32 protein-coding genes and 1 tRNA gene are annotated in these 44,122 nt (G+C 40.3%); 13 read left to right on the forward strand and 20 right to left on the reverse strand.

Annotated elements, in window-relative coordinates; all coding sequences use genetic code 11:
• Positions 1 to 377: 377 nt before the first annotated feature.
• Both H6G73_RS08970 and H6G73_RS08975 read right to left on the reverse strand, forming a co-directional pair.
• Positions 378 to 890 (reverse strand): L,D-transpeptidase, encoded by a 513-nt coding sequence (locus H6G73_RS08970; protein WP_190603451.1) that lies wholly within the window; start codon positions 888 to 890, stop codon positions 378 to 380.
• Positions 891 to 966: 76 nt separating this feature from the next.
• On the reverse strand, positions 967 to 1,599 hold the full coding sequence (locus H6G73_RS08975) for a bifunctional 4-hydroxy-2-oxoglutarate aldolase/2-dehydro-3-deoxy-phosphogluconate aldolase (protein ID WP_190603453.1): 633 nt from the start codon (positions 1,597 to 1,599) through the stop codon (positions 967 to 969).
• 179 nt (positions 1,600 to 1,778) lie between these two features.
• Here H6G73_RS08975 and H6G73_RS08980 point away from each other — a divergent pair, with 179 nt between their 5' ends.
• Entirely contained in the window at positions 1,779 to 2,030 is a 252-nt protein-coding gene (locus tag H6G73_RS08980) for a hypothetical protein (RefSeq protein WP_190603456.1), read from the forward strand.
• On the opposite strand, the gene pabB is transcribed toward H6G73_RS08980, so the two are convergent.
• The 5 genes from pabB to gshA form a co-directional block, all read right to left on the reverse strand.
• Complete coding sequence (gene pabB, locus H6G73_RS08985) at positions 2,021 to 4,156, reverse strand: aminodeoxychorismate synthase component I (protein WP_190603457.1); 2,136 nt, start codon at positions 4,154 to 4,156, stop codon at positions 2,021 to 2,023. The genes H6G73_RS08980 and pabB overlap by 10 nt on opposite strands.
• A gap of 672 nt (positions 4,157 to 4,828) precedes the next feature.
• Positions 4,829 to 4,902 (reverse strand) — tRNA-Met (locus H6G73_RS08990).
• 141 nt (positions 4,903 to 5,043) lie between these two features.
• Positions 5,044 to 7,374: a peptidoglycan DD-metalloendopeptidase family protein gene (locus tag H6G73_RS08995; protein WP_190603459.1), complete on the reverse strand. Its 2,331-nt coding sequence runs from the start codon at positions 7,372 to 7,374 to the stop codon at positions 5,044 to 5,046.
• Between the two features lie 782 nt (positions 7,375 to 8,156).
• Positions 8,157 to 8,621 carry a tRNA (cytidine(34)-2'-O)-methyltransferase gene (locus H6G73_RS09000; protein WP_190603461.1) on the reverse strand — a complete coding sequence of 155 codons (465 nt, stop codon included), beginning with the start codon at positions 8,619 to 8,621 and terminating at the stop codon, positions 8,157 to 8,159.
• A gap of 455 nt (positions 8,622 to 9,076) precedes the next feature.
• The gene (gshA, locus tag H6G73_RS09005; RefSeq protein WP_190603464.1) at positions 9,077 to 10,216 is read right to left on the reverse strand and encodes a glutamate--cysteine ligase; all 1,140 of its coding nucleotides are present in this window, start codon (positions 10,214 to 10,216) and stop codon (positions 9,077 to 9,079) included.
• Positions 10,217 to 10,421: 205 nt separating this feature from the next.
• Between gshA and H6G73_RS09010 the strand changes: the two genes are divergently transcribed.
• Together H6G73_RS09010 and H6G73_RS09015 are read left to right on the forward strand one after the other, a co-directional pair.
• Positions 10,422 to 11,285: an alpha/beta fold hydrolase gene (locus H6G73_RS09010; protein WP_190603466.1), complete on the forward strand. Its 864-nt coding sequence runs from the start codon at positions 10,422 to 10,424 to the stop codon at positions 11,283 to 11,285.
• Positions 11,286 to 11,585: 300 nt separating this feature from the next.
• A complete protein-coding gene (locus H6G73_RS09015; RefSeq protein ID WP_190603468.1) occupies positions 11,586 to 12,041 on the forward strand; it encodes a pentapeptide repeat-containing protein in 456 nt (151 codons plus the stop codon).
• 126 nt (positions 12,042 to 12,167) lie between these two features.
• Here the strand turns inward: H6G73_RS09015 and metK are convergent, their stop codons facing one another.
• Both metK and H6G73_RS09025 read right to left on the reverse strand, forming a co-directional pair.
• A complete protein-coding gene (gene metK / locus H6G73_RS09020) occupies positions 12,168 to 13,442 on the reverse strand; it encodes a methionine adenosyltransferase (RefSeq protein WP_190603470.1) in 1,275 nt (424 codons plus the stop codon).
• A gap of 208 nt (positions 13,443 to 13,650) precedes the next feature.
• Positions 13,651 to 14,655, reverse strand: a complete 1,005-nt coding sequence (locus tag H6G73_RS09025) for a phosphoribulokinase (RefSeq protein ID WP_190603473.1) — start codon at positions 14,653 to 14,655, stop codon at positions 13,651 to 13,653.
• Positions 14,656 to 15,861: 1,206 nt separating this feature from the next.
• On the opposite strand from H6G73_RS09025, the gene petH reads away from it, so the two are divergent.
• Both petH and H6G73_RS09035 read left to right on the forward strand, forming a co-directional pair.
• Positions 15,862 to 17,196 carry a ferredoxin--NADP reductase gene (petH, locus tag H6G73_RS09030; protein WP_190603475.1) on the forward strand — a complete coding sequence of 445 codons (1,335 nt, stop codon included), beginning with the start codon at positions 15,862 to 15,864 and terminating at the stop codon, positions 17,194 to 17,196.
• 141 nt (positions 17,197 to 17,337) lie between these two features.
• A complete protein-coding gene (locus H6G73_RS09035) occupies positions 17,338 to 18,636 on the forward strand; it encodes a homoserine dehydrogenase (RefSeq protein WP_190603477.1) in 1,299 nt (432 codons plus the stop codon).
• 95 nt (positions 18,637 to 18,731) lie between these two features.
• Here H6G73_RS09035 and H6G73_RS09040 read toward each other — a convergent pair whose 3' ends face one another.
• On the reverse strand, positions 18,732 to 19,169 hold the full coding sequence (locus tag H6G73_RS09040; protein ID WP_190603480.1) for a CAAD domain-containing protein: 438 nt from the start codon (positions 19,167 to 19,169) through the stop codon (positions 18,732 to 18,734).
• A 754-nt stretch (positions 19,170 to 19,923) separates the two neighbouring features.
• On the opposite strand from H6G73_RS09040, the gene H6G73_RS09045 reads away from it, so the two are divergent.
• Complete coding sequence (locus H6G73_RS09045) at positions 19,924 to 21,648, forward strand: sensor histidine kinase (RefSeq protein WP_190603481.1); 1,725 nt, start codon at positions 19,924 to 19,926, stop codon at positions 21,646 to 21,648.
• Between the two features lie 132 nt (positions 21,649 to 21,780).
• Here H6G73_RS09045 and H6G73_RS09050 read toward each other — a convergent pair whose 3' ends face one another.
• The 3 genes from H6G73_RS09050 to H6G73_RS09060 form a co-directional block, all read right to left on the reverse strand.
• Positions 21,781 to 22,728 (reverse strand): glycosyltransferase family 2 protein, encoded by a 948-nt coding sequence (locus tag H6G73_RS09050; RefSeq protein ID WP_190603483.1) that lies wholly within the window; start codon positions 22,726 to 22,728, stop codon positions 21,781 to 21,783.
• 89 nt (positions 22,729 to 22,817) lie between these two features.
• A complete protein-coding gene (locus H6G73_RS09055) occupies positions 22,818 to 23,480 on the reverse strand; it encodes a TVP38/TMEM64 family protein (RefSeq protein WP_190603485.1) in 663 nt (220 codons plus the stop codon).
• Between the two features lie 112 nt (positions 23,481 to 23,592).
• Positions 23,593 to 23,820, reverse strand: coding sequence for a hypothetical protein (locus tag H6G73_RS09060; protein WP_190603487.1), 228 nt, complete (start codon positions 23,818 to 23,820; stop codon positions 23,593 to 23,595).
• A 36-nt stretch (positions 23,821 to 23,856) separates the two neighbouring features.
• Here H6G73_RS09060 and H6G73_RS09065 point away from each other — a divergent pair, with 36 nt between their 5' ends.
• The gene (locus H6G73_RS09065) at positions 23,857 to 26,616 is read left to right on the forward strand and encodes a M16 family metallopeptidase (protein ID WP_190603489.1); all 2,760 of its coding nucleotides are present in this window, start codon (positions 23,857 to 23,859) and stop codon (positions 26,614 to 26,616) included.
• Positions 26,617 to 26,838: 222 nt separating this feature from the next.
• Here the strand turns inward: H6G73_RS09065 and H6G73_RS09070 are convergent, their stop codons facing one another.
• The 5 genes from H6G73_RS09070 to H6G73_RS09090 form a co-directional block, all read right to left on the reverse strand.
• Positions 26,839 to 28,548, reverse strand: a complete 1,710-nt coding sequence (locus H6G73_RS09070; protein WP_190603491.1) for a sensor histidine kinase — start codon at positions 28,546 to 28,548, stop codon at positions 26,839 to 26,841.
• A gap of 47 nt (positions 28,549 to 28,595) precedes the next feature.
• Positions 28,596 to 29,489 carry a phosphate/phosphite/phosphonate ABC transporter substrate-binding protein gene (locus tag H6G73_RS09075; RefSeq protein WP_190603493.1) on the reverse strand — a complete coding sequence of 298 codons (894 nt, stop codon included), beginning with the start codon at positions 29,487 to 29,489 and terminating at the stop codon, positions 28,596 to 28,598.
• Between the two features lie 305 nt (positions 29,490 to 29,794).
• The gene (locus H6G73_RS09080; RefSeq protein ID WP_190603495.1) at positions 29,795 to 30,133 is read right to left on the reverse strand and encodes a DUF6464 family protein; all 339 of its coding nucleotides are present in this window, start codon (positions 30,131 to 30,133) and stop codon (positions 29,795 to 29,797) included.
• 133 nt (positions 30,134 to 30,266) lie between these two features.
• The gene (locus tag H6G73_RS09085) at positions 30,267 to 31,622 is read right to left on the reverse strand and encodes a helix-hairpin-helix domain-containing protein (RefSeq protein ID WP_190603497.1); all 1,356 of its coding nucleotides are present in this window, start codon (positions 31,620 to 31,622) and stop codon (positions 30,267 to 30,269) included.
• A 292-nt stretch (positions 31,623 to 31,914) separates the two neighbouring features.
• Positions 31,915 to 33,768, reverse strand: coding sequence for a S8 family peptidase (locus tag H6G73_RS09090; RefSeq protein ID WP_190603499.1), 1,854 nt, complete (start codon positions 33,766 to 33,768; stop codon positions 31,915 to 31,917).
• 308 nt (positions 33,769 to 34,076) lie between these two features.
• Here H6G73_RS09090 and H6G73_RS09095 point away from each other — a divergent pair, with 308 nt between their 5' ends.
• The 5 genes from H6G73_RS09095 to pcrA all read left to right on the forward strand — a co-directional run bounded on the left by H6G73_RS09095 (position 34,077) and on the right by pcrA (position 41,768).
• Positions 34,077 to 34,877 carry a hypothetical protein gene (locus H6G73_RS09095; protein ID WP_190603526.1) on the forward strand — a complete coding sequence of 267 codons (801 nt, stop codon included), beginning with the start codon at positions 34,077 to 34,079 and terminating at the stop codon, positions 34,875 to 34,877.
• Positions 34,878 to 34,994: 117 nt separating this feature from the next.
• The gene (gene psb34 / locus H6G73_RS09100; protein WP_190603502.1) at positions 34,995 to 35,165 is read left to right on the forward strand and encodes a photosystem II assembly protein Psb34; all 171 of its coding nucleotides are present in this window, start codon (positions 34,995 to 34,997) and stop codon (positions 35,163 to 35,165) included.
• A gap of 284 nt (positions 35,166 to 35,449) precedes the next feature.
• Positions 35,450 to 37,249, forward strand: coding sequence for an aspartate kinase (locus H6G73_RS09105; protein WP_190603503.1), 1,800 nt, complete (start codon positions 35,450 to 35,452; stop codon positions 37,247 to 37,249).
• A 17-nt stretch (positions 37,250 to 37,266) separates the two neighbouring features.
• Positions 37,267 to 39,336, forward strand: coding sequence for a prolyl oligopeptidase family serine peptidase (locus H6G73_RS09110; RefSeq protein ID WP_190603505.1), 2,070 nt, complete (start codon positions 37,267 to 37,269; stop codon positions 39,334 to 39,336).
• 95 nt (positions 39,337 to 39,431) lie between these two features.
• On the forward strand, positions 39,432 to 41,768 hold the full coding sequence (gene pcrA / locus H6G73_RS09115) for a DNA helicase PcrA (RefSeq protein ID WP_190603507.1): 2,337 nt from the start codon (positions 39,432 to 39,434) through the stop codon (positions 41,766 to 41,768).
• On the opposite strand, the gene H6G73_RS09120 is transcribed toward pcrA, so the two are convergent.
• Positions 41,745 to 41,942: a hypothetical protein gene (locus H6G73_RS09120; protein ID WP_190603509.1), complete on the reverse strand. Its 198-nt coding sequence runs from the start codon at positions 41,940 to 41,942 to the stop codon at positions 41,745 to 41,747. The two genes, pcrA and H6G73_RS09120, sit on opposite strands and share 24 nt — an antisense overlap.
• 98 nt (positions 41,943 to 42,040) lie before the next feature.
• On the opposite strand from H6G73_RS09120, the gene H6G73_RS09125 reads away from it, so the two are divergent.
• Positions 42,041 to 42,751 carry a metallophosphatase gene (locus tag H6G73_RS09125; protein WP_190603512.1) on the forward strand — a complete coding sequence of 237 codons (711 nt, stop codon included), beginning with the start codon at positions 42,041 to 42,043 and terminating at the stop codon, positions 42,749 to 42,751.
• A gap of 407 nt (positions 42,752 to 43,158) precedes the next feature.
• Here H6G73_RS09125 and H6G73_RS09130 read toward each other — a convergent pair whose 3' ends face one another.
• The gene (locus H6G73_RS09130; RefSeq protein WP_244997514.1) at positions 43,159 to 43,971 is read right to left on the reverse strand and encodes a ParA family protein; all 813 of its coding nucleotides are present in this window, start codon (positions 43,969 to 43,971) and stop codon (positions 43,159 to 43,161) included.
• Between the last annotated feature and the right edge of the window lie 151 nt (positions 43,972 to 44,122).

The following is a 44,122-nucleotide window of genomic DNA, read 5'->3' on the forward strand; positions in this document are numbered from 1 at the left end:
TACCCTGCTATTTCAACGATTGTGAGCGGCTGATTTATGCCGTTACTGGTCATGATGGAATCCTGAGAAATTTCCTGCGCGTTTCAAGGTAAAGTCCCTCATCAGAAGGCGAACAAATAGATTTTTATGAGCAGTCCCACGAATACAAATGTCAATTGACTCAGGATTTTTGAGGATTTACTTTAACTTCTAGTCAGCAGAGATTGTCCTTAGCCTCTATATTATTTATTTCCATTTCTAGAAAGATGATTCCGGAGTACAAAAGTGTTGAATTGTCTGGATTTGTTGTGATTAATTTTGTCAACATTTCTGAAAAAATCAGTAGAACTGTTGACCCTGACACTATCCTCAATTCAACACTTGATTTTGTAGGTATTTTATTTTTGAATCACTACTGGTGTGCCGACTTTTGACCAGTTGAATAACCATTTAGCATGATTGGGAGCTAGATTCACACAACCGTGACTGACTGGTGTACCAAAACGTCTATGCCAGTAAGCACCGTGAATGCCATAGTTACCGTCATAAAACATCGCATAGGGTACATTGGGTACATCGTAGCCTCTTCCCCGCATCCGGGTAACTTTGTGCATGGATTGGATTTTAAAAGTACCTATACGAGTGGGAGTTGCTCGTTTACCAGAAGAAATGGTAATCGCGTAAACAGGTTTGTTTCCTTCCCAAGCAATGAGGTTTTGTTTAGCTAGATTAATTTGAATCCAACGTTGATCAGATTTTTGTAGTTGAGCAACAGCTTGTTGAATTTTCCCAGTTTTAGTATTAGGTATACCAGTACCGACGACTGGATTAATAACTGTTAAGGATACTACTGCACTGGTCAGTAATACTTTGAAGGGACGCACCCAGTCAACACAAGTTAGGTTTTTCATGGCAAACACACTCCCCCTTTGTCCTGTTTCTCTGTGTATGGTGAAAACAGGTGTGATTGTTTAATGATTCCTGTTACTAATTTAACTTGATTAGTAAGTTTCTGGCTTGTTGAGCGATCGCATCCCAGTTTTCTTTTTGTACACAGTGTTTAGGAAATAATTCTCCACTTAAACCCACTGCCACTGCTCCAGCTTGTAAAAATTCTTTAGCATTATCCAGGGTGACACCACCAGTAGGAACTAAGGGAATATGCCCAAGCGGCCCTTGTAAACTTTTCACATAGCTTGCTCCTCCCACTGCCCCTACAGGAAAAACTTTCACACAACTAGCACCCAGATGATGAGCAGTAATAATTTCTGTCGGTGTCAGCGCACCTGGAATGATGGGAACACCTTTAGCTACTGCGGTTTTAATCATCTCTGGATCAATATGGGGAGTGAACAGAAATTGCGCTCCTGAAGCGATCGCATCTTCTAACTGCTGCACATTAAATAACGTCCCCGTGCCAATTACACAATGAGGTAAATCTGCACGGAGTTGACTGATTAACTCCCCCGCGCGATCGCTATTCCAGGTGATTTCAATTAGCTGCATTCCCCCCGCAACCACAGCTAAAGCCATTTTTTCCCCTAATTCTTTTTTGGGAGCGCGAATCACAGCGATCGCTCGGTATTGTTGCAACAGTGATAACCAAACTTGATTAGACATTTTGACTGTGATTGATAACCAAGAGGTAGAAACACCTCCTTTAAAAGAGTGACATAGGAGCAGCATTTTTCATTCCTGCTTGCTGATCAAATCCATCTATGTCATACTGAATATATACAACATAAAGTCTATCGAATTACCGTATTTTATTTTTGTCCCAAGTTAAGAGTGAAAGCAAAATGGCCATAGCACAGGAAAATATAGCATCAACCCTAACCATTGCAAAAACCAGTCCAACCCTCACTACAGCTAGCGTCTGGGAAATGGTACACAGACAAATACAAAGATGGCTATGGCATTCCCATGCTTACGGCACAGTTTTGGGAGTTTTGCTCCTCACAATAGCAAGTTTGATTTTTTTGACCATCCATTGGCTTTACCGCTTACTGTTTACTCACCAAGCACAAGAAACAATGGAACATCAACAGTAATAAGCAGTTTCCCTATCTACAATTTGGTATAAATCGGGGTGAAATTCACCATGCACAGTCATAATTAAAGCCTGGATTAAAGCTTGAGCCTTCAGAACAATCTCTGCAAATTCTGCCTCTGGTTCAGATAAAGCCACAATTCCACCCCCAACCCCAATAGAAGTTTGATTAGGAGTGAGAATTGCCGTCCGAATGACAATATTCAAATCTGCTGCACCATTCACCCCTAAAAAACCAATCGCACCTGAATAAACACCCCGTGCTGCTGATTCCAATTGATCTATAATTTCCATTGTTCTCATCTTAGGTGCACCCGTCATAGAACCACCAGGAAAAGCCATCTGAATACAATCAGTAGCTCCCATATCTGGGCGTAAACAACCCCGAATAGTTGTTACCAACTGGTGTACAGTAGCATAAGTTTCTACATCCATTAATTTAGGAACTTCAATACTACCAACTTGACAAACCTTGCCTAAATCATTGCGTAATAAATCCACAATCATCAAATTTTCAGAACGGTCTTTTTCACTATTTTTTAGCTGTTGATAAAGCATTAAATCTTCTTCAGGAGTTTTGCCCCGTGGCACAGTTCCCTTAATTGGTTTTGTTTCCACCCAACCTTGAGCATCAATTCTTAAAAATCGTTCTGGAGAAGAACAAGCAACAGCCAAATCACCAAATCGCAAAAATGCTGAATAAGGTGCAGCATTCACATTTCTTAATACCCGATAAAATGTCAGCGGGTCTGGAGTTGTATCAGTAGTTAACTGATTAGTTAAACAGACTTGATAACTTTCTCCCTCATAGATTTTCTGCAAACATGTTTGAATATCATGGAGATAATGCTGTTGAGAACGTTGAAAACTTAAAATTACTGATTTTTGCGAATCATTTGAATGAATCGGCTCTATTGGTAACAGATGATGTAATTGTTTTTCTATCAAATCAAACCAACTATTAGCATCATCTATTTCTCCCTGCTCCGCTAAATATAATAAATAAGTCTTTTTCTCCTCATGATCAAAAGCAATAATGCGATCAGCCAAGATAAAAAAAGCATCCGGCAATTCAGAAACATGCACTAAATTGGCACCACATTCTGCCTTTAGTTCATAACCAAAATAGCCTACAAATCCACAATTAAAATCAAATGGCAAATGATCACAGCGACTATAACGGCGAGCTAGTTCACTTCTTAAATAGACAAAAATACTTTCTGTGCGCTTAATTTCCCTTCCCGATTGCTGAATAATTAGTTGTTGGTTATGAGTATGGTATTTAACCACTAAACTCTGTGGACTGCTGGCACTGCCCATAAAAGAAAAACGAGATAAACCAGATTCTAAATAACTACTATCCAGCCAAAAAGCAGTTTTTTCTGTTGCAAACAAATTCAAAAATACTTGTTCTGAATCTGGATAAATATCTAATTCTCGACTATAAACTTGAAATTCTGATGTATCCTTGAGGCTTTTAGCTTCATCAACTTCCAAACTTGTATCTAGGACAGGAATATATAACTGAGGCGCTGATTTTTGGTGAATAAATTCCTGAGTAATATCTCGGAAATTGGCTAATATCATACTTCCATATTCAGAGCAAATTGACTCTGGATGGAATTGCACACCCCAAAATGGGAAATGACGATGATGCAAACCCATGACTACACCTGTGTCAGTCCAGGCAGTTTTTTCCAAACAACTAGGTAAATCATCAGCAACAACTAAGGAGTTGTAACAAACAGCCGAGAAAGGATTAGGAATACCTTGAAATAATTCAGAATTCTGATGATAGATTTTACTCAATCTACCATGTCTAATTTCCGGGGTATGAACGACACTAGCACCATAAACATAACCCAGTCCTTGATGACCAAGACACACACCAAGTAAAGGTACTTCTATTTCTTGCAAAACTTGACTACAAATACCGAAGTCCTCAACATTCTCTGGACGACCGGGCCCAGGAGAAATGACCACATTATCAAAAGCTAATTGTTTTAGCTCTTCCCACTTCAGTTGATCATTATGAATTACTAGGGGAACTACTCCATTGACTTGGGCAATCATCTGATACAAATTAAATGTATAAGAATCATAGTTATCAATGAGCAGTGTTCGCACTTGATTTTTCCCCGTGATCATCTTTTTGGTTTTAATGCTTGTAATTAATTAAATAAGCTAATTCATAGAGAAAAATTCTATGTATATACAGAAATATCAATTATTTCGTAGGGTGTGTTATGCCAAAGGCTAACGCACCGTTAATCACTGCTACATGAACATTTCTCAACTTAGATTATATTTAGCATCGGCTTACTTAATGTCTATCAAATTTTATTCAGTTTCATCAATCAATTATCTGCAAAACCGCCAATCAACCCAAGTCAAATGCTGATATCATGGCAGCAACTTCAGTATAGACATATGTAATACCGTTTCTTCATGAAGCTGCGCTTAATTCCTTTCATTCTTTCTTTGTGTCCTTTCCTTCGGAACGCTCTGCGTTAGCGGAGCTTTCGCTTTAGCGATACGTGGTTCGTTATATAATTTGGCGCGTCTATGGCTACGCCACGCAAGCTATCATCCAGAATTGGTATAAATCAATCTAAATATTCAAATAAGATTGGAAAAGCTAGTGAAGTGATAAAAAAGCTCACATCCTTTCTCCATACAATTATCTTGAAGTAGAATATTTATTTACCCATCGAAATCATTATTTAAGCCAAAACGCCGCATAGTCTTTCTATAAATTTGACTATCGGCTGCAACATTTAAATAAATCATTTTTTAAAGTGGCTCAGGTCGGATTTGAACCAACGACCCCAGGCTTATGAGTCCCGTGCTCTAACCAACTGAGCTACTGAGCCAGGTTTTTTATCACCTTTATTAATATACCATACCGCTAAGATGATGACAATAGTTTGTTGAAAATTTTTAGGAACCAAAAATAAAAGAGGGAGCTAAACTCCCTCAACGAACAAGGCAATTTTTGCGGTTGTGAACAAGTTTTAAACTCGTTCTGGCAGGAAAGCGATAGGGTTAGTAGCGCCTTTACCTGCGGGGTGGATTTCAAAATGGCTGTGGGGACCGGTGCTAAAGCCTGTGCTACCCATAGTGGCAATTTGTTGTCCTTGTTGTACCTGTTGACCTACTTGCACTAAAATGCGGCTGTTGTGTGCATAACGAGTCAAACTGCCATCAGGATGGCGGATATCAACTAGGTTGCCATAACCACCGTTATTCCAACCTGCTTTTTCTATGACACCAGGGGCTGAGGCATAGATGGGTGTACCAACACCGTTGGCAATATCAATACCTCTGTGCATTCTGCCCCAACGCCAACCATAACCAGAGGTGAGCACACCTTTAGCTGGCCAGATGTAAGCTGAGTTGGAGGTAGAAGGTAAAGAAGGATTGGTGTTTTCGTCGATGGCTCTAGGCAGGTAGATATCTACTGCTGCCAAAGGTGGCAATTGGGGAGATACTTGAGTACCTCGTAATTTGCCTAAGGAGTCAGAGGCGTTGTTCACACCTACTGATGGAACTGGAATTTGAATGCCAGAAGAATTACGAGCCGAGTTCCATCCATTGTTAGGTGCTTGGTTAGGCACAAATTCTGGATTAACTGGCTCGTTCACTGGACGATTCATCCGCAGTAAAGGTTTCTTCACGGGTTCTTCGCTGTAGCTGGGCAATATTGGCCGAGGTACAGGGATAGAAATGGCAGGTGCGGAGAAATTGCGGTTAGAGATGGCAATATTGCTTCTTTTCACCACGGGAGCTTGGATACCTACACTCTCTGATTCAGACAGGGTAGATACGGTTACACCTGTAACACCGTTTTGTTGATTGCGATATTTTTGCCGTAATCTTTCGATTTCAGCTTGTAAGTTGCGAAGACGCTCGTTACCTTTATTCCTAGCTACCTTTTGGGGTTGCTTATTTTCCCGTTGGTAATCAGCAAAAGCGGTAGGAACTGGGCTATCTCCACCCATACCATAGGAGTTGGCAGGGGTGGGGACTGGTTCTGGTGCGATCGCAGAATTATTAGCCTGAGTCTGATTGTTTGGTGTGACTGGGGTAGGAACTGTAACGCCGTTCTCGGTAGCTGGGATGTTGATGGGAACAGAATTATCGGCAGCTATCGATGTGGGAATAGTAATACTGCTGTTGTTAGTACCAACTGATGGCTGTGGAGCTATAGGGAAACTGGGGTTGATACTAACTTGATTAACAGGTGCAGTTGGTAGTTTGGTATTGCTGCTCTTGACCTTGCTGGAGGGAATGATTAATTTCTGGCTGATTTGCAGTTGGTTAGGATCGCTAAGATTATTAACCTTGACTAATTCTGCAATGGAAGTCCCATAATTTTTAGCGATCGCTGCCAGTGTATCTCCCGGCTGAACTTCGTAGGTAGTTGGTGCCGACTGGGCAATCACTGTTTCTTTTACTGGTGCAGGTGCGGCTATTTCCTGCTTCAGTGTCTGTGCTTTTTGGCTTTGTTTTAACCGGGCAATCAGGTCAGAATTAGCTTCTGTTACACCTGCTGCACTAGGTACTGTTGTTGCTGCTATGGTGTTTGGCTGTGCTGGTGCCACACCTGTTGCTGGTAAATTTGTGGACTCCTCAGACCGCAACTCCGCCAGACTTTCTCTTAAACGGTTCGATTTTTCCTGCAAGCGATTGAGGGCAAATTCTTGCTGCGCTTTCAGTTGAGCATTGACGCTGCTGCTTGCGGTTTCTTTGTTCTCTCCTGTTACGGGTGCAGTTGTGCTGCTAGCAACACCCTCAGCGGGAGAAACTTGCACTGCTGTCTCTGGCAGTTGATAGGCTTTTTGCTCTGTAGACAGAGATACTAATTGATGCGGCAAACCAATTGCATTTCTGTTGGCTACAGCTGCATCTGCACCTGCTTCTGTTGCAGAAACTGGTACAGCAATACTGTTGGCTAAAATTTGCCATTTAGCTTCAAGCCCAGGCACTTGTGAAACTGCTGTTGGTTCCACAACGATAGGATTTTCAGGCACGCTCGCTGATGAGACGGCTTGGGACTCCAGCTGCGTGGCGGCAAATTTGAGTTCAGTCTCAGAAACAGCAGGAATAGTTGAAGCTGCTTTTTGACTGCCAACGGGAGCCGCTGCTTGGGCTTGATCGCTTTGTCGAGTCACCAAAAGGCTGGTTGCTCCCATTGAGATTGCTAAACCAATCATGGCAGCTTGAGTCCGCACCCGGCGGTTAGCTTTGGGATTCATCTCGTTTAAATGCTCTACCGGGGCATCATCGCTGCTAGGTTTATTATTCAACACAGCCTTCACTCTCTTTTTCAATGCTCGTTTCAAAGACGACCTCCTATGATCACTAGCGCTTAACTGACCTTGATTTTCAGATGGATAGGAATCTATGAGACAGATCACACCAAACAACCTATCAAGATCACATTCACCAGAGATACTTACGCAAGATTAACCTGCTTCTCTGATTTAGACAAGTTCACACCAGTTCGTAAAACGTAAAGTTTACTTGGTGCCTTGCCTAAGTCACTCTTCACAACCCAGGATTTCCGCTTTTCACAGTTAGTTGTGCCTTGCTTGGTGTGATGTCAGGGATGTAGACAAATATCTTAGCTTTGCTAACTCCACTGTCACTGTTAAAGTTTGAGCAATTAAGGCTTCTGAAAAAGCGATGTTCCTGCTGTAGACCTTTTCAAGATTTTTTTACCCAATCCGTCTTATCAATTCGAGAATTTACGTCGATTCCCTTCTAAAAGGCAACCGTGTAAAGTCTCGGCAATTTTTGCATTCATCAAGTGTGATTGAGAATACAAAAGTCTGTAAATTATTTCTATGTAAGCTTTCTGGTGTTTTTATGCCTCTCAGAGGAACTCTGAGAATTCATCAAAATCTATCATTGAAAACCAGTCCTATCTCGAAGTTAATATACAAATTTCTTATATACATGCCAATCTGGTCAACAGTATTTTGCCCGAAAATCTAGTTTTTTTTAGATTTTCTGTAGCTAAAAATACAGTTTTATCTCTATAGATGAGTTATGTCCGTGATAAAAAATACTTAATTCAGGGTTGACCATGGGAAGTTTGTCTAGGTATTTTAACTGCCCAAAGCTAGGAATATAAATAGCCTAGCTGCCGTCGAGATTCAAATAATCCAATAGAAACACTTACTGATAGATTTAAGCTACGGACTCCAGGCTCGGCCATGGGAATGTATAAAGTAGCATCACAGGCTGCTAGCACCTCCGTAGGTAAGCCAGTGGTTTCACTACCAAATAGTAACCAGTCATTGGCTTGATACTCAAACTGGACATAGTTGGCACTGCCACCTACACTAAACCCTAATAATCTACCTCCACGCTGCTGGTGAATGGTTTGAAACTGGATAAAAGATTCATAATAATGAAGCTTAACATAAGGCCAATAGTCCAATCCTGCTCTTTTGAGGTAGCGATCGCTAATTTCAAATCCTAAGGGCCCAACTAAATGTAATTCTGTCCCTGTAGCAGCGCAAGTTCTGGCAATATTACCTGTATTTGGTGGAATTTGGGGGTTAACTAAAACTACCTGGGGCATGGTTACGAACAATGAATTTTTGTATAAAATTATGCTTTTATAGCCAAAAACCTATCTAATGATAGAGGCTATATATAGTTTTTTTTAATATTACAACAGTATTAAGTATTGATTAGATTTTTAAAACCCAGGTAATTTTGGAGCTAAATCATGCTTAAAAGTAATTTAGGGTGTTAAAACAAGATATTTCAAGTGCAGGAGTTCTCCCTTTAACAACAGACTCATCCCCAAGATTACACACCCGAACCCAGTTGGCAGGATACCCTTGCCGATTTCATCATCTTTCTTGTTGCTGATTAGCTTTTTCTGGGTGTAACTTGGCTTCAGTGATACTCCTGAACTTGAAATTTTGAGACTATTTGAAAATTAAATCAGGTATTGATCATGGCAGCAGCTAGCAATTACCTTGTGCTAATCGCGGAAAATTGATGATCCGCACGAGGAAATAAATTCATTTAAGCTGTTACCGAAGAACATAATTTACTTTCTAGTTCTTTTTCCCTCTCTTGGGTCGAGATGATTGCTTGTTGAATTACTCGCTGGGCATCAAAACCTACTTTATGAAGTTGTAGCCACTGTTGAGCTTCGTTGCCTTCCCGTAAAATCTTGTTTAAAGGTGATAGGAAACAACTAAAGCCTTGTTGTTTAGCGATCGCCCAAACTTCCTGATATAGTTCACCTATCCAATCTCTCGCTAAAATCGAGCTACCATCTTGCCAATGCTGTAATTTCGCATCCAGGCTAGCCGTAGCTGCGGCTATTTCGTTTCTTGCAGTTACAGCAATCAGTTCTGCTGGAGAAAATCTACTCTGAGTCAGAGGGTCAATGCTAGGGTTGTCAATGATTTGTAATAACCGCGCTTCTAGTAAAGCCGTAATCGCTAATAGAGAAATAGGATCTGTGACTAAATCGCAAATTCGCAACTCCAACCGATTCAAATCATAGGGACGACCATTGCCATTAGGACGGACAGACACCCACAAATGGCGAACATTTTGCATGGTTCCTAAGGCCAGTTGTTTTTCCACCCATTGAATATGGTCAGCGTGGCTAGCAAATAAGGGGACATGGCTGGGTGTTTGGGGAAATAGACCCCAACGGGTCGAATGATAGCCTGTGGCTTTACCATCTAAAAACGGAGAGGAGGCACTCAAAGCCAGGAATAGGGGTGCTTCTAAACGGATGATGCGACAAGCACGCATTAACAATTCTGGGTCACTGATGCCAATATTAATATGTACGCTGGCAGTAACTACCTTTGTGCCGTAGGTATTCTCAATATAGTCATGGTAGCGGTTGGTGGGGTCAGAACGATAGAAGCGATCGCTTCCTGCTAAAGATAGGGTACTACCAGGAATGAGAGTGTAGTTATTTAATTGTTGTAAATAATTCCGTAACTGCCGCCGAGGACGCAATAAACCACATAACAACGTGTCATAATTGGCAGATGGGTCAGTAGTATATTCTACATTGCGGCTATCTGGCTCCCGAACAAACCCATCCAAATCATGGACAATTTTGTCGGAGAGACCGACGACTTCACCTTGAGGTGTGCCAGTGTACATCTCAATCTCAAAGCCTTTTAATAAGACCACTTTATTCTCCTCGGCTCTCCTAATTTAAATAAATTGTATCGAAATAGACGATTTAATGCACCTTTGTCATAAATTTACATCAGCAGCGCCTCAAAATGTCCGCCTTTAATCCGTCTGAGGGAGAATAGCCTATCTATCTATAGATGTTTTGAGGTCGAATTTTCTGCATAATTCCAGCCTAATCACTGCTCAAAATCCTCTATTTATGACATTTATCGTTAACTCTTGGACACACGCCTATATCAACACCAATGGTGTGAAACTGCATTACGTCACCCAAGGTGAAGGCCCGTTAATGCTCATGCTGCACGGTTTTCCTGAATTCTGGTATTCTTGGCGGCATCAAATCCCCGAATTTGCTCCTAATTTCAAAGTAGTGGCCCTTGATTTACGGGGCTATAACGATAGTGACAAGCCTCAATCCCAAGCTGCCTATGTGATGGATGAATTTGTCAAAGATGTAAAAGGCGTAATTGAGGGCTTAGGATACGATTCTTGTATTTTAGTAGGACATGATTGGGGTGGAGCGATCGCTTGGAATTTCGCCTACACCTATCCAGAGATGGTAGAAAAATTAATCGTTCTCAACCTTCCCCATCCTGCCAAATTTGCCCAAGGCTTAACCACTCCCCAACAACTACTCCGCAGTTACTACATTTTCCTATTCCAAATTCCTTTCCTCCCAGAAATCATCCTCCAAGCTGATGACTATGAAGCTATTGCTCAAATCATCCCCCGTACAGCGACTCAAAAAACGGCTTTCACTGCGGCTGATATAGAAGCATATAAAGACGCTGCGGCTAAACGTGGTGCAATCACTGCCATGTTGAACTATTACCGTAACATCTTCCAGCAAATCCCCCTCAACAAAAATTGGAGTGTGCTGGAAGTTCCCACCTTGATGATTTGGGGAGAACAGGATACAGCACTAGGAAAGGAACTCACCTACGGAACTGAGCAATATGTACGCAACTTAGAAATTAAATATGTTCCCAATTCTGGCCATTGGGTACAGCAAGAACAACCGGAATTAGTGAGCAACTATATCCACAATTTTCTCAAAACTTAAAGTATTATCAAGAATTAATTTATTGACTGGTTTTTCCCGGTTATCATTAACATAAAATCATGACTTTTCTAACTAGACAGTTTATAATCTGGCACAATAATTAACTAGCGAAAATCAGCTATTTTCTAGCAAATCAGCCGCATCTATAACCAATTGCTAAAGGGTTTTGTCAGCATCACAAAACTATTTAGAAAAATACACATATAACTTGTGAGATAGATCAATATTGTTTAGGAATTTAGTGAGATAATAGGGTTGTGAGGTAAAGAACGGACGTTATTTTATTACTAAGGGGGACATATGAAACTCCAGCTATTAGCCGCTATAGCCTTAGCAACTCCCCTATTCTTCGCTAATTCAGTTCAAGCAGGGAATAACAAGGACTTACAACAGCTATTAAACACCAGGGAATGTATCAACTGTAATTTGTCAGGAGTTAATCTCAGTGGCGCTCATTTGATTGGTGCTGACCTACGGGGAGCAAATCTCCAAGGTGCTAACTTGACCAATGCCAATCTTGAAGGTGCTGACCTAACTGGGGCTAACTTAAAGGGTGCTAATTTAACTTCAGCTTTTGTTACAAATGTTAATTTGAAACGAGCCAATCTCAACGGTGCTAACTTGACTCGTGCGACTATCAATGATTCCAACGTGTATCAAGCATCAATGAATGATTTGACAATTACTGATGCAGAAATTTTTAACACAGGAATAGGTATTGGTGGCGACAGTGCGGAAATTCCTGATTGGAAATAGATTTAAGGGCGTAGGTATTTAAGAACAGCCTACATGACAATTAGATTCATCTGAAAAGAAACCTCTGCAAGATCGTTATTATTGATCAATCAAGCAGAGGTATTATTTTGTCTAAATAATATACCCTTAAGTTAAGGCTGGAGCGATCGCTTCTGCCAGTGCTTTTTGCACAGCTTCCTTCAACACATCCACCTTATCAGTACGTTCCCAAGGTAAATCTAAATCGTTCCGTCCCAAGTGACCATAGGCCGCGATGTCCTGATAAAAACGTCCGCCTCTTTCACTGGGTAAGTTACGTAAATTGAAAGTATGGATAATACCTGCTGGACGCAACTCAAAATTTTCTTTGATTAGTTCCAACAAAATTTCATCATCAACCTTGCCCGTTCCAAAAGTATCCAATAGAATACTCACAGGTCTAGCCACACCAATGGCATAGCTTAACTGCACTTCACACTTATCCGCTAACCCAGCAGCAACAATATTTTTCGCCACATAGCGAGCAGCATAAGCAGCAGAACGGTCTACCTTGGTGGGGTCTTTACCAGAAAAAGCGCCACCACCGTGACGAGAATAACCACCGTAGGTATCAACAATAATCTTCCGGCCAGTTAAACCAGAGTCACCTTGAGGCCCACCAATGACAAACTTACCTGTGGGGTTAACCAAAAATCGTGTATCTTGGCTGGGTTTAACATCAATATCACTAAACACAGGTTGTACTACCGCAGACCAAAGGTCTTCTTTGATTTTGGCTTGCACAGCTGCATCATCAGTAATATCGCCAATGGTTGGTGTATGCTGAGTAGAAATTAAGATCGTATCAATTCCCACCGGCTTACCATCTTCATACACCACTGTGACTTGGGTCTTACCATCAGGGCGTAAATAAGCTAAATCACCAGTTTTTCGCACAGCTGCTAGACGACGAGCAATTCTGTGTGCCAAACTAATAGGCAACGGCATAAACTCTGGGGTTTCATTGCAAGCAAAACCAAACATGATACCTTGGTCGCCAGCCCCAATCTTATCAAATTGCTCATCACTATCTTGAGAGCGGGTTTCTTGAGCAGTATTTACACCTTGGGCAATATCCGAAGATTGTTCATCCAACGCCACTAACACACTGGCACTATTGGCAGAGAAACCGTTGACTGCATCAGTGTAACCGATTTCTGCAATCTTCTTCCGGGCCAAATTGACATAATTCACATTGGCTTTTGTGGTAATTTCTCCAGTAATTAGCACCAAACCAGTATTAACCACAACTTCAGCCGCCACACGACTACTAGGGTCTTGTGTTAGCAGTGCATCAAGAATAGTATCAGAAATTTGATCGCAGATTTTATCTGGATGGCCTTCTGTAACAGACTCGGAGGTAAATAAATAACGACGAGACAAAGGAAGTTCCTCCTGCATTAATTTTGAACACTGACTAAAATTAGTTATTTAGTTCAGCTACTCTCTGAAATCATAACAATAGTGACACATTCATTTATAAGTGTCTCCTATGTTGATAATTTTGGGAATATAACAGTATGACCTGTAAAAAAAAGCGGGCGTTACCCGTAAGTAACCCCCTTCCTTTTGACACGAATAAGGTTGTTTTTTAAACCTTAACTGCCATTTTTGCTTCCTGTGCTGTCAACCGTTCATAGGTTGCACGCATTTTTAAGCCAGTGAGAACTTGGAACAAACCTGTACCGTTATTAGAACCTGGATATTCACGGTGTTGCAGCAACAGGTGAGTCATCTCACCCTGATATTTAGTGGATGTATTGCTCAGATGAGTTTCGACGTAAATTACCTCTTCCAAGTTGTCGAATTGACCATCTACTTCTAAAACAGAAACGTAACGACCATAGTACACATCGGAACCATAGTACAGTTGCATACCTGGGTAAGAACAAGTTAACTTGCGTCCACAGGGAGTCCACTGGATGGTTGAACCTTCATCAAACAGATATACAGGGTCAAATCCTTCCTTACCTTCCCGTTGCAGCATCCGTACCCGCAGAACTTTCCGTTCTGTGTCATCTTTAATTAAGTTGGTGGGTAATACTTGCAGAACTACATCGGCAAATTCCCGTTGAGGTTCAATGAACTTGTCAAAATCGGGTTTGCGAGAATTAATTTGGGCTAATACATCTTCATAACGATGGCCTCTCTCAGCCATATCCCGTTGAATCTTCCAGGCAATTTTGACTTCATCACTAATGTCAAAATAAACGCTGAAATCAAGTAACGCTCTTACCCGCTCATCATATAAAGGATGTAAACCCTCAACTACTATAATGTGGTTTGGCTCGATCCGTTCTGGAGGATCGATCATACCGGTTTCGTGGTTGTAAATCGGCTTGTCAATTGCTTGACCTTCTTTGAGAGCTTTAATTTGCTCATACATGAGGTCAAAATTGTTCGCTCTGGGGTCGAGTGCGGTTATACCTGTTTCTTTTCTTTGTTTACGGTCTAGGCAATGATAGTCATCTAAACAGATAACTGTCATTAATTCCTCGCCAAATAGATCGATCAACCGACGCAAAAACGTAGATTTACCGCACCCGGAGTCTCCGGCTACTCCAATCAGTACCACGCGTTCCGGCTTACTTGTCATAAATCTCCTCTAAATACTAAAAGATTTGTCAATCAATAATTTTTCTCACAGCAGATTCTGAAGCCAGGAGTTTACCCCTATGGTAAGGTCCTGCGTTCTTGCTACCCAGCAATTAAACAAAATCTGTGACGGGTAACAAAGAGCTTTGGCCTTGGTTACTCGTTGGTTCAGTGTCTGTTAATTCCTGGTAAGTATTTAATCCTAGTGGTATAGTGGATTTTAACAGAAGGCGGGATTGTCTCACAAGATTAGCTGTCAGAAACAAATGCTATTGGGTTACCAATTATCTTGATGATCTTATTGATGGTATCTAATGACCAAATGGCATCAGCCTCAGGTTCAGTCATGACCAAAATGGATATTGGTGATTTTATATCCTAAGGCAAGTTATATAATTTCAACAGCCATCAATTTATATTTGGTGTGCAACAGTTTTGACTATTATAGATAATACCTAGAAGCAAGCCACTTGCACAAGTACGACAATTCAGTGGTGTTTTCTGCATGTTGATTATGTCACTACAACCCTAATTGGGATTAACTTACTGTCAATGGATGGTGGTTGTATGTGTGACATAATCTGATACAATTCTCAAAGAATGTCTAGCAACTAGTCTTGGGGCAACCGTGGAACTCGGAACAGTAGCAGGCTTAGATGAAATTATTCATCAGCCAAACTCTGTAAATACCGTGCCAGTAAGAACTAGTATTTTCCATGCTGTAATCAATATAAGCCAGCACAAATCCTCTAGGACAAGTGTTTCAATTTAATGAGCATCATGGCAATTACTGTCAGTGGTGTTTGACTGAAGGACGAGTATAGGGGAAATGTGGTTGTAGCAATCAAGTTAACAACCAATTGCTCCCGTATCCTTCGACCCCATGAGTGTCAATCGCTCAAATTTCTTGTTGTAGACAGCTATACTCCTTTCGATGGAGTATGTATTTCAAGAGAAAAAAAGATTAAATTGATCCACTATTAACATTCTGGCAAAGACTTATCCTCTACCGTAGAAGGTGAACAGGTGTGTTTTTTGCAGTGCCTTCACGTCTGTGACGAGTGGACTAAGCAAGGCATCAAGTTGATGGTGCTGTGTTCCCGGAGGGTCAGTTTTAGACAACGGTAATCCGCTAAACTAAAGCTGAAAAAGGATGGGAATTAGTTTTTTGATAAACGGTTAAGTAAATATCGGAGTGGTAGATCGAATGTACAATCAAGGTGCTGTTGAGGGTGCTGCCAACACAGAATCAGGTAGCCGCGTCTTCGTTTACGAAGTGGTGGGTCTGCGTCAGAACGAAGAAACTGATCAAACGAACTACCCTATTCGTAAAAGTGGCAGTGTGTTCATCAGAGTGCCTTACAACCGCATGAATCAAGAGATGCGACGCATCACTCGTCTAGGCGGCACAATTGTTAGTATCAAACCAGTTTCAGCCTTAGAACCTGTCAATGGAAAAGCTGTGGTAGTTAGTGCTAGCAGTGAAGTAAGCGAGTTAGCAAAACCCCAGGCAGATGCTAGCAGTGAGGAAAATGGTAAAGCCACACCTGTGAGTTCTAGTGAAGCTAAAGGCTTCGCTAAAACAGCTGAAGAACAGCCTAAGAAAAAGGATAAAAAAGGCAACACCATGACTCAAGCGAAAGCCAAACATGCTGATGTTCCTGTGAACACCTACCGTCCTAATGCTCCTTTTATTGGTAAGTGTATCTCTAATGAAACGTTGGTAAAAGATGGGGGGATTGGTATTGTTCAGCACCTGAAATTTGACCTCAGTGGTGGTAATTTAAAATATGTAGAAGGTCAAAGTATTGGTATTATTCCTCCTGGTGTTGACAAAAACGGTAAGCCAGAAAAACTTAGACTGTACTCTATTGCTTCAACCCGTCACGGTGATGACGTAGATGATAAAACTGTTTCATTATGTGTCCGTCAACTAGAATATAAGCACCCAGAAACTGGTGAAACAGTTTATGGTGTTTGCTCTACTTATCTTACTCAATTGAAACCTGGTGATGATGTAAAAATTACTGGGCCTGTAGGTAAGGAGATGTTGTTACCTGAAGATACTGATACCAATGTGATTATGTTGGCGACAGGTACAGGTATTGCTCCTATGCGTGCTTATTTATGGCGGATGTTTAAGGATGCAGAAAGAGCCGCTAATCCAGAATACCAATTTAAAGGATTTGCTTGGTTGCTGTTTGGTGTACCAACAACTCCCAACATTTTGTATAAGGAAGAATTGGAAGAAATTCAACAAAAGTATCCCAATAACTTCCGCCTCACCTATGCTATCAGCCGCGAGCAAAAGAATGCTCAAGGTGGCAGAATGTATATTCAAGACCGTGTAGCAGAACATGCTGACGCACTGTGGCAATTAATTAAGAATGAAAAGACCCACACTTACATCTGCGGTCTGCGTGGTATGGAAGGTGGTATTGATGAGGCTTTAAGTGCAGCGGCTGCTAAGGAAGGCGTGACTTGGAGTGATTATCAGAAGGAACTGAAGAAAGCTGGCCGTTGGCACGTTGAAACTTACTAATAGTCACTGGTTTTCAGTTTTTGGGCTGGGACAAATTTTACTTGACAAAAGATAATTAGTTCCAAGTTTGTAGGTGGGGTATTGCCTCACCTACAATTGTGTTTATATGAATATTTATAAACAGTGTTGGGTGCAACATTTATGGGTGTAAAGCTAGGAATTTTGGGATTAGGTACGGTGGGGACGGGGACAGTCAAACTGTTGCAAGATAAGAATGGCCGTCACCCCTTATTACAGGATATAGAAATTTATCGGGTAGGTGTGCGATCGCTTGATAAACCCCGTGATGTGCAATTACCGGAGGGAGTAATTACTACAGATTTAGAAGGGATTGTCAATGATCCAGAAATAGATATAGTTGTAGAACTAATGGGGGGTCTAGAACCTGCCAGAACACTCATTTTGAAGGCAATTGCCAATGGCAAACATATAGTCACTGCCAACAAAGCCGCTATTTCTCGCTTTGGGGCAGAAATCTTTACTGCGGCTAACCAAGCTGGTGTATACGTAATGCTGGAAGCTTCTGTGGGGGGTGGTATTCCAGTAATTCAACCCTTGAAGCAGTCTTTAAGTGTTAACCAAATTAGTGCAGTTACAGGTATTGTCAATGGTACTACCAACTATATCTTGACAAGGATGCAAACCGAAGGGAGTGACTTTGCTGATGTGTTAGCAGATGCTCAAAAATTGGGTTATGCAGAAGCTGACCCGACAGCAGATGTGGATGGTTGGGACGCTGGAGATAAAATTGCGATTTTGGCTTCTTTAGGATTTGGTGGCAGAATTAATCGAGAACAGGTCTATTGTGAAGGTATCCGCCAAGTTAGTAAGACCGATATCGCCTATGCTAGCAAATTGGGGTTTGTAATTAAATTATTAGCGATCGCCCAAAATGTGAAAAATGGTCATAGGGATAATTCTCTACTGTCCGTCAGAGTTCATCCCACCCTTGTCCCCCAAACCCATCCCCTAGCCAGCATTAACGGCGTGTATAATGCCATTTTGGTAGAAGGGGAACCCATCGGACAAGTAATGTTTTTCGGACCTGGTGCAGGTGAAGGTGCAACAGCTAGTGCAGTGTCTGCCGATATTCTCAACTTAGTGGCTAACCTCAAAACCAATCATGCTCACCTCAACCCCACATTAGCCTGTCGTCATCAACACTACTCAGAAATTGCCCCCATTTCCGAATTAGTTACTCGTTTTTACACCCGGTTTCTCACAGAAGACCATCCTGGAGTCATTGGTCAATTGGGTACCTGCTTTGGTAAACATGGTGTCAGCTTAGAGTCAGTTGTCCAAACTGGATTTCATGGTCAACTAGCGGAAATTGTTGTAGTCACTCATGATGTGCGGGAAGGAGACTTTCGACAAGCTTTAGCAGAAATTGCCGCCATGCCAGCTATTAACAGCATCCCTAGCATATTCAGGGTATTATAAAAATAATCAACCCCCTTGCGGGGGCCTTCAAAATTCAAAAGCAAGCTTATGGTTTGAATTTTATCTTGTTTAGATACCTGAAAGACCGCCAGATATTAAGATTCTGAACCGTCTTGACCAACCACTTGAGATTTGAGGGTTGTAATTTCACTAGTTAACTCTTGTCTGGTTGAAGCTTTGAGCAAATAGCGATAAACAAACCAGGCAGAGTAACCAATACCAATGAGTTCAAAGGTAGGTGCTACTAAAGGAATATCGTTGAGAGCATCGAGCACAGCTAGTAGCACTTTTACAGTAACAATACCACCCAATACTAAGCCCAAAGTCACCAAAGGTTGCTTATACTGATTAAAAAAGCCACCTATATAGTCAGGTAATGTGCTTAAAAAATTAGAAATCTGTTGACCGTACTTCAACCATTCCTCCTGAGATTGCGCTGGTGGTTGGAGTTTAGTTATATTTCCCACTTGGGTATTGATTTCTGGGATTGTTGTGTCTTTTGATTTGGTTTCTGTGTATTCCGGTTCTTGCATTTTCACTTCCAATATTTTGACAGTTGAGTTTTTCTAATCCTGACAATTCCAACCATGAGGCTGTTGACCGAGCAATCTACTCTAGCAACAGCACCATTGAGTTTCGGGTACAAAAGGGTTTTAGTGACCTAATAACCATAATTGCCCCTCATCCCTACTGCATCAACTACAGGGTAGAAAGTAAGTAGGAAGATAGAAGTCAGAAGGCGGCAGGATGTATTATGGTCACCTTTCTGAGTTCTGTTTGATAAAGGAACTGGAACCTTCAAGTTTTGATGATCTGTTGTTGCGTCAGTGGTGTATCATCACTACCGACAAAGTACAAATCATGCAAAAACCAGTTTATTTCCCATTCGCACAAGTTTAAACGCCAATTTTATCTGATATTAAAGCTATCTTCTACTGGGTTCGTCAATTAACTGATTTGGATTGATAGTAATACTTAACAAAAATTTTTGTCTGTTCATATAGACTAGACTTTTCAGTAATTTTGTGATAAACAGCCTGAAAATGCTATCTACTCACCGAAAAGATTAATTGTTGTTTACTCAAAACTAAGTAAATTTTTATAACTGTGCGTAGTAATTTTTCGTACTTCCGTCTAATCTCTATAGGTATAACATGCTAAAAACTGTATTTAATCCGATACAGCCATGGTAAAATTTTCGTCCTAGTGACAAGATCCTCTTGGTAACGCGGTAAAGCTTAGGGATAAGAGCTAGGGCAAGATTAAATTTTGAGAGCAAATCAGATATTGTGCACTCACGAATCAAACCTTGTTGATAACATTTCAAACAGCAAAACAGTGTCAACTGAAGGAACGAATACAGATGACTTCCCGACTATAGAATTTCCCTCCCGTGGGAAACTAAAAGCTAGTTCATGGCGTATCCATCAAAAGATTGGCTATGGCTATTTCTTAGCTATTGGCATAGGTTTTTTTGGTTCCGTGGTGGGACTATTACTAGCTAACTCCTATCGAGGTCAAGAAATTAGGGAATTTAACCAAGCCAATGAGCAGGGACAACTGTTAACTAATTATCAAGGTGCAGTCATAGCAGCACAGTTACATAGCTCTAATTTAGTAGCTGTGTTGACAGATCAACAAAAACTCAATCATAAGAAAAATGAGTTTATCAAGGCTGTTAATAATGCCAAATCTTTGGAGAAGCAAATTACAGTATTTATAGATAGTAAGCCCAGTCAACTAGCAGCTACTAGTGCAACTTTACAAAATTTATTAGAGGGTTATAGCAGCAATTTACAAGTCTATGTAGAGCAAATAGATGGGGTATTGAGACAACTTAACTCAAAAAATATCCAACCCCAGCAAGTCAATTTGACACGAGAGCAGTTATTGAAAATCATGTGTGGTGAAACAGCCATGCAACTAGAGCAGTTATCAGTCAAATTGACGAATATTTTGCAAATGGCTCAAGTACAAGAACAGGAAAGACAAAGAGATGTAGAACAAGCTAAGGTGATAGAAAGATTGATTGTAATGGTGAGTATGGTATTTTCTGTAGCAATCGCTGCTATTATAGCTTGGCGCACCAGTCGAGCGATCGCAGAACCAGTTATTACTGTCACCCAAATTGCAGAACAAGTAGCGCGAAAATCGAATTTTGACTTGCGCGCACCTATCACTACAGAAGATGAAATTGGCTTACTCGCTAAATCTCTCAATCACTTAATAGAAAGAGTATCAGAACGCAATAAACAATTACAACAAGCAAAAGAACTAGCAGAAGCAGCCAGCAAAGCCAAAAGCCAATTTCTTGCTAATGTCAGCCATGAGTTGCGTACACCCTTAAATGCCGTAATTGGTTTAAGTCAATTATTACAGGATGATGCAACAGATTTAGATTTATCAGCAGATTTTATTACTGATTTGGAAACCATTAACTCCGCTGGTAGACATTTATTGGAGCTAATTAACGATATCTTAGACCTATCAAAAATAGAAGCTGGGAAAATGACACTTTACCCAGAAACCTTTGAAATTACCAATTTAATTAACAACGTTGTTCTCACTGTTAAACCAGCAATTGAAAAAAATGGCAATATTTTAATTGTTGATTGTGATCAACAATTAGGGACTATATACGCTGATCAAACAAGAATGCGACAGGTATTATTAAACTTACTCAGCAACGCAGCTAAATTTACCACCAATGGTCAAGTTACTTTGACTGTTAAATGTGACAAGATATCCAACTATGAAAATGCACCTCTAGGCTTTATTTATTTTACAGTTAATGATACTGGTATCGGCATTTCTTCCATCCAGCAGCAACATTTATTTCAACCTTTCATACAGGGAGATACAACAACTACCAAGAAGTATGGAGGGACTGGATTAGGTTTAGCCATTAGTCATCATTTTTGTCAAATGATGGGTGGTGAAATTATTGTTAATAGTAAACCAGGAGAAGGTTCTACATTCATGGTACGTTTACCATTGACTGTACAGCAATAACTATATAATTTTCAGATTGAGTATTATTGCATTTTTTTTGCTAAAAGTGCAGTTATAACCATAGTTATGGCTTTATCAATAAATACATTTGCATAATTGTTTGATGTGAAATTGAAATTACTGCATAGATAGTTAATATTTTTTGTCTTGAAAACCAGCTACTTCTGATAAAGTATAAAGTGGTCTTTGTTTTACTTCTTCATAAATCCGCCCAATATACTCTCCTAAAATACCAATACTCACTAATTGAACGGCGGATAAAAAGAAGATTGCCATGAGGACAATAGTGATTCCCGTGAGTGGAGAATGGGGAACAAAAATCCGCCAATACAAAACCAATAGAGACATTAATAAAGAAGCCACTGCTGCTAACAATCCTAAATAGGTGGAGAGTCGCAATGGTACTTTTGAGAAGGAAACTAGACCGTTAATTGCCAAAGCAAAGGATTTGCGAAATGTATATTTAACATCACCAGCAAAACGTGGGTCACGTTCAAATTTGATAGCGGTTTGATTAAAACCAATCCAGGAACGTAATCCCCGAATGTAACGATTGCGTTCTGGCATGGAGTTGAGGACATCAACAACTTTGCGGTCTAATAAACAAAAATCTCCAGTATCAGTGGGAATATCCACATCTGCTAAATTTTTCAAAATGCGATAAAAGGTATAGGCTGTCAATCGTTTAAACCAACCTTCTTTACGGCGTTTTGTACGTTGAGCATAAATAATTTCATATCCCTGTTGCCACAGTTCTACCATGTCTGGTATTAATTCTGGTGGGTCTTGTAAATCTGCATCGAGAATTACAACGACTTTTCCCCGTACAAAATTTAAACCTGCGGTGACGGCGATTTGATGACCAAAATTGCGGGCTAGACTTAAATAAACTACACGGGAGTCTTTTTGGTGTAATTCACGCATGATTTGCAAAGAGCGATCGCGACTGCCATCATTGACTAAACATAACTCCACTGGCCCATCCATTTGATCCATAACCATGGAAATACGCCGATACATTTCATACATGGTTTCTTCTTCGTTGTAGATGGGGACAATAAAAGAATACTTAGGTAGCATATACAGGGTTTGATGTGTGAAATTTTTGGTTGATAGATGAAGATGGAGTTTATTTAAAAATCAAAAATTATTAATTTAGTTTATTGGTTCTAACTTTTTTTCCGAAACGGAAAAGTCCGATGACGACGATACCAAGTAGAACCACCAACCAACATCCCAATTAATGCCAGTGCGACCAGTAAAGGTAAAACTTCACCGGTACGAATGGCTTTTAAGCCGGAACTGCCCAACATGACAAAGGGTAGGATTCCCGGTACTGTACCTAAAGCTGTACCAAGGAGGTAGTCTTTGAAAGTGATAGATGTCAAACCAGCAGCAAAATTGACTAGGCCGTAGGGGAGAATAGGCATAAGACGAATAGCAAACATGTAAAAGATTGCTCCTTGCTGCACTTCTGCATCTATAGCCTGCCAACGACCTGCCAATTTGCGGGCTACTATTTCCCGTCCAATGGTGCGTGCGAAAATAAAAGAAGCGATCGCGGCAATAATTGCTGCCACACTTGTCCAACAAGTCCCCAACCAAGGGCCAAAAATCGCTCCTCCCGTTAAATTCAGTGCTGTGGAAGGGAGAACTAAAATTGTCGCCACCACATACACCAAAATATATGTAATGGGTGCCCAATTACCAGCTGCTTTCAACCAGGACTTAATCATTGCTGGATCAAGTCCTCCTAAAAAATATCCGGTTATTGCCGTAGCAATTAAACAAACAAAAAATAATAAAGCAAAACTGGTTTTAGCATTTCGCATTCATTCAAACTCCTATTGAGCTAACCTACTTGCGATCAATATTTATTCACCTGCTCCTATAGTAAGAGGAAGACAAAATAGTTTCTTTCATTCATAACGGGTGCTAGTAATGCTATTCGAGAAAATTCTGGCAAATTTCACTTGTGCCGTTAATTAAGATTTCCATGACTACACTAGAAGAATGAAAAAAACTTGCTGAGTTGCTGATAGCGATTTCTAGGGAGATGAGGATAAAACCCAGATCCCAAAAAACTTTCCAGCTTCCTGTTCCCTGGTATGTCTGTAACCATTGGATAACACCCAAAAGAGAGATTTTGCAACCAGTTCCAGTTCCCACCATCACTAGTGGGTCATTGTTGTTTCCATCCCATCGCTTATGAAGCTACGTTTATATATGCTGATAGGCTTGTGTCTTAGCCTCTTGCTCAATTTTGTGCCAGTTAATTGGATTACTGCTGCGACACCAGTAGCTACATCTGATGCAATTTCCTTCACCCAAGGGGTAGAAAAAACTGTCTTAGCAAATGGCCTCACGGTACTAACCAAGGAAGTGCATACTGCACCTGTTGTGAGTGTTCAAGTGTGGTATAAAGTTGGGTCTCGCAATGAAGGGAAAGGCGAAAATGGTATTTCTCATCAATTAGAACATTTGATGTTCAAAGGAACTAACGACCGTCCAGTGCAATTTGGACGCTTGTTTAGTGCTTTGGGTAGCCAGTTTAATGCTTTTACTAGTTTTGATGAAACGGCTTATTTTGGGACGGTGCAACGAGATAAATTAAAAGCACTGCTGACTTTAGAAGCAGACCGGATGGAAAATGCTTTAATTAACTCAGAACAACTAAATAGTGAAAAACGGGTGGTAATTTCTGAACTGCAAGGGTATGAAAATTCACCTGGTTATCGCTTAGATCGGGCAGTGAGAAAAGCTGCTTTTCCTCATCGTGCCTATGGTTTAACTGTAGGTGGAACCAAGTCAGATGTAGAGCAATTTTCCTTAGAACAGGTGCGGAATTATTACCAGAATTACTATAGCCCAGATAATGCAACTTTAGTGGTCACTGGTGATTTTGCGACAAAACCCACACTGAAGTTTATTCAGGAAACCTTTGGCAAGTTGTCTCAACGGGGTCAAGTGAATAAAATTAAGTCACCAGTGACTAGTGTGCAAGAGACAACACCCCAGTCTGAACCAATTGTACTCAAAGAACCTGGTAGTGCGGCATTGCTACAAGCTGTTTATCCTTTACCTAATGTTCTCCATCCAGATGTTCCAGCGATTGATGTGATGGATGCAATCTTAACTGGTGGACGTAGTTCTCGACTTTATCAAGCTTTGGTAGAAAGCGGTTTAGCTAGTTCTGTCAGTGGTGGTGCTACAGAATTGATTGAACCAGGATGGTATGAAATTAATGCTACTGCTGCACCTGGTCAAGAATTAAAGCAGATTTCTCAAGTTTTGGAAGAATCTTTAGACCAATTACAAACAAAACTGGTGACAAATGAGGAGTTAGAACGGGCAAAAACCCAATTAAAGGCGAGTTTTGTCTTGAATAATCAAGATATTACTAGTCAAGCGAATTTATTGGCATACAACCAAACGATCGCCGGAGACTATCACTATATTGAAAGATATTTAGGGGCGATCGCTCAAGTAACTCCCTCAGATATACAGCGAGTGGCTAAAACCTATCTCGATACCAAAAAACGTACCCTTGGCTTTTTTGAACCAACTTTAGCTGATGGTCAACCAGGTACTTCTGGTGGTTCTGGTCGTACTGCGGAAAATTTTAACCCTGGCCAACCTGTAGACCCCGCAGAATTAGCCAAATATCTGCCACCTGCAACATCTTCTCTCAGTACCAGCACAGCTTCTTTACCCCAGCAGTTGACTTTAGCTAACGGCTTAAAGGTGCTGCTGTTACCTGACCATAATGTTCCTACAGTGAATCTGAGTGGACAAATCAACGCTGGTAGTTTATTTGATAGTAATCAAAAAGCTGGTTTAGCTAATTTGACCGCAGCGAATTTAATGAATGGAACCAAAACAAAAGATGCACTTTCTTTAGCGCAAAGTTTAGAAAACCAAGGTGCAAGTTTAGGCTTTAGTGCAAATCGAGAAGGAGTGAGTATTGGAGGTCAGGGATTATCCACCAACCTATCATTACTCATTCAAACACTGGCAGATGTGGTAAAAAATGCCTCTTTTCCTGCCGACCAGTTAGAATTAAGTCGTCAACGGGCTTTAACTAGTTTGAAAGTACAACTAGATGACCCCAGAACCTTGGGAAGAAGGGTATTTCAACAAGCAATTTACCCAGAAAATCATCCTTTCCATAGTTTTCCCACCATTGAAAGTTTACAAAGCATTAAGCGTGAGGATGTAGTTAACTTTTATCAAACCCACTATCGACCAGATGGAATGACATTAACTTTGGTGGGAGATTTCGACTCAACACAGGTGAAATCTTTGCTGAATCAAGCTTTTGGTCAATGGCAAGTTGCTGGTAAAGCACCTATGGTCAATTTACCTGCGGTAACATTACCGACCAATTCCACGCAGTTAAATGCGGTAATTCCAGGTAAGGCAGAAGCTGTCACTTATTTGGGATACAATGCTATTTCTCGCAAAGACCCCCGTTTTTATGCGGCCCTGGTGTTGAACCAAATTTTAGGTGGTGACACTTTATCTAGTCGTTTAGGGACAGAAGTACGCGATCGCTTGGGTTTGACCTATGGTATATATAGTGGCTTTGCCGCAGGTATGAATCCTGGCCCCTTCTTGATTCAAATGCAGACAGCCCCCCAAGATGCCCAAAAAGCGATCGCTAGCACCATAGCTTTACTGAAACAATTGCGTCAGCAAGGAATTACAGAGGCAGAATTAAACACAGCCAAACGTTCGATTGCGAATAGTTACCCTGTAGATTTAGCTAACCCTAGTGAAGTTGCTAGCATCATTTTGAATAACGCCATTTTGGGATTATCACCTACAGAAATTCGTGATTTTCCTCAACGCATTCAAGCTGTGACGATGAAGGAAATTCAACAGGTAATTGCTGATTTCATCCAGCCAGATAAATTAGTGATTGTCACTGCTGGACCCGGAGATAAAACTATAGCAGGTGACAGTTAACAGGTGATATCAATTTAAAAAAAGAATGTGACAGATTTGTAGGTTGGGTTGAACAAAGTGAAACCCAACGTTTACAAGGTTTTAGAGTGTTGGGTTATGCCTTTGCTACGCAACGCTACCGCGAACGGCACACTGCGTGTTCACGCAGTGTCCCGCAGGGATACGTACCTCAACCCAACCTACATCTGTAACAATCATTTTTTAAATTGGTATAAGTCCTATTCATAGATGAATTGGTAGAGTAATATTTAACTCAGTCCCGAAATTAACTTTTGATGATAATTCGATTTTACCTTTGTGTTTTTCCACAATTTGGTAACTAATACTTAATCCTAAACCAGTACCTTGTCCAATAGGTTTAGTAGTAAAAAAATGATCGAAAACCTTGTCTTGAATTTCTAAAGGTATACCAGGTCCATTATCTCTAATACATATTCTAATGTAATTTTCATCTACCCTAGAAGTAGCAATTATAATTTGTTTCTGGACTTGTTCACGATAGTCTAAGAGCGCATCAACAGCATTGCTTAACAAATTAATGAAAACTTGGTTAATTTGGGCAGGATAACACTCGATTAATGGCAAATTTTCATAGTTTTTAATTACTTCTATTCCTTGATTGAGTCTATGATTTAAAATCAATAGGGTGCTTTCAATGCCTTGGTGAATATCTACTTGTTTAACTTCTGCCTCATCTAAACGAGAGAAATTTCTTAATGATAAAACAATTTCCCGAATGCGTTGAGCACCACTTTTCAAAGAAGTCAGAAGTTTAAGTAAATCTTCTTTAATAAACTCTAAGCCAATTTCTTCAATTTTTTCTTTAATTGATAAATTTGGTTCTGGATAGTTTTCTTCGTATACTTTTAGTAAATCTAATAAATCACAAATATATTCACTTGCACAGTCCATATTACTATAAATAAAAGTAACAGGATTATTAATTTCGTGGGCTATACCACCAACCATCCTACCTAAGGAAGACATTTTTTCTGTCTGAATCAGTTGCGTTTGAGCTTCTTTAAGTTCTGTTAAAGCTTGTTTTAATTCTAGAGTATAATTTTCTACCCAATCTACTAATTGATTGATTGAAGTTGCTAATTTACCAACTTCATCTTCACTATTAATATTAGCTCTTATTTGAAAATTTGATTCTTGTGTAATTTTTTGGGCAATATTAGTAACTACTTGTAAAGGACGAACAATTAAATTACCTGTATATAATGCCAGAAAAGCCGCAATAATAGTAGAGGAAATAATACTTGCAAGGACAATTATCAACCGGAGATTTTGAGCATGAGTAAAACCAAGCTGTGCTTGTTTTTGTTGCAATTCTGCATTACCGATAATTTTAATTAGCTCATCTGATAATTTTTCAAATTCAATATTTAAGTTAGAAATTTTATCCTGATTAATAAAGAATAGAAGTTGTTGTCTTTGTAATTCTGGTTGATATAATTTAAATTTTGATGCTGCTATCTGTTGCCAATAATTTTGGATTAATTGATTATAAATTTCTGTAGTTTTACGATAATTGTTTAATAGTTTTTCAAAATCTTGATAGTCTACTGCTAAATCATGGGGGTGATTTTGAGTAAAATTATTTAATGCTGATAAGTTACTTCTGAATTGATGAATCTCATCCAAAAATTTATTCTGTTCAAATTCCAACCAAACAGAATCTTGTAAAACAGATACTAGTCTTTGAGGATGAAGTCTGATTCTAGTTACTTTGTTTTCCAAATCTTTAAGGAGAGATTGCTGTTGATAGGCTAAATTTAATTGTTTGTATGCTGATTTTTCATAAAACTTACCAATAAACAAGCCGCTTGTTGTACCTAAAAAAGAAACACTAATAGCTACAGTATAATTATAAAGTATTTTCTTGGCAATACCCCATTTATTATTAAAGTAATTTAGTTGAAATAACATATTTTTAATGAATACACTCTGTGGTTAATAATGCAAGTAAATTGGCATTATAAAAATTCTCCTTGACCGATTTTTTGATAAACTTCACGGATCATATTGTATTGACTATCTTCTACCGTAACAAAATTTCCCCCTAGATATTTTTGATTAGCTTTTGCTAATAATAAACTGCTTAATAATTTATTCTGATTTTTCAACATCTTATTTTTTATATCTTCCACTAAATCGGATGCAAGCTGATTACTAACTACAAATAAATCACTGGGTAGGAGAGGACTAGTGCCAATAATCCGAAAATTATTAGCAGATAAACCTACGGTATCTAGAATATTTTTATATCGATCAGATGCAGTTGCCCAAGCATCGACTTCTTTTTGATGTAAAGCTAATACTCCTTTGTCATCTAACATCACTATTTTGTAATCTTTGTTGGGATCTAGACCTGCATCCATGAGTAGTTTAATAGGGGCAATATGTCCAGATGTAGAGCCAACCTTTCGCATAGCAATTGTTTTACCTTTTAGCTGCGATAATGATTGGATGTTACTATCAGTACGAACAAGAATGATAGAATGATATTGTTTGCGTTGAATCGCAACTAAAGGAATTGCTTTAGCTCGGTTTTTTAAGATTAAATATTCTGAAGGTCCAGCAAACACAATATCTATTTTTCCTAGTAGCATAGCTGGTGCTGCTGCGGTGTAGTTTGCGACTGGAAAAAATTCAATTCTAATGCCTAATTCTGATGATAAGGTGGTGCGAAATGTTTCAAAATCTCGTTGTAAATCTTCTAGTCCACTCACATCTGTAACAGCAAATTTCAATCTGTCAACAGCAGTTTTAGCTACTCGCTCATGTGATTTGTGATTGGCAGAATTCATACCTGTTGAACAGCCAAAAGAGAACATGAGCGAATACAGAAGCAAGCTTCGCCTTTTCATATATATAGAGATGTTGGATGTAAAGTGTATTGGAGATGGTGTTTGCAGAATGTAAAATATTCTATTGGTAAAATTTTATATAAAAATAACTAATTTATAATTAGAGAGATTAATCATTTATAATGATATAACTTTAACTAGACAATTTGATAATTAGGTTAAAAATAGGTTAATTATTTTTTAATAAAAACCTAAAAATTAATTTCAAAACTGATTTAATCTGATGGGTACGACCAGGCAATAAAGTAAATTTATATTTACCGTTTTGATAATAAAAAAACTCAGTAGTTATTTAGCAGCAGTAATCATGAACAAATTTCTCTGGTTGTAAATTCCTTGGGTTCATAATAACGGCAACCTTGACAAGGCCCGGTAGGATTCACTGCACAACGGATATAACCAGACCGAGCATTATATTGACAGCTAATGTCACCAACTAAATAGCCTACACCTTCTAAATAATAGCGATCGCTGATATGTTCATCTGGAACGGGTATCATAGACTGCTGGAGTTGTCGTCTTGACAGGTTAATAGCTGCTTGCCTAATACGGTTACGTGTCCGCAATTGAGTTTTACGGATAACCCACCAGGAAAAGGCAGATGGTAAGAAACCGAAAATCATCACTAACAGTGTTTTAAACACCTTCTTTCACCTCTTGTCTGTGCTGAGTGAATGTCACACTGAACAATAACCGACACAAGGACTTGTTCCTACTTCCACCAGCATATCCGTTACATCGTCACAGCAGAACCAGAGAAAATATAAAATTTATTGCTTAACTGCTGGTGAGTTTCTTAATTTGCGCTTGGAAGCGGGCATTTTGTAATGCTTGGAGGGTAATGTGGGAGTCTTGTACCCAAAATTGTCTGCCAAATCGCACTAATTCGCGACGGTTTTCAGCTTGAATAATGCCAATTACAGGGACTTTGGCTTTGTCTTTGTCACCGGACTGTTCTTTCAAAATTGACCGCAAGCGATCGCGTTCTTCAATGGTCATCGCTTGTTGAGGACTCAATTCTACCATGACCATCTGTACTGTTTCTACAGGTTCGGCATCTTCCACAATGAATTGTGTTTGTTCGTCCCGACTGCGGTCTACTTTCCCCCACACAATTAACCTGGCATCAACTTGTAGGTAAGGACTGACACGTTCATAAATTTTAGGAAACACGACAGCTTCGGAAGATGTGGATAAATCTTCTATTTGCAAAATTGCCATCGGATCACCTTTTTTGGTCATGACTTTTTTGACGTTGTTCAGCATGACCACAACACAGAGTAAACTATCTTCTTTTTGCTCACCTAATTGAGATAAATTGATCGGTGCGAGAATAGATGATTGCTTATTAATGGTTTTCAATGGGTGGTCGGAGACATAGAAACCTAAAAGTTCTTTCTCCATTCGCAATTTTTCTTGGGGAGGAAAATCTAGGACAGGTTTTGCTTTAGGGGCATCCAAAACAGTTTTAGAGGATGAACTTTGAACACTATTTCCCAGTCCCCCAGCAAATAAATCAAACAGATTCCCTTGTCCACTCGCACGGTCTTTAGCGCGGGATTGGGCCCAATCGTAAACTAATTCTAGGTCATGAATTAACTGGTTGCGGTTAGGTTCAAGTTTGTCAAAAGCACCAGAATAAATCAGAGATTCCAAGGTACGACGGTTAACACAGCGTAAATCTACGCGATCGCAAAAATTTGCTAAATCTGTAAATGGGCCTTTTTCTTCTCTGGCTTCTAAAATTGAGGCGATCGCATTCTGCCCGACATTTCGCACCGCAGAAAAACCAAATAATACCTTACCATCAACCGGGGTAAAATCCACACCAGAACGGTTAATATCTGGGGGGTCGATTTGAATCCCCATATTGATACAGGTGGAAATATACTTTTGTACCTTATCTGTATCACTACTGTTGGCAGTTAACAAAGCTGCCATGTATTCCAGAGGATAGTTAGCCTTAAGATAAGCCGTCTGATAGGTTACATAACCATAAGCCGTGGAGTGGGACTTATTAAAACAATTAGAAGCAATCAAACCATTTTGAATCGCAAAATTATGGTCTTGCTCAACGCCAATATCATAAACTTGAGCCTGACCTAAATATTTTTTTGTAACTATTTTTACCATAATCTCTATATTTTTATATTTATAGCAATGGACAGAGCAGTTAGGACATTAACTAACACTAAAACTTAGACAGCCAAAGGCTTTTAGCACTGTTGCTATATCTCTATCATACTTGGATTACCAAACATGACTGAGTTGGGAAGTATTAACAGCCTAGTGACATTTGTACGACAGATAATAAATTGCTGTCAGAGCAAAGGGGCAAATTCTCACAGGCGATCGCTCTGACAGCTATGCTAAAGGAATATTGATGATAGCCTAGCGTAACTATATTCCTACAAATCCTGCAAATTTACGCAGGTTGTCCGTCACCTTTCACCGCTAACCTCGCTATTCCATAACAAAGGATAGCGTTGGCAATGAGGAAAAGTCGCGCTAAATTGCTACTACCTAACCCCCATACCGCAGGGTCAGCAAAGGCACTAACAGTTAAGCAAGCAGCAATGCCTAAAGTAGAACCAATGGCAAACCATTTACCAGTGGGATGACCTAACAGTAAGGCAAGTAAGGCAATGGGAATGAGGACACTAGCAAAAATAGGGTTAAGGGCATCTGTTCCCTGGATAGCGTTTCCTAGTTCGGGAATAGAACTACCTAAAAGGCGGAAAGGCCACTGGGGTAAGTCGAAGATATAAATGCCTTTGAGGAAGAACAGGCCAGAACTACCAAAAATTAAACCACTGCCTAAAGACCAACTCCAAGTGAAGGGGAAATAGACTCGTAAAAACCAAGCCAGAAGATAGGAACCAACCACCATTAATATTTTTGGTAGAAGGGCAACCGCACCACCATCTATCCAAAAACGGGGGTTAAGATAACCGTTGTCCCGCAACCATCTAAAAAAGTCTTGAAAACTGATTTGGCCTTCATTGACCAGTTTAACTGCGGCAGCAGCGTTAAGTTGTCCCGCACCGTAGTAGTTTAAACCATCGTCTTGAATGACTCTCGCAGACTGTTTGAGGACATTTAAAACTTCATCTGGGTCTTTCACTCCCATTGCTCTAATTAAAGCCGCAGTACCAGCTACATGGGGAGAAGCCATACTGGTTCCTTGTAGTCCTAAAAACACACCTTCGCCGTTTTCGTTGATGGTTTCTTGGAGAATGGCACCTGTATCATTACCGCTACCACCAGGGGCAGAAATATCTACACCTGCACCAAAGTTGGAATAGTCAGCTTTTTCTCCGTCGGGGCCAAAAGCGGAAACACCAATAACGTGGGGATAACGGGCAGGATAACTGACTCCATCGGTATTTTCATTCCCGGCGGCAGCAACAATGATCACGCTTTTATTATGGGCGTAATCTACTGCTTCCTGCATGAGTTTACTTTCACCGCCACCGCCTAAACTCATGTTAATCACATCTGCCCCATTATCAGCAGCAAATTTAATAGCAGCGGCAATATCCGCAACTGTACCAGCACCGTCAGCATTTAATACTTTTAAGGGCATTAAACTAGCTTCATAGGCTACTCCAGCTACGCCATAGCCGTTATTAGTAGCTTGGGCAACTGTACCAGCAACATGGGTGCCATGACCGTTGTCGTCTGTGGCTTCTTGTCTGTCGTTGACAAAATCGTAGCCTTTGACGAACTTGGTTTCATACAAGTCGCGGACTTTGGTAATACCTGTGTCAATAACCGCAACCGTCACTCCACTACCTTTAGTGAAAGTCCATGCGTCTTCAACACCAATTTTGTGCATGTTCCACTGCTTGCTATAAAACTGGTCGTTAGGGCCTTTCAAGCTAGGGCTAACATCTTCATTAGCATCTGGTCGCAACATTTGCCCTAACCAGGTAACTTCACCTTGAGGAACAGTTTTATAAATATAGTTTGGTTCGATAAATTCTGTGGCTTTAGCAAAGGCAGAAGTTTTTAACTCCTGGAGACGTTGACGATCGCCTTTGATAATATACACATGGTCTGATGCCAAATATTCATTATCTAGTCGAGGTGTGACATTATATTGTTGAGCGATCGCTTGTAAATCTTGGTTAATGATACTAATAGGAATATCTTCGCGAAAATCCAGCAAAATTGTTTCAAACTGTCCCTTAGCTGCCAGTCCCTGAAAATTCAGGAACCCAAACACAGCAGCTATCAGCCCCATGAAAAACAAGGACAATAGTATAAGTTTTCTCATATCAACTGATCACAGCTTTTTGTTTAGATTGTTCACTACCTTAACTCATCTACCGTTGTATTGGTTGGTTTTTCGGACAGGGTGAATAACCTGAACTCCTGTAACTTCTGAACTTCTGAACTCCTGAACTCCTGTTCGCGCAGCGTGCCGGAGGCATACTCCTGAACTTCTGAACTTCTGAACTTCTGAACTTCTGAACTCCTGTTCGCGCAGCGTGCCGGAGGCATACTCCTGATATCTATAGGACAGTTATCAGTGATAGTTTCATGAAATACTGAATCCTGCTGATGTCTTATTCCCAAGGGCAGATGAAACAGCTAAAGTCCCGTTCCCAAGATTTACGCGGTTTATTTGAACGTAACATCACCATCGAATATGTCGCTGAACCTCTCAAGGCAGTATCTGCTGATGCAGATATATCAAAAGTTCTACACTGGATGGAAGTAAAGGATTTTGATGTGATAGGGGTAGAAACCAATGAAACTATCACTGGCTATGTTGAACGTTCTACTTTAATTAGAAGTCAGTCTGGCAAGTGTGGTGACTATCAACAGATATTTCACCCGAAAGAACTCATTGCTATTTCTACGCCACTGATGAAATTATTACCCATCCTACAAAAGCGGCAGCGTCTATTTGTTTTAGATTGCAATCAGGTGACGGGAATTATTACCTGTGGGGACTTACAGAAAGCACCAGTACGCATGTTGCTGTTTGGTTTGGTGACGCTACTGGAAATGAATTTGTTACGACTGGTGCGGTTATATTATCCCCAAGATTCATGGCAGAAGGTTCTCAAAGCCGACCGCTTAGAAGCTGCTCAAAAATTATGGCGGGAAAGTCAGGAACGAAATGAAGCTACTGATTTATTAGATTATCTGCAATTTTGCGATAAACGAGATTTGGTTTTAAATCATCCAGAATTACTGGAACAGTTAGACCTCAAGTCTAAACGCGCTGGTGAACGCTTCCTGAAATCGGCGGAAAAGCTACGAAATCGTTTAGCCCATGCCCAAAGCTTAGTGAGTGGTTCCTCTTGGACTGAATTGATTTCCTTGGCTGAAGCGATGGAAAAACTGTTAATTCAGTGCGAGGAAATAGAGTCGTAGGCTGTGATAAGCAACTCTTATATGCACTATCTAGGATTTGATGTCAAGTCCTATTGACGTTTTGTAACAATATTGTTAAATTTAGTTACATAAGTTAACAAACCAAAGAAAAACATTATGTACACCACTATTAACGAAGAAGGTATCCTCAATAACTACGCGACTGAGCCAGAAATGTATTTTGCTGAATACCCCTCTCCTGAGCAACAAGGTCGCTATGCTTTGCAAGGTGGATTAGCCGTTTTATTTGTAACAACCCTAGTTTTAATTGGTTTGGGTGTAAGTTAATATTTTTTGACTTCGGTAACTGGATCTAATTGTCATATAGAATTCTCCTGTCAGCCTCGGTAAAAATAACCGAGGTTTTTTGCTGCGTATATTTGAACAAGGTTCCTAAAAATTGCTGAGTCCAAATACGGTACACAAAAAATTACCAATAAAAAAATCTCAGATTCTGAGTTAGTGTGTCCATTGATTCTGATATTTTAGAAGTTTATAAGATTGGCGATCGCTTCCCAAGTTCCCGACGGAAGTCGTAATTACAGCCAGCATATTAGCTTACATGTAAGGTTATGGCGCTCATAGTTCAGAAATACGGTGGTACATCTGTTGGTTCAGTTGAACGCATTCAAGCTGTAGCCCAACGAGTTCAGAAAACAGTCCAGGCAGGAAACTCTTTGGTGGTAGTAGTTTCAGCAATGGGAAAAACCACCGATGGACTAGTTAAATTAGCTAATGAAATTTCCAAAAGTCCTAACCGTCGGGAAATGGATATGCTGTTGTCTACAGGGGAACAGGTGACTATTGCCCTGTTGAGTATGGCGTTGCAAGAAATTGGTCAACCAGCAATTTCTATGACAGGCGCACAGGTAGGAATTGTGACAGAGGCAGAACATACCCGCGCCCGCATTTTGCAAATTGAAACTGAGCGGTTAGTTAAACATATTGATGCAGGTAAAGTTGTTGTTGTCGCTGGCTTCCAAGGCATTAGTAGCACTGGAGAATTAGAAATTACAACTTTAGGTAGGGGTGGTTCTGATACCTCGGCGGTGGCTTTAGCGGCAGCATTACAAGCAGATTTTTGTGAAATTTATACAGACGTACCAGGGATTTTAACTACAGACCCCCGTCTAGTTCCCGAAGCCCAATTGATGAAGGAAATCACCAGTGATGAAATGCTGGAGTTAGCTAGCTTAGGGGCGAAGGTATTACATCCCCGTGCAGTGGAAATTGCCCGCAATTATGGTGTGCCTTTGGTGGTGCGTTCTAGTTGGACTGATGAACCTGGCACTTGGGTAACATCTCCTAAAGTGCAGGAAAGGGCATTGGTAAATTTAGAATTAGCTCGTCCGGTGGATGCGGTAGAATTCGACCTTGACCAAGCGAAGGTGTCATTGTTGCGTGTACCTGACAAACCAGGGGTAGCAGCGCGGTTATTTAGCGAAATTGCCCAGCAGAATGTAGACGTAGACTTAATTATTCAGTCTATCCATGAGGGCAATACCAATGATATTGCCTTTACTGTGAATACACCTATTTTAAACCGGGCGGAAGCTGTGGCTGATGCGATCGCTCCAGCTTTACGAGAAAACCCCAATTCTGACGAAGCGGAAGTGATGGTAGAAAAGAATACTGCAAAAGTCAGTATTTCTGGGGCAGGAATGATTGGTCGTCCTGGTGTTGCAGCCAAAATGTTTACCACCTTAGCGGCTGCTGGTGTGAATATTCAAATGATTTCTACCAGTGAAGTCAAAGTGAGTTGTGTGGTCGATGCGGAAGACTGTGATCAAGCAATTGCGGCTTTGTGTAACGCCTTTGAAATCGTTGCATCTCCCACTGCCTTGACTGCCTCCACTGCCTCAGCCCCCGCCGTGCGTGGTGTCGCTTTAGACATGAATCAAGCCCGGTTAGCGATTCGTCAAGTACCAGACCAACCAGGGATGGCAGCGAAATTATTTGGTTTATTGGCAGAAAGTAATATCAGTGTGGATATGATTATTCAATCACAACGCTGCCGCATCATTGACGGTGTGGCCCGTCGGGATATTGCTTTTACGGTTGCGAGAATGGACGCAGAATACGCCAAGGCAAAACTTTCTCAAGTGGCAGATGAGTTAGGATGGGGAGAAGTAGTCCTAGATAGTGCGATCGCGAAAGTGAGTATTGTCGGGTCGGGAATGGTAGGACAACCAGGTATTGCGGGCAAAATGTTCAGTGCTTTAGCCGCAAATAACATCAACATCCAAATGATTGCCACCTCAGAAATTAAAATTAGTTGTGTGGTGGGACAAGATGAAGGTGTGAAAGCATTGCAAGTCATTCATGCAGCTTTTGATTTAGCAGGTACAGAGAAATTTGTTGTACCAGCTTGATAATATAGTGTTAAAACATGACTAATTCTCAACAACTCCTCTCCTACCCTTCTGTAACTCACAGTCCTCAAGTAGATAATTATCATGGGACTGTGGTTGCAGACCCTTACCGTGCCTTAGAAGACCCAGACTCAGAGGAAACAAAAGCCTGGGTAGAAGCCCAAAACCAAATTACATTTGGCTATTTAGAAGAAATTTCTGCACGGGAGAAAATCCAACAACGCCTGACAAAGCTATGGGATTATGAAAAATATGGTATTCCCTTTCAAGAAGGCGATCGCTATTTTTATTTTAAGAACGATGGACTGCAAAACCAAAGCGTTCTTTACACCTTAGAAACCCTGGAAGCAGAACCGAGGGTTTTACTTGACCCTAACCAACTTTCCCCAGATGGAACAGTGGCTTTAGCTGGACTGGCTATTAGTGAAAATGGTCAGTATCTGGCTTATGGTCTATCAACTTCTGGTTCTGATTGGCAAGAATGGAAAGTCCGTCACATTGAAACAGGAAAAGACCTAGAAGACCACCTGCAATGGATTAAATTTTCTGGTGCATCTTGGACAAAAGATCATCAAGGTTTTTTCTATAGCCGTTATGATGCACCCCAAGAAAAAACCAAATTAGAAGATATCAACTATTATCAAAAGCTCTACTACCATAAATTAGGCACACATCAGTCAGCAGATACATTAATTTACCAGCGACCAGACCAAAAAGAATGGGGTTTTGGTGGGAGTGTAACGGAAGATGGAAAATATTTAATTATTTCCGTTTGGCGTGGTACTGACCCGAAAAACTTAGTTTTTTATCGAGATTTAACTCAACCTGAAAGTGAAATTGTCGAACTCATTAACGAATTTGTTGCCGACTACAGTTTCATTGATAATGATGACCATATTTTCTACTTTCGCACCGATTTAGATGCCCCTAGAGGCAGAGTTATTGCCATTGATATTGAAAATCCCCATCCAGAACATTGGCAAGAAATTATTCCCCAAGTCCCAGAAACTTTAGAAAGTGTAGGTGTTCTCAATCATCAATTTGTGGCAGATTATCTCCAAAATGCCCACAGTCAAATTAAAATTTTCGACCTGCAAGGTAACTACATTCGGGAAGTAGAATTACCGGGACTTGGTTCTGCTGGTGGATTTGGTGGTAAAAAAGAAGATAGGGAAACTTTCTATAGTTTTACCAGCTTTACTACCCCTGGTACCATCTACCGTTACGATATGGTGACTGGAAAAAGCGAACTGTTTCGACAACCACAGGTAGATTTTCAACCAGAAGATTACGAAATTAAGCAAGTTTTTTATCAAAGCAAAGACGGTACACAAGTACCGATGTTTATCACCCACAAAAAAGGCATTACATTAGATGGTAATAACCCCACCTATCTTTATGGTTACGGTGGTTTTAATGTCTCCTTAACTCCCAGCTTTTCTGTCAGCCTATTAGTGTGGATGGAAATGGGAGGAGTGTATGCTGTCCCCAATTTGCGTGGTGGTGGTGAATATGGGGAAGAATGGCATCAAGCAGGAATGAAGGAGAAAAAACAAAATGTGTTTGATGATTTTATTGCCGCAGCGGAATGGTTAATTGCGAATAACTACACCAAACCATCAAAATTAGCCATTGGTGGTGGTAGTAATGGTGGTTTATTGGTGGGTGCTTGTATGACTCAACGTCCTGATTTATTTGGTGCAGCTTTACCCGCAGTTGGGGTGATGGATATGTTGCGTTTCCATCAATTTACCATTGGTTGGGCTTGGGTCAACGAATATGGTTCACCAGATGAACCAGAGGAGTTTCCCACTTTATATGCTTATTCGCCATTACATAATCTCAAAACAGGCACAACTTACCCAGCTACTTTAATTACTACCGCAGATCATGACGATCGCGTCGTTCCTGCCCATAGTTTTAAATTTGCTGCCGCTTTACAAGCAGCCCATCATGGTGATGCACCTGTATTAATTCGCATTGAAACCAAAGCCGGCCATGGTGCAGGTAAACCCACAGCAAAAATCATTGCAGAAGCAGCCGATAAATGGGCATTTTTAGTCAGAGTCTTGGGTATGGAAGTGTAATTGATGGTTGGGTCATTGCCACCTTTTGCTATGGTGTAACTAGGCAATAGCTACAATTTATTGATGTCGCCCCCAGGCATCATTTTTTCACATCCATGACCACAAGTATTGATTTCCTTAGCCATCTCAACCCTAGTCAACGTCAAGCAGTAGAACACCACTGTGGGCCGCTGTTAGTTGTGGCTGGTGCTGGTTCCGGTAAAACCCGTGCCTTGACCTATCGCATTGCCAATTTAATTCTCAAACACCGGGTGCATCCTGAAAATATACTCGCGGTGACATTTACCAACAAAGCCGCAAGGGAGATGAAAGACCGTATTCAACGGCTATTTGCAGAACAACTAGCAATTACCCAACACGGTCAAAAGTTAGATTTGTTACCAGAGTACGAACAAACACAGTTGCGATCGCAAGTTTACAAAACTACCATCAAAGACCTATGGTGTGGTACTTTCCATAGTCTCTTTTCACGCATTCTGCGCTTTGATATTGAAAAATTCCAAGATGAAAAAGGGAGAAAATGGAATAAAAATTTCTCCATCTTTGATGAATCTGATGTTCAAACCTTAGTTAAAGAAATAGTCACTAAAGATTTAAACTTAGATAGTAAAAAATTTGAACCTCGTTCCGTTCGCTACGCTATTAGTAACGCTAAAAACCAAGGTTTTTCTCCCCAGGAATTTGAGCGAGAACAGCCAAATTATCGCGGTAGAGTAATTGCTGATGTATATAGCCGCTATCAAGATAAACTCGCTGAAAACAACGCCCTTGACTTTGATGATTTAATTTTAATTCCCACCAGATTATTTCAACAAAACGAACAAGTTTTAGCTTACTGGCATCGGAAATTTTGTCATGTTTTAGTAGATGAATATCAAGATACCAACAGAACCCAATATGATTTAATTCGTCTCTTAGTGACCAACGGTGAAGAAAGTAAACATGCTTGGGAATGGCAAAACCGCTCAGTGTTTGTTGTGGGTGATGCTGACCAATCAATTTACAGCTTCCGTATGGCAGATTTCACCATTTTATTAGAGTTTCAACAAGACTTCGGTGATGGTTTGCCAGATGATGATACTCGCACAATGGTGAAGCTAGAAGAAAACTATCGTTCCTGTGAAAATATTCTCCAAGCTGCTAACGAATTAATCGAAAATAACACCCAACGTATTGATAAAATTCTCCGCGCTACCAGAGGTGCAGGAGAAGAAATTTACTGTCATAAAGCCGATGATGAAATGGCAGAAGCGGCTTTTGTTGTTAATCAAATTCGCACCTTAGAACATCAAAACCCGGACATTGAATGGGGTAGTTTTGCCATTCTTTATCGCACTAACGCCCAATCTCGTCCCTTTGAAGAATTATTAGTGAAATATCAAATTCCTTACACAGTGGTGGGAGGAATGAAATTCTATGACCGCAAAGAAATTAAAGATGTCATTGCTTATTTAAGAGCTATTAATAACCCAGCCGATACAGTTAGTTTACTACGAGTGATCAACACCCCACGCAGAGGTATCGGTAAAGCCACAATAGACAACTTAATTAATGCTTCCCAACAACTAGGAACAACCCTTTGGGAAATTATCAGCGATGAAACATCTGTAAATACCTTAGCAGGACGTTCTGCCAAAGGAGTAAATAGTTTTGCTGCCATGATTCAAAAATGGCAAGAACAAATCACCTCAGTTCCTGTCACCGAAATATTGCAAGGACTATTAGACGACTCTGGTTATATTCAAGACTTACTGAGTCAAGGAACAGATGAAGCAGAGGATAGAATTCAAAACGTCCAGGAACTTTATAACGCTGCATTGCAATTTCAAGAAGAAAACGAAGGTGAAGACGTTTCCTTACAGGCATTTTTACAAAGTGCCGCCCTCAGTTCCGATTTGGATAATTTAAAAGAAGGACAAACGGCAGTTTCATTAATGACCCTGCACGCTTCTAAAGGTTTAGAATTTCCAGTTGTCTTCTTAGTAGGTTTAGAACAGGGATTATTTCCTGGTTATCGTTCCCTCAGTGACCCAGCATCCTTAGAAGAAGAACGCAGACTTTGTTACGTAGGCATTACCCGCGCCCAAGAAAGATTATACTTATCCTATGCCAGAGAAAGAAGATTGTACGGTTCCAGAGAACCTGCCATGCGATCGCAATTTCTCGATGAACTACCAGCAGAGTTATTGACCACTCAACACAAAGTGAGTCGTAATTATACCAAAGGAGCAGCAGTCAAACCCAGTAAAACTAGTAGTAACGCCACTTGGAAAGTTGGTGAAAGAGTATTACATAAAACATTTGGCATTGGAGAAATTACACATGTCTTTGGTGAAGGAAATAAAATTTCCGTCGCCATTAAATTCGCCAGTTTGGGACAAAAAATCATTGACCCCAGAGTAGCGCAATTACAAAAAATGGAAAGTGAATAAAGGTATAGCAGGTGACAGGTGACAGGTGACAGGTGACAGGTGACAGGTGACAGTGCTAAAAACCTTTGGTTGTCTAAGTTTTATTCGCGCAGCGTGCCGTAGGCATACTCCTGTTCGCGCAGCGTGCCGTAGGCATACTTCTGTACGGGCGGGTTTACCAAAATTCTCGTTCATAGTTGATGATATCTGTAAACCCGCCCCTACTAACTCCTGTTCGCGCAGCGTGCTGTAGGCATACTTCTGAACTTCTGAAATCCTAAACTTCTAAACCTATGTGGGCAATTCTAAGTGGTATTGAGGGTAATTTAGCAGCTTATGACGCTGTAATGAAAGACATCAAGAGTCAAACCCGTGACCTTGAAGCATTATATATTTTGGGTGATTTAGTTGGGCCCACTCCAGAAAGTGAGGAATTAATAGCTAGGGTTAAATCTCCGCTACACGATGAATTAGAACCGCAGATTTGTAAAGGGTGGTGGGAAGAACAATGTTTAATTTTGCATGGCTTAGGCCCCACTACAGACGGGTCTGAGTTAATCGCTAAATATGGTGGTGATACAGTAGAGAAATTATGGAATAGTATTTCCCGTGCCACAGTACAATGGTTGCGATCGCTCGATTTTGGTTTTTTTGAATTAGATTGTTTGTTAGTCCACGGTTCCACCGTGGGTGTCAGTGATGAACTCACCCCCGAAACATCACCCATTGAAATGCTAGACCGACTCTCCAGAATGCAAGCCAATAATCTTTTTTGTGGTCGTTCCGGTTTGACGTTTCAATATCAACTACAAACAGGTTCTGTAACAAATCAACTCACTACCCTGGAAAATCAATTTTCTGCCCAAACAGTCACTCTCAGTCCCCGTCAAGTCATTGGAGTTGGAAGTGTAGGACATCACCCAGGTCAAGCAACTTACACCCTCTATAACCCGATGACAAATCAAGTGAAATTTAAAACCGTGAACTATACAACGGCCAATTAAATTTAACTTGTACAGATTCTTAATATGTCATTGCGAGTGAAAAGACACAATCTCAAGGTTTTGAGGAACGATAGTCATTTATAAACTAAATAATAAGCTAAAGCACATCTAATTTGCAGATTAAATTTTATCAATCTCTTGTGGGGTGGGCATCTTGCCCGCCCAATTCATGCAACTTAAATGCCGATTAGCTTACCTCATATCTTGCACCTCTCCGTATAAACCCAGGTGATATAAAAAGATGCACCATAAGGCTACCTTACTTTTATTGGTTTTAAACGGTAAATCAAGGTTTTTGTGATTATACAGTGTGATGAAATTACATCAATTTTTGTTGGTGCAAGATGTCAGTTACTAGACATTTGGTAGTCATTAAATGAGGGTTGGGTTTCGTGTCTCAACCCAACCTACCGTTGTAGGAAGTATTCTTTAGCTAGGTCTAGGTAATATTGGTTCGCTACTTTGTCTTTGTAGACTGCGGGGACTTGGGAGAAGGTAGCGTTGGCTATATTTGCATAGCCGGGTACTTCAAAGATGTCACGGTTTTTGGTGCTGGATGTAGATTTTGGGTAGAAATAGGGAAGTAGATCGTATGGTTGTGGGTCATGTTTAGCTTGTTTGATGATGTGATCTATGGCTTTTTGGGCTGCTTCTATGGCAGCTGGTGTGGTTTTTTCCCCGTTCCAAAATATAGGCAGTGCTATGGGTGTGCCATCTTTTTTGAGTTGTTGGATTTTGGGTATGTAATGTTTGATGGTGATGGCTGCGTTATTGAGGCTAAAAAGGTTGTTGTGTTTGGTAGGGATTAGAACTACATCGGCTGCTGTGAGGGCGCTAACGCTGAAGTATCGCCAGTTGGGTGATGAGTCGATGAGGATGTAGTCGTAGTTGGTTTTTATTTTGTCTAATATTTGTTTGAGTCTGGGAATTTTGAAATTTTTTAGAAGTTCTTGTTCGTTTTTGTTACCAAGTTCTGTGTCACAAGGGATGATATCAAAACTAAAAGTCTTTTTTAGAGTTTTAAATTCTATGGAATATGTTTGAATGACATTATCTATAGAAACTAAGTCTTTTTTATCTTCTAAGAGTGAATATAATGTTTGTTGATTGGGTTTAGTAGTTAATTTTAATGAGCCTGTTAGGTCTCTTTGGTTTGGGTCAAAGTCTACAGCTAATACTCGTTTACCTTGAAGTGCAAGTGTTGCTGCTAGATCAGAAATGTTGAATCCTAATACAAAACTTTACATATCTAGTTATACTAGCTCTAAAAAGGTTAAATATGTCAACAAAACATAATCTCCTCAAACCAATGAACATAACTGATTTTCTGACACATACAAGATTGTAAATAGCGAAGTTTATCTAATAGCT

The sequence above is a fragment of the Richelia sinica FACHB-800 genome, assembly GCF_014698825.1.
Classification (GTDB): domain Bacteria; phylum Cyanobacteriota; class Cyanobacteriia; order Cyanobacteriales; family Nostocaceae; genus FACHB-800.

Bases quoted from the DNA above. Each gene is read 5' to 3' on its own strand.
- pcrA (WP_190603507.1), top strand. From the start codon at position 39,432: ATGACCACAAGTATTGATTTCCTTAGCCATCTCAACCCTAGTCAACGT.
- H6G73_RS09040 (WP_190603480.1), bottom strand. From the start codon at position 19,169: ATGCAAGAACCGGAATACACAGAAACCAAATCAAAAGACACAACAATC.
- H6G73_RS09050 (WP_190603483.1), bottom strand. From the start codon at position 22,728: ATGCTACCTAAGTATTCTTTTATTGTCCCCATCTACAACGAAGAAGAA.
- H6G73_RS09090 (WP_190603499.1), bottom strand. From the start codon at position 33,768: ATGAGAAAACTTATACTATTGTCCTTGTTTTTCATGGGGCTGATAGCT.
- H6G73_RS08980 (WP_190603456.1), top strand. From the start codon at position 1,779: ATGGCCATAGCACAGGAAAATATAGCATCAACCCTAACCATTGCAAAA.
- psb34 (WP_190603502.1), top strand. From the start codon at position 34,995: ATGTACACCACTATTAACGAAGAAGGTATCCTCAATAACTACGCGACT.
- H6G73_RS08970 (WP_190603451.1), bottom strand. From the start codon at position 890: ATGAAAAACCTAACTTGTGTTGACTGGGTGCGTCCCTTCAAAGTATTA.
- H6G73_RS09060 (WP_190603487.1), bottom strand. From the start codon at position 23,820: ATGGTGGGAACTGGAACTGGTTGCAAAATCTCTCTTTTGGGTGTTATC.
- H6G73_RS09010 (WP_190603466.1), top strand. From the start codon at position 10,422: ATGACATTTATCGTTAACTCTTGGACACACGCCTATATCAACACCAAT.
- H6G73_RS09065 (WP_190603489.1), top strand. From the start codon at position 23,857: ATGAAGCTACGTTTATATATGCTGATAGGCTTGTGTCTTAGCCTCTTG.
- petH (WP_190603475.1), top strand. From the start codon at position 15,862: ATGTACAATCAAGGTGCTGTTGAGGGTGCTGCCAACACAGAATCAGGT.
- H6G73_RS09120 (WP_190603509.1), bottom strand. From the start codon at position 41,942: ATGAACGAGAATTTTGGTAAACCCGCCCGTACAGAAGTATGCCTACGG.
- H6G73_RS09125 (WP_190603512.1), top strand. From the start codon at position 42,041: ATGTGGGCAATTCTAAGTGGTATTGAGGGTAATTTAGCAGCTTATGAC.
- H6G73_RS09095 (WP_190603526.1), top strand. From the start codon at position 34,077: ATGAAACAGCTAAAGTCCCGTTCCCAAGATTTACGCGGTTTATTTGAA.
- H6G73_RS09105 (WP_190603503.1), top strand. From the start codon at position 35,450: ATGGCGCTCATAGTTCAGAAATACGGTGGTACATCTGTTGGTTCAGTT.
- H6G73_RS09025 (WP_190603473.1), bottom strand. From the start codon at position 14,655: ATGACAAGTAAGCCGGAACGCGTGGTACTGATTGGAGTAGCCGGAGAC.
- H6G73_RS09015 (WP_190603468.1), top strand. From the start codon at position 11,586: ATGAAACTCCAGCTATTAGCCGCTATAGCCTTAGCAACTCCCCTATTC.
- H6G73_RS08975 (WP_190603453.1), bottom strand. From the start codon at position 1,599: ATGTCTAATCAAGTTTGGTTATCACTGTTGCAACAATACCGAGCGATC.
- H6G73_RS09035 (WP_190603477.1), top strand. From the start codon at position 17,338: ATGGGTGTAAAGCTAGGAATTTTGGGATTAGGTACGGTGGGGACGGGG.
- H6G73_RS09055 (WP_190603485.1), bottom strand. From the start codon at position 23,480: ATGCGAAATGCTAAAACCAGTTTTGCTTTATTATTTTTTGTTTGTTTA.
- H6G73_RS09070 (WP_190603491.1), bottom strand. From the start codon at position 28,548: ATGTTATTTCAACTAAATTACTTTAATAATAAATGGGGTATTGCCAAG.
- H6G73_RS09085 (WP_190603497.1), bottom strand. From the start codon at position 31,622: ATGGTAAAAATAGTTACAAAAAAATATTTAGGTCAGGCTCAAGTTTAT.
- H6G73_RS09000 (WP_190603461.1), bottom strand. From the start codon at position 8,621: ATGCCCCAGGTAGTTTTAGTTAACCCCCAAATTCCACCAAATACAGGT.
- H6G73_RS09075 (WP_190603493.1), bottom strand. From the start codon at position 29,489: ATGAAAAGGCGAAGCTTGCTTCTGTATTCGCTCATGTTCTCTTTTGGC.
- H6G73_RS09110 (WP_190603505.1), top strand. From the start codon at position 37,267: ATGACTAATTCTCAACAACTCCTCTCCTACCCTTCTGTAACTCACAGT.